General features: G+C 68.1%; 49 protein-coding genes and 2 pseudogenes (2 of these 51 only partly in view). 16 read left to right on the top strand and 35 right to left on the bottom strand.

Annotation, left to right across the window (positions count from 1 at the left end):
- Together CSW62_RS20980 and CSW62_RS20985 are read left to right on the top strand one after the other, a co-directional pair.
- Window positions 1–398, top strand: partial view of a carboxyl transferase domain-containing protein gene (locus CSW62_RS20980; protein ID WP_099581211.1) — the 3' end only. Its footprint begins 2,788 nt before the window's first position; 398 of the gene's 3,186 nt are visible here — the last part of the coding sequence; the start codon falls outside the window, past its left edge; its stop codon occupies window positions 396–398.
- 52 nt (window positions 399–450) lie between these two features.
- Complete coding sequence (locus CSW62_RS20985; RefSeq protein ID WP_099581213.1) at window positions 451–1,191, top strand: hypothetical protein; 741 nt, start codon at window positions 451–453, stop codon at window positions 1,189–1,191.
- Here CSW62_RS20985 and CSW62_RS20990 read toward each other — a convergent pair.
- The 5 genes from CSW62_RS20990 to CSW62_RS21010 all read right to left on the bottom strand — a co-directional run bounded on the left by CSW62_RS20990 (window position 1,182) and on the right by CSW62_RS21010 (window position 5,588).
- Window positions 1,182–1,565: a hypothetical protein gene (locus CSW62_RS20990; RefSeq protein WP_099581215.1), complete on the bottom strand. Its 384-nt coding sequence runs from the start codon at window positions 1,563–1,565 to the stop codon at window positions 1,182–1,184. The two genes, CSW62_RS20985 and CSW62_RS20990, sit on opposite strands and share 10 nt — an antisense overlap.
- A gap of 145 nt (window positions 1,566–1,710) precedes the next feature.
- Window positions 1,711–3,291 (bottom strand): phosphoglycerate dehydrogenase, encoded by a 1,581-nt coding sequence (gene serA / locus CSW62_RS20995; RefSeq protein ID WP_099581217.1) that lies wholly within the window; start codon window positions 3,289–3,291, stop codon window positions 1,711–1,713.
- Window positions 3,292–3,436: 145 nt separating this feature from the next.
- Window positions 3,437–4,609, bottom strand: coding sequence for a phosphoserine transaminase (locus CSW62_RS21000; RefSeq protein ID WP_099581219.1), 1,173 nt, complete (start codon window positions 4,607–4,609; stop codon window positions 3,437–3,439).
- A 136-nt stretch (window positions 4,610–4,745) separates the two neighbouring features.
- Window positions 4,746–5,186 carry a hypothetical protein gene (locus CSW62_RS21005; protein WP_099581221.1) on the bottom strand — a complete coding sequence of 147 codons (441 nt, stop codon included), beginning with the start codon at window positions 5,184–5,186 and terminating at the stop codon, window positions 4,746–4,748.
- 69 nt (window positions 5,187–5,255) lie between these two features.
- Window positions 5,256–5,588, bottom strand: a complete 333-nt coding sequence (locus CSW62_RS21010) for a hypothetical protein (RefSeq protein ID WP_099581223.1) — start codon at window positions 5,586–5,588, stop codon at window positions 5,256–5,258.
- A gap of 166 nt (window positions 5,589–5,754) precedes the next feature.
- Between CSW62_RS21010 and CSW62_RS21015 the strand changes: the two are divergent.
- Together CSW62_RS21015 and CSW62_RS21020 are read left to right on the top strand one after the other, a co-directional pair.
- Window positions 5,755–7,660: pseudogene (locus CSW62_RS21015) on the top strand (ATP-binding protein).
- Window positions 7,661–7,792: 132 nt separating this feature from the next.
- Window positions 7,793–8,149, top strand: a complete 357-nt coding sequence (locus CSW62_RS21020) for a hypothetical protein (RefSeq protein WP_099581227.1) — start codon at window positions 7,793–7,795, stop codon at window positions 8,147–8,149.
- Between the two features lie 9 nt (window positions 8,150–8,158).
- Here the strand turns inward: CSW62_RS21020 and CSW62_RS21025 are convergent, their stop codons facing one another.
- The 18 genes and pseudogenes from CSW62_RS21025 to ruvC form a co-directional block, all read right to left on the bottom strand.
- Window positions 8,159–8,980: a PhzF family phenazine biosynthesis protein gene (locus tag CSW62_RS21025; protein WP_099581229.1), complete on the bottom strand. Its 822-nt coding sequence runs from the start codon at window positions 8,978–8,980 to the stop codon at window positions 8,159–8,161.
- A 76-nt stretch (window positions 8,981–9,056) separates the two neighbouring features.
- Entirely contained in the window at window positions 9,057–9,641 is a 585-nt protein-coding gene (locus CSW62_RS21030; RefSeq protein ID WP_099581231.1) for a nucleotidyltransferase family protein, read from the bottom strand.
- A complete protein-coding gene (gene thiD, locus CSW62_RS21035; protein ID WP_099581233.1) occupies window positions 9,641–10,468 on the bottom strand; it encodes a bifunctional hydroxymethylpyrimidine kinase/phosphomethylpyrimidine kinase in 828 nt (275 codons plus the stop codon). The genes CSW62_RS21030 and thiD overlap by 1 nt, the downstream gene beginning before the upstream one ends.
- A 171-nt stretch (window positions 10,469–10,639) precedes the next feature.
- The gene (gene folP / locus CSW62_RS21040) at window positions 10,640–11,455 is read right to left on the bottom strand and encodes a dihydropteroate synthase (RefSeq protein ID WP_099582395.1); all 816 of its coding nucleotides are present in this window, start codon (window positions 11,453–11,455) and stop codon (window positions 10,640–10,642) included.
- 16 nt (window positions 11,456–11,471) lie between these two features.
- A complete protein-coding gene (locus CSW62_RS27120; protein WP_369827557.1) occupies window positions 11,472–13,499 on the bottom strand; it encodes a PAS domain-containing protein in 2,028 nt (675 codons plus the stop codon).
- Between the two features lie 27 nt (window positions 13,500–13,526).
- Window positions 13,527–13,958 (bottom strand): annotated as a pseudogene (locus tag CSW62_RS27540) (hybrid sensor histidine kinase/response regulator); the annotation flags it as partial.
- A 150-nt stretch (window positions 13,959–14,108) separates the two neighbouring features.
- Entirely contained in the window at window positions 14,109–15,992 is a 1,884-nt protein-coding gene (ftsH, locus tag CSW62_RS21050) for an ATP-dependent zinc metalloprotease FtsH (protein ID WP_099581235.1), read from the bottom strand.
- A gap of 78 nt (window positions 15,993–16,070) precedes the next feature.
- Entirely contained in the window at window positions 16,071–17,288 is a 1,218-nt protein-coding gene (gene tilS, locus CSW62_RS21055; protein ID WP_099581237.1) for a tRNA lysidine(34) synthetase TilS, read from the bottom strand.
- Entirely contained in the window at window positions 17,279–18,151 is an 873-nt protein-coding gene (gene ybgF / locus CSW62_RS21060; protein WP_099581239.1) for a tol-pal system protein YbgF, read from the bottom strand. The genes tilS and ybgF overlap by 10 nt, the downstream gene beginning before the upstream one ends.
- A gap of 76 nt (window positions 18,152–18,227) precedes the next feature.
- Complete coding sequence (gene pal, locus CSW62_RS21065) at window positions 18,228–18,794, bottom strand: peptidoglycan-associated lipoprotein Pal (protein WP_099582397.1); 567 nt, start codon at window positions 18,792–18,794, stop codon at window positions 18,228–18,230.
- A 193-nt stretch (window positions 18,795–18,987) separates the two neighbouring features.
- On the bottom strand, window positions 18,988–20,325 hold the full coding sequence (gene tolB / locus CSW62_RS21070) for a Tol-Pal system beta propeller repeat protein TolB (RefSeq protein ID WP_369827511.1): 1,338 nt from the start codon (window positions 20,323–20,325) through the stop codon (window positions 18,988–18,990).
- An 8-nt stretch (window positions 20,326–20,333) separates the two neighbouring features.
- A complete protein-coding gene (locus CSW62_RS21075; protein ID WP_099581241.1) occupies window positions 20,334–21,197 on the bottom strand; it encodes an energy transducer TonB in 864 nt (287 codons plus the stop codon).
- 19 nt (window positions 21,198–21,216) lie between these two features.
- Entirely contained in the window at window positions 21,217–21,738 is a 522-nt protein-coding gene (locus CSW62_RS21080; protein ID WP_099581243.1) for a biopolymer transporter ExbD, read from the bottom strand.
- A gap of 4 nt (window positions 21,739–21,742) precedes the next feature.
- Entirely contained in the window at window positions 21,743–22,441 is a 699-nt protein-coding gene (tolQ, locus tag CSW62_RS21085; protein WP_099581245.1) for a protein TolQ, read from the bottom strand.
- 175 nt (window positions 22,442–22,616) lie between these two features.
- The gene (gene ybgC, locus CSW62_RS21090) at window positions 22,617–23,084 is read right to left on the bottom strand and encodes a tol-pal system-associated acyl-CoA thioesterase (protein WP_099581247.1); all 468 of its coding nucleotides are present in this window, start codon (window positions 23,082–23,084) and stop codon (window positions 22,617–22,619) included.
- A gap of 10 nt (window positions 23,085–23,094) precedes the next feature.
- Window positions 23,095–24,144 carry a Holliday junction branch migration DNA helicase RuvB gene (gene ruvB / locus CSW62_RS21095; RefSeq protein WP_099581249.1) on the bottom strand — a complete coding sequence of 350 codons (1,050 nt, stop codon included), beginning with the start codon at window positions 24,142–24,144 and terminating at the stop codon, window positions 23,095–23,097.
- Window positions 24,145–24,288: 144 nt separating this feature from the next.
- Complete coding sequence (ruvA, locus tag CSW62_RS21100; RefSeq protein ID WP_099581251.1) at window positions 24,289–24,906, bottom strand: Holliday junction branch migration protein RuvA; 618 nt, start codon at window positions 24,904–24,906, stop codon at window positions 24,289–24,291.
- A 13-nt stretch (window positions 24,907–24,919) separates the two neighbouring features.
- Window positions 24,920–25,441: a crossover junction endodeoxyribonuclease RuvC gene (gene ruvC, locus CSW62_RS21105; protein ID WP_199170735.1), complete on the bottom strand. Its 522-nt coding sequence runs from the start codon at window positions 25,439–25,441 to the stop codon at window positions 24,920–24,922.
- A 121-nt stretch (window positions 25,442–25,562) separates the two neighbouring features.
- Here ruvC and CSW62_RS21110 point away from each other — a divergent pair, with 121 nt between their 5' ends.
- From CSW62_RS21110 to CSW62_RS21130, 5 genes are all read left to right on the top strand, one after another.
- Window positions 25,563–26,984 carry a M20/M25/M40 family metallo-hydrolase gene (locus tag CSW62_RS21110; protein WP_099581255.1) on the top strand — a complete coding sequence of 474 codons (1,422 nt, stop codon included), beginning with the start codon at window positions 25,563–25,565 and terminating at the stop codon, window positions 26,982–26,984.
- 98 nt (window positions 26,985–27,082) lie between these two features.
- Window positions 27,083–28,153 carry a glycerophosphodiester phosphodiesterase gene (locus CSW62_RS21115; protein WP_099581257.1) on the top strand — a complete coding sequence of 357 codons (1,071 nt, stop codon included), beginning with the start codon at window positions 27,083–27,085 and terminating at the stop codon, window positions 28,151–28,153.
- Between the two features lie 68 nt (window positions 28,154–28,221).
- Window positions 28,222–29,535, top strand: coding sequence for a hypothetical protein (locus tag CSW62_RS21120; RefSeq protein WP_099581259.1), 1,314 nt, complete (start codon window positions 28,222–28,224; stop codon window positions 29,533–29,535).
- A 156-nt stretch (window positions 29,536–29,691) separates the two neighbouring features.
- The gene (locus tag CSW62_RS21125; protein WP_099581261.1) at window positions 29,692–30,624 is read left to right on the top strand and encodes an iron-containing redox enzyme family protein; all 933 of its coding nucleotides are present in this window, start codon (window positions 29,692–29,694) and stop codon (window positions 30,622–30,624) included.
- A 4-nt stretch (window positions 30,625–30,628) separates the two neighbouring features.
- Window positions 30,629–30,868 (top strand): DUF2188 domain-containing protein, encoded by a 240-nt coding sequence (locus tag CSW62_RS21130; protein WP_099581263.1) that lies wholly within the window; start codon window positions 30,629–30,631, stop codon window positions 30,866–30,868.
- Here the strand turns inward: CSW62_RS21130 and CSW62_RS21135 are convergent.
- A complete protein-coding gene (locus tag CSW62_RS21135) occupies window positions 30,865–32,718 on the bottom strand; it encodes an ABC transporter transmembrane domain-containing protein (RefSeq protein WP_199170664.1) in 1,854 nt (617 codons plus the stop codon). The two genes, CSW62_RS21130 and CSW62_RS21135, sit on opposite strands and share 4 nt — an antisense overlap.
- Window positions 32,719–32,842: 124 nt before the next feature.
- Here CSW62_RS21135 and rpmE point away from each other — a divergent pair, with 124 nt between their 5' ends.
- Window positions 32,843–33,070 carry a 50S ribosomal protein L31 gene (gene rpmE / locus CSW62_RS21140; RefSeq protein ID WP_099581267.1) on the top strand — a complete coding sequence of 76 codons (228 nt, stop codon included), beginning with the start codon at window positions 32,843–32,845 and terminating at the stop codon, window positions 33,068–33,070.
- Window positions 33,071–33,274: 204 nt separating this feature from the next.
- On the opposite strand, the gene CSW62_RS21145 is transcribed toward rpmE, so the two are convergent.
- Window positions 33,275–33,763: a YcgN family cysteine cluster protein gene (locus CSW62_RS21145; RefSeq protein WP_099581269.1), complete on the bottom strand. Its 489-nt coding sequence runs from the start codon at window positions 33,761–33,763 to the stop codon at window positions 33,275–33,277.
- A gap of 54 nt (window positions 33,764–33,817) precedes the next feature.
- On the opposite strand from CSW62_RS21145, the gene CSW62_RS21150 reads away from it, so the two are divergent.
- Window positions 33,818–36,061, top strand: a complete 2,244-nt coding sequence (locus CSW62_RS21150) for a PBP1A family penicillin-binding protein (protein ID WP_099581271.1) — start codon at window positions 33,818–33,820, stop codon at window positions 36,059–36,061.
- Window positions 36,062–36,395: 334 nt separating this feature from the next.
- On the opposite strand, the gene CSW62_RS26235 is transcribed toward CSW62_RS21150, so the two are convergent.
- From CSW62_RS26235 to CSW62_RS21170, 5 genes are all read right to left on the bottom strand, one after another.
- Entirely contained in the window at window positions 36,396–36,581 is a 186-nt protein-coding gene (locus CSW62_RS26235; protein WP_143324439.1) for a hypothetical protein, read from the bottom strand.
- A gap of 64 nt (window positions 36,582–36,645) precedes the next feature.
- Window positions 36,646–38,991: a GH92 family glycosyl hydrolase gene (locus CSW62_RS21155; RefSeq protein WP_099581273.1), complete on the bottom strand. Its 2,346-nt coding sequence runs from the start codon at window positions 38,989–38,991 to the stop codon at window positions 36,646–36,648.
- A 38-nt stretch (window positions 38,992–39,029) separates the two neighbouring features.
- Entirely contained in the window at window positions 39,030–39,740 is a 711-nt protein-coding gene (locus CSW62_RS21160; RefSeq protein ID WP_099581275.1) for an aspartate/glutamate racemase family protein, read from the bottom strand.
- Between the two features lie 47 nt (window positions 39,741–39,787).
- Window positions 39,788–40,513, bottom strand: coding sequence for an ABC transporter permease (locus tag CSW62_RS21165; protein ID WP_099581277.1), 726 nt, complete (start codon window positions 40,511–40,513; stop codon window positions 39,788–39,790).
- Window positions 40,513–41,445 (bottom strand): ABC transporter ATP-binding protein, encoded by a 933-nt coding sequence (locus CSW62_RS21170; RefSeq protein ID WP_099581279.1) that lies wholly within the window; start codon window positions 41,443–41,445, stop codon window positions 40,513–40,515. Before CSW62_RS21170 ends, CSW62_RS21165 begins: the two co-directional genes overlap by 1 nt.
- Before the next feature lie 95 nt (window positions 41,446–41,540).
- On the opposite strand from CSW62_RS21170, the gene CSW62_RS21175 reads away from it, so the two are divergent.
- The 4 genes from CSW62_RS21175 (at window position 41,541) to CSW62_RS21190 (ending at window position 45,275) form a co-directional block, all read left to right on the top strand.
- Entirely contained in the window at window positions 41,541–42,041 is a 501-nt protein-coding gene (locus CSW62_RS21175; protein ID WP_099581281.1) for a DUF2975 domain-containing protein, read from the top strand.
- Window positions 42,041–42,280, top strand: a complete 240-nt coding sequence (locus CSW62_RS21180; RefSeq protein ID WP_099581283.1) for a helix-turn-helix transcriptional regulator — start codon at window positions 42,041–42,043, stop codon at window positions 42,278–42,280. The genes CSW62_RS21175 and CSW62_RS21180 overlap by 1 nt, the downstream gene beginning before the upstream one ends.
- Window positions 42,281–42,375: 95 nt before the next feature.
- Complete coding sequence (locus tag CSW62_RS21185; protein WP_099581285.1) at window positions 42,376–44,295, top strand: S9 family peptidase; 1,920 nt, start codon at window positions 42,376–42,378, stop codon at window positions 44,293–44,295.
- 239 nt (window positions 44,296–44,534) lie between these two features.
- Window positions 44,535–45,275: a FadR/GntR family transcriptional regulator gene (locus CSW62_RS21190; RefSeq protein WP_099581287.1), complete on the top strand. Its 741-nt coding sequence runs from the start codon at window positions 44,535–44,537 to the stop codon at window positions 45,273–45,275.
- Between the two features lie 49 nt (window positions 45,276–45,324).
- Here the strand turns inward: CSW62_RS21190 and CSW62_RS21195 are convergent, their stop codons facing one another.
- The 5 genes from CSW62_RS21195 to CSW62_RS21215 form a co-directional block, all read right to left on the bottom strand.
- Complete coding sequence (locus CSW62_RS21195; RefSeq protein WP_099581289.1) at window positions 45,325–46,251, bottom strand: Gfo/Idh/MocA family protein; 927 nt, start codon at window positions 46,249–46,251, stop codon at window positions 45,325–45,327.
- Window positions 46,252–46,345: 94 nt separating this feature from the next.
- Window positions 46,346–47,266: a family 43 glycosylhydrolase gene (locus CSW62_RS21200; protein ID WP_099581291.1), complete on the bottom strand. Its 921-nt coding sequence runs from the start codon at window positions 47,264–47,266 to the stop codon at window positions 46,346–46,348.
- A gap of 66 nt (window positions 47,267–47,332) precedes the next feature.
- Window positions 47,333–50,542 (bottom strand): glycoside hydrolase family 2 TIM barrel-domain containing protein, encoded by a 3,210-nt coding sequence (locus CSW62_RS21205; protein WP_099581293.1) that lies wholly within the window; start codon window positions 50,540–50,542, stop codon window positions 47,333–47,335.
- A 63-nt stretch (window positions 50,543–50,605) separates the two neighbouring features.
- Entirely contained in the window at window positions 50,606–52,147 is a 1,542-nt protein-coding gene (locus CSW62_RS21210; protein WP_099581295.1) for a tryptophan halogenase family protein, read from the bottom strand.
- Between the two features lie 178 nt (window positions 52,148–52,325).
- On the bottom strand, window positions 52,326–55,112 hold the full coding sequence (locus CSW62_RS21215; protein WP_233206745.1) for a TonB-dependent receptor: 2,787 nt from the start codon (window positions 55,110–55,112) through the stop codon (window positions 52,326–52,328).
- Window positions 55,113–55,481: 369 nt separating this feature from the next.
- Between CSW62_RS21215 and CSW62_RS21220 the strand changes: the two genes are divergently transcribed.
- Window positions 55,482–56,034: the 5' end (the start) of a glycoside hydrolase gene (locus tag CSW62_RS21220; RefSeq protein ID WP_199170665.1), read on the top strand. It continues 923 nt past the right edge of the window; only the first 553 of its 1,476 coding nucleotides appear in the window; the start codon lies at window positions 55,482–55,484; its stop codon lies off the right edge, out of view.

Genomic DNA, 56,034 nt, shown 5'->3' on the forward strand with positions numbered 1-56,034 from the left:
TCATCGCCGGCGCCAAGCTGCGCAGCCCGCTCTTCACCGTCGTGACCCGCAAGGGCTACGGCCTGGGCGCCCAGGCCATGGCGGGCGGCAGCTTCCACGCGCCGGCCTTCATCGCCGCCTGGCCGACGGGCGAGTTCGGCGGCATGGGCCTGGAGGGCGCGGTCAAGCTGGGCTACCGAAAGGAACTGGAGGCCGAGACCGATCCCGCCAAGCAGAAGGCGCTCTACGACCAGCTCGTCGCCCGGCTCTACGCGGCCGGCAAGGCGACCAGCATGGCCGCCGCCCTGGAGATCGACGCGGTCATCGACCCGGCCGACACCCGGCGCTGGATCGTCGGCGGGCTGGACGCGGCGGCGGGGATGTCCAAGCCGTGGAGCGTGCGGGTGGACAGCTTCTGAGCATATCGGCACAGGTGTGCGAGACTAAGGCCTTCACGATTCGGCGGGGCGCATGAAGCCGGTCATCATTTTCCAGCCCGGCATGGTCGGCGACCTGTTCTTCATCCAGAAGATCGTCAAGACCTACGCCCAGGACGGCCGCCGCGTGATCCTGCCCGTGCTGCAAAAGCACCGATGGGTCTACGACACCCTGGTCATGCCGGCCAACGTCGAGACACCGATCCTCGACACGGAAAACTTCGATTTCCGCGACGAGATGATGTTCCTGCACGACAAGATCGCCCGCAGTCCGATCGAGGGGCCCAACTACACCTATCTGTCGCTGTTCTTCTCGTGGCGGTACGCGCCCGAACAGACCATGGACCTGAAGTACGAGGTCGCCGGCGTGGCGATGGACGACTGGGCCGACCACGTCGAACTTCGGCGCGACCGGGAGAAGGAAGAGCGCCTGTTCCGCGAACTGGGCCTGGATGACGGCGTTCCGTACTGTCTGATCAACGAGACTTGCAGCAGCCGCACCATCCCCTTCCCGCATCGCGCGCCCGAGAAGGAGGTGCGCCTGCGGTTCGTCGAGGGCTACAGCCTGGTCGACTGGAGCACGGTGATCGAGCGGGCGGCGCGGATCGCCTCGGTCGACACCTCACTGGTGCTGCTGGTCGAGATCCTGAAGATCCGCGGCGTGCCGCTGCACGTGGTGTCGCGCTACGAGCCGCCCAGCTTCCGGGAGCTGATCAACGTGCTGAAGCTGGAGTGGCTGTTCTACTTCCAGGCCGAGCATCTGGCCTACGCCTGATCGGGCGCCTGACGGGCGTCCAGCGCCTGGCGCACAAGGATCGGCCCGAAAAAGAAGCCGATCCCGCAGGTGTCGGCGACCACATCAAAAAAGTCCGCGTCGCGGCCGATGATCGGCAGGCCTTGCAGGATCTCGATGCCGATCCCGAAGCCCAGCAACACGAGCCCTATCTTCCAGAACCGGCTTTTAGGCAGGGCCGCCGTGGCCAGGAAGGTCAGGCCGTAGAAGACGATGAAGTGTTTGGCCTTGTCCCACGGGATCAGGCCCTGGGTGTCATCGCCCGGCGCCAGGGCGGCGTAGAGCGTGAAGACCACGGCGGCGACGAAGACCGCGAAGCCCAGCCGGTTGATCTTGCGAGCGGTGATCAGGGACATGGGGGCTTTCATGCTTCCCTCTCCCCTTGCGGGAGAGGGTGGCCCGAAGGGTCGGGTGAGGGGTGGCACGGACAGCTCGGCGCAACCCCTCATCCGTCATCCTGCGGATGACACCTTCTCCCGCAAGGGGAGAAGGGTTCCAATCCTAGAACGTCAGCGCGCGCGCTTCCTTCACGTGCGGCAGGGCCTGGATCTTGGCCAGCAGGTCGGCGGCCGGCGCCTGGTCGACGCCGACCAGGGCGATGGCGTCCTCGTCGGCCGAGACGCGGCCCAGGTTGAAGGTGGCGATGTTGACGCCCGCCTCGCCCAGCAGCATGCCCAGCGCGCCGATGAAGCCCGGCTTGTCCAGGTTGTTGATATAGAGCATGGCCGGCGAGAAGGCCGCGTCCAGCTCCATGCCCTTGACCTCGACGACGCGCGGGGCGCCGGCGATCACCGTGCCGGCGAAGCTGCGCTTGCCCTTCTCGGTGGTGATGGTCACGCGCATCAGGCTGTCATAGGTGGGGCTGACTTCCTGGCGGCTCTCCGAGACGGTGATGCCGCGATCCTTGGCGATGGCCGGGGCGGAGACCATGTTGATCTCGGCCAGCATCGGCTTCAGCACGCCGGCCAGGGCGGCCGAGGTCATCGGCTTGACGTTGAGGTTGGCAACCTCGCCCTCGAAGGCGATGTCGATCGCGGTGATGCCGAAGTCGACCATCTGGCCGGCCAGGGCGCCGATCTTCTCGGCCAGGGCCACGTACGGCTTCAGCTTGGGGGCTTCTTCCGCGGTGATCGAGGGGCTGTTGAGGGCGTTGGTGACGGCGCCGGTCAGCAGGTAGTCGCTGACCTGCTCGGCCACCTGCAGGGCCACGTTCTCTTGCGCTTCCGAGGTGCTGGCGCCCAGGTGCGGGGTGGCCACGACGCGGTCCGAGCCGAACAGCGGGTTTTCCTTGGCCGGCTCGGTGACGAAGACGTCGAAGCCGGCGCCGCCGACATGACCGCTGTCGAGCAGGGCGCGCAGGGCGACCTCATCGACCAGGCCGCCGCGCGCGCAATTGACGATCAGCACGCCCTTCTTGGTCTTGGCCAGGGCCTCGGCCGACAGGATGTTGCGGGTCTTGTCGGTCAGCGGGGTGTGCAGGGTGATGACGTCGGCGCGGGCCAGCAGATCGTCCAGCTCGACCTTCTCGACGCCCATCTCAACAGCGCGCTCGGGGCTGAGGAACGGGTCGTAGGCCACGACCTTCATCTTCAGGCCGAGCGCCCGGTCGGCGACGATGCCGCCGATGTTGCCGGCGCCGATCAGGCCCAGGGTCTTGGCGTACAGCTCCACGCCCATAAAGCGGTTCTTCTCCCACTTGCCGGCCTGGGTCGAGGCGTCGGCGGCGGGCAGCTGGCGGGCCAGGGCGAACATCATGGCGATGGCGTGCTCGGCCGTGGTGATCGAGTTGCCGAAGGGCGTGTTCATCACGACGATGCCCTTGGCCGTGGCGGCCGGGATGTCGACATTGTCGACGCCGATGCCGGCGCGGGCGATGACCTGCAGCTTGTGGGCGGCGGCGATCACGTCCTTGTCGAGCTTGGCGCCCGAGCGGATGGCGATGCCGTCATAGTCGCCGATCACGGCGATCAGCTCGTCCTTGGACAGGCCGACCTTGATGTCGAAGTCGACGCCACGGTTCTTGAAGATGTCGACGGCGGCGGGGCTGAGCTTGTCAGCGATGAGAACGCGGGGAGCGGTCATGGAGGATTTCCTTGCGGAGAATGGGGTGCGGAGAAGCCCCCTCCGTCGGCTTCGCCGACACCTCCCCCATGAAGGGGGAGGAAGCCGGTTACTCCTCCCCCTTCATGGGGGAGGTGGCCCGAAGGGCCGGAGGGGGTCTGATGACTTAAGCGGCGGCCAGTTCGGCCGAGACGGTAGCGAAGGCCCAGTCGAGCCAGGGCGTCAGGGCTTCCAGGTCGGAAGCCTCCACCGTGGCGCCGCACCAGATGCGCAGGCCGGCCGGGGCGTCGCGATAGCCGCCGATGTCGAGGGCCGCGCCCTCTTTCTCGAGCAAGCTGGCCAGCTTCTTGGCGAAGTCGGCCTGGGCGTCTTCCGGCAGGGCGGCGATCTTGGGATCGACCACCTTCAGGCACACCGAGGTATTGGAGCGGATGTCCGGCGTAGCCGCCAGGAAGTCCACCCACGGGGTCTTGGCGACCCAGTCGGCCAGCACGGCCAGGTTCTGGTCGGCGCGGCCCTGCATGGCTTGCAGACCGCCGATGGACGAGGCCCACTTCAGGGCGTCCAGGGCGTCTTCCACGCAAAGCATGGAAGGGGTGTTGATGGTCGCGCCTTCGAAGATGTCGAGGGAAACCTTGCCGCCCTTGGTCATGCGGAACAGCTTCGGCATCGGCCAGGCCGGCGTGTAGCTTTCCAGGCGGGCCACGGCGCGCGGCGACAGGATCAGGATCCCATGCGCGCCTTCGCCGCCCAGGGCCTTCTGCCAGGAGAAGGTCACGACATCCAGCTTGGCCCAGTCCAGGTCCTGGGCGAATGCGGCGCTGGTGGCGTCGCAGATGGTGATGCCTTCACGCTCGGCGGAGATGAAGTCGGCGTTGGGGACGCGCACGCCCGAGGTCGTGCCGTTCCAGGTGAAGACCAGGTCCTTGGCCGGATCGACCTTGGTCGTGTCGGGCAGCTGGCCGTACGGGGCGATGAGCACCTCCACGTCGGGCAGCTTGAGTTGCTTGGTGACGTCCGTGACCCAGTCCTTACCGAAGGACTCGAAGGCCATCAGTTGCACGGGGCGAGCGCCGAGCATCGACCACATGGCCATCTCGACCGCGCCGGTGTCCGAACCGGCGACGATGCCGATCAGGAAGTCGGCGGGGACTTCCAGCACTTGCCGCGTCTGGTCGATGGCGGCCTTCAGGCGCGCCTTGCCCAGCTTGGAGCGGTGCGAACGGCCCAAGACAGCATTTCTGAGATTTTCGGGGGTCCAGCCAGGGCGCTTGGCGCAGGGGCCGGAAGAGAACTCGGGGCGAGCCGGGCGGATCGCCGGCTTGGCGAGGGTCGTCATATCGATGTCTCCCATCCTTACAGATGGACTGCATCCCGTTGGGGGGATGTGGCCCGCCGGCGAAGAACCGCGTTTCGCCTCGGATTGCAAGGGGAGATTTTTGCGGAACGCAGGACGTTTCGTCCGGCTGCGGCAATTATTTTGCCTCAGCGGTCGCCTTCCGACGCCGGGTCCAGACCAGGACCGTCCCAGCAGCCAGGCTGAGCAGGACGCCCAGGCTGACGAGGTTGTTCACCATGGCGTAGAAGTTGTCGTAGCGCTTGCCGGCGACCAGATAGTAGGCGTGCAGGCTGAACTGAACCGCTTGCAGCAGGACCGCCACCCCGACCCAGGCGCGGGCGAATCTGAGGGCCAGAACCAGCAAGCCCAGCGCCAGCGCACCGTCCAATAGCAGGTAGGCGCCGCGGGTCAGCTCACGGCTGGGAAGCTGGTCAGCCAGCGCGAAGCTGACGGAAACGCCGAAAACGAGCATGCCGCCCAGGCGCTCGGCCTGCTCGCCCCAGCGCCATGCTGCGAAGCAGACGCTGGTGATGAGCAGCCAGCCAATCAGAACGACTAGTTGGAAGTGCGCATGCATGACTTGGGCCTCTAACCGAAATTAGAGGCCCAAGGTATTAAACTATTGCAATGTGCTCTTACGGGGCCTTCAGACCGCAGTGCGCATGCCCGCAGTCCTGGGAGTTTCATCCTCCTTGCCGATCACGCCGCCGAGGCGGGTGCGGATACCGACGCGCAGACGCGTCTCATCCAGCTGGGTGTGAGCCTCGACGATCGCGGTCCGCGCCGTCGCCAGAGCCTGGACGGCTTCCGCGAACTTGGCGCTGACGCCGTTCCCCACCGTCGCCGACAGGTTCAGGTCCTTACGGGCCTGAATCAGCTCGGCCATCATTTCCGTGACTTCGACCATCGCCGCGTCCACCGCAGCTTCGGTTGCGAACAGCTTGTTGGCCACTCGCTGAGCGACAAAAACCTTTTCCAAACCCGCCTCCTTAACGAAACACTAAGAAGAAAGGTAAATAGATTGTTAATGCAAAAGCAATCAGGAAAATGCGCCTTAGCGTTGTTTTGTCGCGCTACTAACCCTCCCCCTCACTCGCCTTGGAAGCGAACCGTTAGGAACCTTGCGGCACACTGTCGCAACAGTAATGAATACCTGGACGTGGGATGACCAACATCCACAACTATAGCGGGTCCACACACGCACCGCTGCAGGCGCGCATCGCCGGCGTCGCCTTGGCCACGACCGTGCTGGCGCTGGTCGCCGCCTGCCTGTGCTTCATGCTGCAGCAATGGAGCGTCGCGCGGCAGGAAGCCCGCGCCAATCACGAGATCCTGGCCCAGATGGCCGCCGCCGGCGCCGCTGCGCCGCTGGCGGATCACAACATGGTCGGCGTCTATCGCGCCCTGGAAGCGGTGGCCAAGGCCCCCAGCGTCGCGGGCGTGCGCATCGTCGACACCCAGGGCCGCGTCGTCGCCCAGTTGGGCGAGTCCAACCCGGCCGACACCGACACCCTGTCCCATCCCATTCGTCTCGGCTCTCAGAATGTCGGCGCCCTTGTGCTGCTGGCCGAGCATCCGGGCCTGGGCCAGACCCTGGCCCGCGACCTGGCCCTGACCGGCGCCCTGTTCTTCGGTGCGGCGGGCCTGGCGATTCTTCTGGCCAACAGCCTGGCGCGCCGCCTGGCCCGACCGATGGAGCGCCTGTCGGAAGCCATGCACGAGACCGCCGTCGGCGGCCGGTTCAAGGCCGTCGAGCAGACGTCCGACGACGACGTCTTCCAGAGCCTGACCGACAGCTTCAACCACCTGGTGTGCCGGCTGGAAGCCAATGACCACGACCTGCGCGGCGCCATGGCCGAGCTGGTCAAGGCGCGCGACGACGCCAACGCCGCCAACGTCCTGAAGTCCCACTTCCTGGCCAATATGAGCCACGAGATCCGCACGCCGCTGAACGGCGTGCTGGCCATGGCCGAGCTGATGGCCATGGACAAGATGAGCGACACCCAGCGCGAGCGCCTGAAGGTGATCCGCGAATCGGGCGCGGTGCTGCTGGGCGTGCTGAACGATGTGCTGGACCTGTCCAAGATCGAGGCCGGCCGCCTGGAGATCACCGACCGACCGTTCGATATCGCCCAACTGGCCCAGTCGATTCGCGAGACCTACGCGCCCCAGGCCCGCGACCGGGGCCTGGCCTTCGAGGTCGCCGTCGCGCCCGAGGCGCAGGGCCTGTGGCGCGGCGACTCCGACCGCCTGCGCCAGATCCTGGGCAACCTGATCGCCAACGCCCTGAAGTTCACCCTGGAAGGCGCGGTCGCCGTACGCTTCGCCTCGGCCGAGGACGGCTCGGGCCTGCGCATCGATGTGGCCGACACCGGCATCGGCATTTCGCCCGAGATCCTGCCGCGCCTGTTCGACAAGTTCGTCCAGGCCGACAGCTCGACCACGCGCCGCTTCGGCGGCTCGGGCCTGGGCCTGGCCATCTGCCGCGAGCTGGCGGCGCTGATGGACGGCTCGATCAAGGTCCAAAGCCGCGAAGGCCGTGGCTCGACCTTCACCGTCCTGCTCTCGCTTCCCCGCGAGGAAGCGATCGTCGACGTCCACTATATCGACGACGACCACGCCGCCGCGCCGGAGGCCGCCCCGGCCGAGACGGCCCGCCTGCGCGTGCTGGCCGCCGACGACAATCCGACCAACCAGAAGGTCGTCGCCGCTGTCCTGGCCCCGCTCAACGCCGAGGTGACCACGGTCGCCGACGGCCGGGCCTGCGTCGAGGCCTGGCGGGCCGGCACGTTCGACATCGTGCTGATGGACATCCACATGCCCGTCCTGGACGGGGTCGAGGCCGCCAGGGCCATCCGCGCCCTGGAAAGCGAACAGGGCCGCGTCCGCACGCCGATCATCGCCGTCACGGCCAACGCCCTGGCCCACCAGGTCGAGGACTATCTGGCGGCCGGCATGGACGGCCACGTGGCCAAGCCGATCGAGGTCACCAAGCTCTATGACGCGATCCAAGCGGCCATGACCGCCGCGCGCCTGGCCCAGGCGGCCTAAGTCGGTCCCTCGACACAAGATGAACAGAACATAACGAGCGGCTCAGAACCGCTTCAGGCTGCGCGTGTTTCTCTTAGCTCAACGTCGCTTCCCCCGGAGTGACGGGACAAGTTTCAGAGAGGAACCGAACCAATGAAAAAGATCCTGATCTCGATCGCCGCGGTCTCGGCCCTGTCGGCCGCCGCCGTTCCCGCCATCGCCTCGGCCCAGTCGGTCAACGACCGCCAGGCCATGCTCGACCGCCGCATCGACATCGGCGTGCGCAACGGCTCGCTGAGCCGTGGTGAAGCCTACCGCCTGCGCGCCGAACTGCGCGACACCGAGCGCCTGGAGCGCCAGTATCGTCGCGGCGGCCTCAGCGGCTGGGAGCGCGCCGACCTGGATCGCCGCTTCGACCGCATCAGCGCCCAGATCCGCTACGAGCGCCACGACCGCGACTACGGTTACGGCTATGGGGATCGTGACCATCGCGGCCCGAACCGCTGGTAGTGGCTTAAGCTAGGCCGGCTCCACCCGGAGCCGGCTCTCCACCACCGTGAAGCCGCGGCCGCGCAACAGAACGCGCGCGCCGCGGCTTTCGCATTCCAGGTCCCCGCCCCGACCGGGATAGGCCTGATGGAATTTCAGCGGGCTGTTCTCCAGCTTGTACTCGTAGAGCGGCGTCAGGATGCAGTGCGCCGAGCCCGTGGTCGGGTCCTCAGGGATGCCGAAGCCCGGCGCGAAGAAGCGGCTGACCACGGCGTAGGGCTGGCCGAGATCGGCAGTCGCGACGACCACCGTCTGGCCAGGACCGCCGGTCGCCTCACCCTCGATCCGCTTGATCGCGGCGAGATCGGGCTTCAGGCCGCGCACCGTCGCCTCGCTGTCCATCACCGCGATAAGATAGGCCCCGGCCCAGACCTCGACAGGTTCAGCGCCCAGCGCTTCGGCCAGACCCGCCGGGACCTCGGTCCGGCGCGGCGGATCGGCCGGGAAGTCCATCTCCAGCCCCTCGCCCGTCCGCTTGACCGTCAAGGCCCCCGAAAGCGTGTCGAAGGTCAGCAACGGGACGTCGACGCCCAGCTCTTCGAACAGGGTGTGCGCCGCCGCCAGGGTGGCGTGGCCGCACAGCGGGGCCTCAAGGGCCGGCGTGAACCAGCGCAGGCCGTAGCGCGCCGGGTCGTTCGTCTTCAGCAGATAGGCCGTCTCGGCCTGGTTGTTCTCGGCCGCCAGGGCTTGCATCCACGCGGCGGAAGGCCAGGCGTCAAAGGGTTCGACCACACAGGCTGGATTGCCCTTGAACGGGCCGCTGGCGAAGGCGTCGATGGTCCACTGGCGCATAGCGATCTCCCAAGCTGGACATCGCTGTTATGCGCGGCGGAAGCGGCGAGCAAAGGCTTTATTGTCCCGGTGACAATCAGCCCTCGATGCTGATCTCCGGCCAGCGCGCCTTGGCCGAGCCCGTGGTCCGGTCCCAGCCGCCCGCGCCCTTGACGCGGAGCGGATTGGGCCGCAGGCGCATGGCGAACAGGTCCTCAAGCCCGAACGGCGCCCAGACGCTCAGGGAGTCATCGTCCTCGAGCCGCACGCCGACGCAGAAGGCGGTGGCGACGAAGCGCTTCAGGGCCGCGGCGCTGTCCTCCAGCGGCGGATAGGGCTCGTCGGCGCCGAACTTCTTCTCGAACCACAGATGCACGCGAGCCTGGTTGCGAACCTCGACCAGCTCGCGCAGCGGCGGCGCAAAGGCGGCCGCGACACGCTGGATGACCACGTCCTCGGCCTCGTAGCTGGTGTCGCTGTCGTCGTGATAGGCGACGTCGTAGTCCTTGATGCCATAGGCGGGATCCCGGCCGGTCAGGGCGTTCCAGACGGGCTGATAGACCGCGCCGGAGAAGATCATCCAGTCGGGCAGATCCAGGTCGCGGACGGTGCGCAGCACCTGCCAGGTCGTGGGGGTGGCGCGGACGATCTCGCGCAGGCGGTCTTCCAGCGTGTTCGTCATCAGCGCAGCGTCCAGCCGTGGTCGAGGGGGCCATGACCGGCGCCGAACCCCGGCGCGCGCAGCATGGCCTCGTGGACATAGTTCCAGGCGCGGGCGACGGCCTCGTTCAGCGACAGCCCCTGCGCCAGCCCGGTCGCGCAGGCCGAAGCGAGCGTGCAGCCCGTGCCGTGGGTGTGGCGGGTCTCGATCCGCTCGCCCTCGAAGGTGGTCTCGCCCTCAGGAGTCATCAGCACGTCGACGACGCGGTCGCCCCCTCCTTCTCCAAGAAGCACGTGACCACCCTTCATGAGCACCGCCTTGGCGCCCATCGTCAGCAAGGCCTCGCCGGCTCGGCGCAGGTCGTCGGTGGTCTCGACCGTCAGCCCGGTCAGGGCGGCGGCTTCGGGCGCGTTGGGCGTCAGCAGGGCCGCGCGCGGGATCATCAGGCTTTTAACCGCGCCGATCGCGGCGTCGGCCAGCAAGGAGGCTCCGCCCTTGGCGATCATCACCGGGTCGACGATGACGGGAATCTTGCCCGCGTGATCGATCGCGGCGGCCACGGTCTCGACCACGCCGACGTCGCCCAGCATGCCGGTCTTGATCGCGTCGGCGCCGATGTCGTCCAGCACCGCCCGGGCCTGGGCGGCGATCACGTCCAGCGGGATCGGGTGGACGCCGGTGACGCCCAGGGTGTTCTGCACCGTCACGGCGGTGACCGCCGTGGCCGCGTAGCCGCCCAGGGCGGTGATGGTCTTGATATCGGCCTGGATCCCCGCGCCGCCGCCGGAATCCGATCCGGCGATGACGAGGACGCGGCCCAGGAAAGCGTTGGCAGGTGCGTCTGACATGCAACGTTCTTAGGGGGGAATCGGATGACCGGAAACTCCCTTCCCCCTTGATGGGGGAAGGGTTGGGGATGAGGGTGACTTACGGAGCCGGCGACCGCGCCCAGCATCAACCGCCCTATTCACCCCCACCCCTGCCCCTCCCCCATCAAGGGGGAGGGAAAGCGCTCTGTTCTAGGCGCCGGCGATCGCCGCCTGCACGTCCAGGGCCTGGACTGTCTCGCGCACGTCGTGGACCCGCACCGCCGCCACGCCGGATGCCGCGCCGGCCAGGTGCGCGGCGAGCGAGCCGCCAAGACGATCCGTGGCCTCGCCCGCCGACGGGTCGAGCCCGGCGATAAAGCGCTTGCGGCTGGCCCCCAGCAGGATCGGATAGCCCAGGGCCACGAAGCGCGGCAGGGCCTTCAGCAAAGCCAGGTTGTGGGCCACCGTCTTGCCGAAGCCGATGCCCGGATCCAGCCAGATCTTCTCCTTGGCCACGCCTGCGGCCATGGCCGTGAAAGCCCGCGCCAGCAGGAAGGCCTCGACCTCGGCGACCACGTCATCGTAGCGCGGGTCGTCCTGCATGGTCCCCGGCTGGCCCAGCATGTGCATCAGCACGACCTCGCAGCCTAGCTCGGCGGCGACCTCGGGCGCCTCGGGCGAGAAGCGCAGGGCGGCCACGTCGTTCCACAGGCTCGCCCCGGCCCTGACGGCCGCGCGCGCGACGCCGGGCTTCATGGTGTCGATCGAGATCGGGATGTCGCTGGCCGCACGGATCGCCTCGATGATCGGGACCACGCGCAGGATCTCGTCGAACTCCGAGACCGGGGCCGCGCCCGGCCGGGTGCTCTCGCCGCCGATGTCGAGGATGTCGGCGCCCTGGGCGATCAGCCGGCGCGCATGTTCGATGCCGTCGGCGGCGCCGAGATACTTGCCGCCGTCGGAGAAGCTGTCGGGCGTGACGTTGACGATCCCCATGACGCGGGGCCGGGACGCGGGAGAGGCCATATTCATGGCCCTCCTCCTACGCCTCGCGCAGCATCCGGTCGACCCGGGCGGCCAGGTCGTTGACCGCGAAGGGCTTGGTCAGCACCTCCATGCCATGCTCGATGTGGCCGTGGTTCAGGACGGCGTTCTCGGCATAGCCGGTGATGAACAGCACCCGCAGGTCCGGCCGCAGCGCCCGGGCCCCGTCGGCGACCTGGCGACCGTTCAGCCCACCGGGCAGGCCGACATCGGTGATCAGCAGGTCGATCTTGGCGTTGGACTGCAGGATCCGCAGGCCGGAAGCCCCGTCCTGAGCCTCCAGGCAGGCGAAGCCCAGCTCGGCCAGGGCGTCGACGACCAGCATCCGCACGGTCGGCTCGTCGTCGACCACCAGCACCGTCTTGCCGGCCGGAACCACCGGTGGGCCGATGACGGGCTCGGGCGTCACGTCACCCTGCTCCGCGCCCAGGTGGCGCGGCAGGTACAGGCAGACCATCGTCCCCTGCCCGACCTCGGAATAGATCCGCACGTGACCGTTCGACTGGCGGGCGAAGCCATAGACCATCGACAGCCCCAGGCCCGTGCCCTGGCCGATCGGCTTGGTGGTGAAGAACGGGTCGAACACCCGCTCCAGCGTCGCCTTGTCGATGCCCGTGCCGGTGTCGCTGACACAGACCGAGACGTACTGGCCCGGCTCCAGCCCATGGTCACGGGCGGTGCGCGTATCGAGCCAGCGGTTGCCGGTTTCCAGCGTGATCTTGCCCCCGGTCGGCATGGCGTCGCGGGCGTTGATGCACAGGTTCAGCAGGGCGTTCTCGAGCTGGTTGGCGTCGACCAGGGTCGACCAAAGGCCCGTGGCGGCGATCATCTCGACCTCGACGCCGGGTCCCACCGTACGGCGCACCAGTTCGACGAAGTCGGCCAGCAGCCTGTTGATGACCACCGGCTTGGGGGCCAGGGTCTGGCGGCGCGAGAAGGCCAGCAGGCGATGGGTCAGGGACGCCGCCCGACGCGCCGCGCCTTGGCCGGCCGCCAGATAGCGCTCCACGTCCGACGTCCGCCCCTGGGCCAGCCGCGCCCCGATCATTTCGAACGAGCCCGAAATGCCGGCCAGCAGGTTGTTGAAGTCGTGGGCCAGCCCCCCGGTCAGCTGGCCGACCGCCTCCATCTTCTGGGCCTGGCGCAACGCTTCCTCGGTCTGGCGCAGGCGCTCCTGCTCGGCCAGACGCTCGGTGACGTCGTAGACGAACTGATAGGCCCCGACCTGCCGGCCGTCGGCGTCCAGCAGCGGGTGGAAGCGCATTTCGTAGTAACGACGCTCGCGTGACGGGTCGCCAAACTCGCCGATCTCGACGAAGGTCTCGCCGCGCAGCGCGCGCTCCCAGGCCGTTCGGATACCGGCTTGATGCGCGGGCTGATCGGCCAGCAGGGTCAGCATGTTGTCGCCGACCTGGGGGCGGACGCCGAACAGCCGCTGGAATTCGCCGGCCGAGGCGCCGTTGATGGCCAGCCAGTTCAGGTCCATGTCGGCGACCTGGACGAAGATGTTGGTCCCCTCGACGATGTCCGCCAGCAGCCGGCGCTCGGCCAGGGCCTCGGTCACGCGGGCTTCCAGCGTCTCGTTCAGCCGGCGCAGTTCGGCCTCGGCGCACTTGCGTGCGGTGACGTCCTGGAACAGCACCGCGACCTGCTTCAGCTCGGGCGGCTCGATGCGGAACGACGAGAGCGACAGGTGCCGGCCGGTGGCGACCAGCTCCTGTTCGAAGCGGATCGGCACGCCGGTGCGCAACACCGCGCCATACCGCTCGGCCCAGGCGTCGGCCTCTTCGCCGACGATCTCGCGCAGCGTCTGGCCCACGACATTGGGGATGCCCGCGTGACGCTCATAGGCCGAATTGGCCATGATGTGGATATAGTCGCTGAGCGGTCCATGCGGGCCGTCGAAGAACTCGATGACGCAGAACCCCTCGTCCATCGACTCGAACAACAGGCGATAGCGCTGCTGGTCGGCGTCCTGGGCCTGTTCGCGAAGCACACGGGCGGTGATGTCGTTGCAGACGCACATGACGCCCTCGACCGCACCGGTCTCGCCGCGCACGGGCGTGAACAACAGATTGCACCACGCCGGCTCGCCGTTCGGACGGATGAAGCCGACGCTCTCGCGCACCAGGCCTTCGCCGGCCTTGGCGCTGGCCAGCAGCGCCGCGCCCTCGGCGACCGGGAACACCTCGGCGAATCTCTGCCCCAGGGCCGCCGGGCCCGCCGCGCCCAGGAAGTCGCCGCCGGGCGCGTTGTAGAGGATAACTTCCTGATCGCCCCAGACCAGCACCGAAGGGATCGGCGCGTTCAGCACCATGGAAGCCGCCGCGCGCAGGGCGGGCGGCCAGGCGGCCAGCGGACCGAAAGCCGTCGTCGACCATTCGCGGGCCGCCACCGCGACCGCCATCTCGCCGCCTCCGGTCAGGAAGGCGGGGATCGACGACAGTTGGGTGGGCGAGCCTCGCGGCTCGTCAATCGCGCTCATGGTCTTCCGTCAAGCAGGTGGCCCCAGGCCACGCACGCGCGGCCAAGCTCCAACGATCGAACCGGCGTCGGGTTGCCGACAGACGGCGAAAAATCGGCAAGAAAAAAGCCGGCCCTTTCGAGCCGGCTTTGATCGTCTGAATAGGCCCGCTTAAGCGGTGACGCTGGCGGCCGCGCCCGGGGACAGCGGCACCAGGGACGGCGCGGTGACAGTTTCCTTGTTGCTCTCGTCCTCGTCGCGCTTGGGGACCTCGCCCTTCATGACGCCGATGATCTCTTCGCCGCTCAGGGTCTCGAACTCCAGCAGGGCCTTGGCGACCACATGCAGGTTGTCGAGCTCTTCGGTCAGGATCTTGCGGGCGTCGTCCTCGCCGCTCTTGACCAGGCGGCGGACTTCCTTGTCGATCTTGATCATCGTCTCTGGCGAGACGTTCTGGGTGCGGGCGACAGAGTGGCCGAGGAACACTTCGTCCTGGTTGTCGCCATAGGCCACGGTGCCCAGCTCGTCCGAGAAGCCCCAGCGGGTGACCATGTTGCGGGCCAGGCTGGTGGCGGCGCTGATGTCGCTGGACGCGCCCGAAGTGATCTTCTCCTTGCCGAAGATCAGCTCCTCGGCGACCCGGCCAGCCATCATGATGGCCAGGCGCGAGGTCATCATGTCGTAGCTCATCGAGTAGCGGTCGCCCTCGGGTAGCTGCATGACCATACCCAGGGCGCGGCCGCGCGGCACGATCGTGGCCTTGTGGACCGGATCGGCGACGGGAACGCGCAGGGCCACCAGGGCGTGGCCGCCCTCGTGATAGGCGGTCAGCTTCTTCTCGGCGTCGCTCATGGCCATCGAGCGGCGCTCGGCGCCCATCATGACCTTGTCCTTGGCCGCTTCGAAGTCGTGCATGGTGACCATGCGGCGGTTCTTGCGGGCCGCCAGCAGGGCGCCTTCGTTGACCAGGTTGGCCAGATCGGCGCCCGAGAAGCCCGGGGTGCCGCGCGCCAGCGTCTTGACGTCGACATCGGCGGCCAGGGGCACGTTTTTCATGTGGACGCGGATGATCTTCTCGCGGCCGGCGACGTCCGGATTGGGCACCACGACCTGACGGTCGAAGCGGCCCGGACGCAGCAGCGCGGGGTCCAGCACGTCCGGACGGTTGGTGGCGGCGATCAGGATGATGCCTTCATTGGCCTCGAAGCCGTCCATCTCGACCAGCAGCTGGTTGAGGGTCTGCTCGCGCTCGTCGTTGCCGCCGCCCAGGCCGGCGCCGCGGTGGCGACCGACGGCGTCGATTTCGTCGATGAAGATGATGCAGGGGGCGTTCTTCTTGGCCTGCTCGAACATGTCGCGCACGCGGCTGGCGCCGACGCCGACGAACATCTCGACGAAGTCCGACCCCGAGATGGTGAAGAACGGCACGCCGGCTTCACCCGCAACCGCGCGGGCGATCAGGGTCTTACCCGTACCGGGAGGGCCGACCAGCAGGGCGCCCTTGGGGATCTTGCCGCCCAGGCGCTGGAACTTGGCCGGATCCTTCAGGAAGTCGACGACCTCCTGCAGTTCTTCCTTGGCCTCGTCGACGCCGGCGACGTCCTCGAAGGTGATGCGGTTCTTGTTCTCGGTCAGCAGCCGGGCCTTGGACTTGCCGAAGCCCATGGCGCCTTTGGCGCCGCCCTGCATCTGGCGCATGAAGAACAGCCAGACGCCCACGACCAGCAGGATCGGCAGCAGCTGGACCACGATGGCCAGGAAGCTGATCGAGCCGCTCTTGAACTTCACGTCGGCGTTCTTGGCCACCATGCGGTTGACCAGCTCGTCGGAGTTCATGGGCGCGTTGACCGTCAGCACCTTGCCGTCTGCGCCCTTGGCCATGACGGTCTGCCCCGCGATCTCGGCGGACTTGATCTTGCCCGCATCGACGTCCTTGAGGAGTTGCGAGTAGCTGATCTCGCCGCCGCCCTTGGTGCGAGAGTTCTGACTGACGACGAAAACGCCTGCCAGCACCGCGACGATCACCAGCCAGATGGCCAGGTTCCGGAAATTCATACGCCTCGTCTTCCCAACGAATAGGTTCTTGACCTCCCAAGATAGGGAGTCATGCGCGCTTGCGCCATGGACGTGACATCAGGTCACGGATTCTTGGTCGATCCGACCGATCGCGGCCTTGAAACGATCCAGAACGAGCGGACGCGCGCACGCACCTCCTTCGGCTGCAAGGTCCGGGCCGTCAAGCGCGGGCGAATACGGGACCGCGGCGGGACCCACGATCAGCGGCAGGCTGGGACGGGCGGCGGCGGGGACGGCGGAGAGTTGGCCGCGCTGGCCGGGCGAAAGGCTGGCCGCCCTGCCCTTCAGGGCGAAGACGGTCAGCGGCGCGGTCCCGGCGGTGATCTCCCAGCGGCCGTCCCAGACGCCGGTCTGGCCGGGCGACAGGTCCAGCGGCGAGAGACCGCCCCGCGCGGTCTCGCCGGCGTCGCGGCAGATCAGGACATTATCGGCCGCCTCGACCCGCGCGCCCGACAGGGTGGCGGCGAAGGTCTCGTTGGCGCGCAGACGCTCGGCCAACCGCGCCAACCGCTCGCCGCGCGGCGGCCGTTCGGTCCCGGCGGCGCACAGCAGGGCGGCGGCCAGGTGAGCGGCGGCGACATCACGCGGCAACCGGATCGCGCCGGCGGGGTCGATCTGGAAGGCCGGCGGCGATGGCGGTGTGACCTGGGTCGGCGAGACCGCGTCGGGGTCTGAGGCCCTGGCCCGCGCTCGCGCATAGCGGAGGTCGTCGTTGGCCGGATCGTCCAGCCAGGTCTCGCCCTCGGCGGCCAGGGCCTGGCGGATCGCCTCGCGGGTCAGGCCTAGCAGCGGTCGCAGCAGGAAGACGCTTCGGCCTTCCGGCCAGACCGGCGACGGCGCCCATTGGCGGGGGTCGGAAACGGTGGAGCCCTCGGCCCGCATGGCCGCGCCCTCGGCTAGGTCGCTGGCGGTGTGGCCCAGCAGCAGGACCTTGGCGCCGGCCTCGCGCGCGGCTTCGGCGAGCAAGGCATGACGCGCGCGACGGGCGGCGGCGGGCAGACCGGTGGAAGGCTTGTCGCCGGTCCAGGCCAGCGCCTTGCCCTCCGCGCCCAGCGCCCGCGCCTTGGCGACGGCGTCGGCGGTCCAGCGCGCGCTGTCCGCCTGAAGCTGGTGATCGACGACGAAGGCGAGCACGCGCCGCTCGCCCGCCCAGTCCAGGACCGCCTTCAGCAGGAAGAGAGAATCGCCGCCGCCGGAAAAGCCGACGGCCAGCGGGGCGTTAGAAGTCCGATCGAGCCGCCGGTCGAGGGCGGCTCGAACCGCTTCTACGCGCACTTGGCCGCGACGCGGGTCGAGGCCGCGCGGGAGATGACCTGGCCCGGAGCCTTCGGATAGCGCTTGGACAGCTCGTCCAGGGTGCGGCAGGCCTCTGTGGTCTTCTTCAGAGCTACCATCGAGCGGGCCAGCTTCAGCGTGGCGTCCGGCGCCCAGCTGGTCTGCGGCCAGCCGCGGATCGCGCCGATATAGGCCCCGGCCGCGTCGGTATAGGCCTCGCGCACAAACAGGGTCTCGCCCTGCCAGTAGCGGGCCTCCGGCGCCTTGGCGCTGTCCGGATAGTTGTTCACATAGGCCGCGAAGGCCTGCTCGGCATTGGCGTAGTCGCCGGCCAACAACAGATCCTTGGCCTGCTTGAAGGCCACCGCCGGATCGGCCGGCGGCGCGGGCGGCGGCGGGGTCCCTCCGGCCAGGGCCATGCCTCCGGTTCCTTGGGCGCTGACTTGGGCGGCAGCGGCCGCCTGCATGTCGGCGATCGACTTCTCCAGGGCGGCCAGGCGCTGTTCAAGCAGATCGGCGCGCGCCTTCTGGTCGGCGGCGGCGCGGTTGGCCTTGGTCAGCTCGAAATTGGCGGCCTCGTTCTGGCCGTTCAGCCGGGTCAGGGTCTGTTCCAGGTCGCCGACGCGCTCGTTCAGGGCGGCGATCTGGGCGTCGGTCTCGGCCGGCTGCACGACCACGGGCTTACCGGTGTCGCGGCCCTGGAAGACGATCGACCGCAGTTCGCGGACCACCTTTTCCATGCGCTCGACGCGCTTGGCCGAGCGATCGTCCAGCGGATCCTCGGCGGGCAGCGGGGTCTGGGCGACAGCCACGGCGGCAGTCGAGGCGAACAGGACGGCGAGCAGAGCGGATTTCAGCTTCATGACCGTGATCTACCGATAGGACGCGGACAAAACTAGGGCGGCTACTCGTTTGAGCAGCCGCCCCAGGACTTACAGCTTAGCGGGCGCCGTCCGTGATGGCCGTGTGGCCGTTACGGTTCTTGGCCCACGACTCTTCGCTCGTGCCGCCATCGATCGGGCGTTCCTTGCCGAACGAGATTGTCTCGATACGAGCGGCGGCAACGCCTTGGCCGATCAGGAAGTCACGCACGGCGTTGGCGCGGCGGGCGCCGAGCGCCAGGTTGTACTCGCGGGTGCCGCGTTCGTCGGCATTGCCTTCGATGCGGATGCGGACCTGCGGATAGCGGTTCAGCCACTGAGCCTGGCCGGCCAGGACAGGCTGGGCGTCGGCGCGGACCGAATATTCGTCGGTGTCGAAATAGACGCGGTCGCCGACATTGACGACGAAGTCCTGAACCGAACCCGGCAGCACGCCGCTCGACACCGGCGGGGCCGGCGGCGGGGTGTAGGGCTGGCTCGGGGCGGTCGGCGTCGGTTCCTGCGCCGGCGCGACAGGCTGGGGCTTCGGACGCGAAGCGCAGGCGGCGAGCGAGGCTGCTGCCACGCCGACGAGCGCCAGTCTAATGGCGCGCTGGGTGTCGAAGCTCATCCAGTTTCTCCTCAGTCTACGAACTCTGGACCTGATCCATACCTGCGCAACGCTTGGAATGGACCCATGAAACGCCTGACGAAGCCTCACAATGATGTCAGAAGCTCGTCGGACGGTGATGATTCACTTCCGGCGCGAATAGACCACGGGCCGGAACCTGTGCCTTGAACGCCTGTGCTCCGCGCAAGTTGCCCGAAGGATGTGTCAATCAGTCCAGCAGCGGGGACCAGGCCGGGTCGGAGCCCGAGCCGCCATAGGCCGCCGGCCGCAGGATCCGGCCGGTGATGTCCACCGTCCAGAGCTTGGGATTGCCGGCCGAGCTCTCGCGGAAGAACATCAGCACCCGGCCGTTCGGCGCCCAGGTCGGGCCCTCGTCGAGATAGCTAGTGGTCAGCAGGCGCTCGTCGCTGCCATCGGGGCGCATGACGCCGATGTGGAACTCGCCGCCCGTCTGCTTGGTGAAGGCGATGAAGTCGCCGCGCGGGCTCCAGACCGGGGTCGTGTAGCGGCCGCCGCCATACGAGATGCGGCGCACGCCCGAGCCGTCGGTGTTCATCACATAGAGCTGGGCCTGGCCGCCGCGGTCGGAGTTGAAGGCGATCTTGGTCCCGTCCGGCGAGAACGACGGCGAGGTGTCGATGGCCGGGTCGGTGGTGATGCGGGTCGAAGACCGGCTGCGCAGGTCCATCAAATAGATGTCGCTGTTGCCGGCCTTCTCGACCGAGAACGCCACCTTGCTGCCGTCCGGGGAGAAGCGCGGCGCGAACACCATGCCCGGGAACTTGCCGACCGTTTCCTGGCGGCTGGTTTCCAGGTTCAGCAGGTAGATCGACGACCCCGTCGGCCGCAGGGCCATGTAGGTCAGCTCCTGGCTGGTCGAGCTGAAGCGCGGCGTCATGACGATGTACGAGCCGTCGGTCAGGTACTGCGGGTTGGCGCCGTCCTGGTCCATGATCGCCAGGCGCTTGACGCGGGCCAGCTTGGGGCCGCTCTCCGCGACGAAGGCCACGCGGGTGTCGAAATAGCCCTTCTCACCGGTCAGCCGCTCATAGACGGCGTCGCTGATCTTGTGGGCCACCCGGCGCCAGTTGTCCGGCGTGGACGAGAACTGCAGACCCAGCAGTTGCTGCTGGCTGAACACGTCCCACAGGCGGAAGTCGACGCGCAGGCCGCCATCGGGGCCGACCGTGACCTGGCCGTTGATCAGCGCCTGGGCGCCCGTGGCCTGCCAGTCGGGGAAACGCGGCTGGACGTTGACGTCCTGCAGCTTGTCCGGAACGCCCGCGACGTTCAGCGGCTGGAACAGGCCCGAGCGCTCGAGATTGCCGGTGATGACCTGGGCGATCTCGGCCCCGCGCGTCGTGCCCGAGAAGGCCGGCACGGCGATCGGAAGCGGCTTGACCGCGCCCGAGTTGATGTTGACCTCGATCTGCGCGGCGGCCGGGGTGACGAAGGCCGCGCCACTCAGCAGAGCGGCGACCATCAGCATCAGGGCCCGCATCCCTACAAAGGCTTTCTGGCGCATCGGAGCTTCCTTCTTCGTCATGCCAATCCTCAACGCGAACAGGCCTCTTTTGCGTTGAAGTTGAGGGCGATTTTCTGACCGTACAGGTCGGACGGCAGATAGGCGAACGGCGAAGCGGCGAACAGCGCCCGGATGGCGCGGTCCGAGGCCGCCTTCACGACGGGATTGGGCGAGGAGATGCCCGGCGATTCCGGCTGGCCGACGACGCGGCCGCCCGGGCCGATCACGAAGATCACGCGGACATTGACGTCGGAGCCGCCCTCGACCTCGCAGTTGGGGTTCCAGCGGTCCTGGACCTCGCCTTGCAAGCGGCCCAGGGCGGCGGCCGACAGGCCCGTCGCCGCGCCCATGGCCGGACGGGCCGAGACCGAGGTCTCCGCGCGGGCCGGGCCCTTCGGGGCGTTAGCGGTCGGCTTGCCCGTCGCCTTCTTGGACTTGGCGATCGAGGCTTCCAGCGAGGCGAAGAAGTCGGCCTCGGGCTTCTTGGCCGGAGTCGGCTTGGCCTGCGCGGGCGCCGGCGTCGCCTTCGCGGTCGGCGCGGGCTTGGGCGGCGGGGTCGGGGTCGGCGGCGCGGGCTTCGGCGTCGGTGTGGGCTTCGGCGGCGGCGCGGGCGCGGGCGTCGGCTTGGGCGCCGGTTCCGGAGCCGGCGGCTCCGGCGTGGCCTCGGGCGCGGGATCAGGCGTCTGGGCGGTCTGTTCCTCGGGCGCTTCCTCGGCGGGACGCACATTGGTCGGGCCGTTGGTGACGATGGTCACCGGCACCGATTCGCCGATGGTGATCGGCTTGGACTGCTTCCACGGCAGGCCGAACGCGATCAGCGCCGCCACCGCTCCGTGCAGCGCGATCGAGGCCAGCAGGCCTGGAGAGATCGGGGATTCACGGCGAGCGCTCATCAAGCTTTCCTGGCGGCCCCTATTGCGCCGGCCGCAGGTCGCTCGAGCCCTCCGGCTGAGCATCCTTCGGCGCCGCGCCCGTGGAGGGGCCGCCCGTCTCGGTGATCAGGTTGATCTTGTTGAAGCCGGCGTTCGACAGGCCCGCCATCACCTGGGCGACGACGGCATAGGTCGCCCCGCCGTCGGCGCGGACGAAGATCGGCTTGTCGTAGCCGCTGCCGGCGATCGCGGTCAGGCGCGGGGCCAGGTTCTGGAACGGGATCTCGGTCTCGCCGACGAAGATCTTGCCCTCGCGGTTGATCGAGACAGTGATGGGCTCTTCCTGGTTCTGCAGGGCGGCGGCCTCGGTCTTGGGCAGTTCCAGCGGCACGCCGGCGGTCAGCAGCGGCGCGCTGATCATGAAGATGATCAGCAGCACCAGCATCACGTCGACCAGAGGCGTGACGTTGATCTCGGACAGGGCCCCGCGCGAGCGGCGGCCGCGACGACGACGGCCCCGGCCGCCGCCCGTCGCGAAGGCGTCGTTGGACGACATCGCCATCGGTCTAGACCCGGTCCGACAGGCGACGCTGGATCGCGGTCGACAGGTCGTCGGCGAAGCCTTCCAGGCGGCCGGCGTACTTGCCCGCGTCGGTAGAGAACTTGTTGTAGGCGATATAGGCCGGGATGGCGGCGATCAGGCCGACGGCCGTGGCGAACAGCGCCTCGGCGATCGACGGAGCCACGACGGCCAGCGAGGTGTTCTTCGAGATCGCGATGTTCTGGAAGGCGTGCATGATGCCCCAGACCGTGCCGAACAGGCCGATGAACGGGCTGGCGGTGGCGACGATGGCCAGGCTGCCCAGGCCTTCCTCGACCTTGGCGTTCTCGCGGGCGATCTGGGCGTCCAGGATGCGGTCGATGCGGGCGATCAGGAAACCGGCCTGGTTCTCGCTCATCGCGCCCTTGGTCTTGGCGTCACGCCATTCCTTCAGCGCCGCCTGCAGCATGCGCGGCAGGGCGTGGCGCGGATTGGCCCCGGCCTCGCCCGCGACGTCCTCCAGCGAACGCCCGCCCGAGACCTGCTCCTCGAAGCGATCGGCGGCGCGGTTCAGGCCCGTGAAGCGAACCAGCTTGTCCAGGATCACGGCCCACGAGCCCAGAGACGCCAGGATCAGACCGATCATCACGGCCTTCACGACCCAGTCGGCCTGCATGAACAGGGCGAAGAACGAGAAATTCGGGGCGGCTGCCGAGGCGTCCATGCGGGTTATGGCTCCGTTGGGGCGTCTTAAGTACAATTCTACATTTGGAGCGTGACGGTCGCCAAAACCGGTATCCACTTTTGGCTGTCACGCTCTAGCACGCGCCGTATGGCATGAAGCGACGCTTGGGTGAAACTATGACAATCGTCGAGCGATCCCGAAAAACGATGTTTGTTTATTCGCCGTCGACCAAGAGCCAGGGCGCCAGCTGGGCCAGCATCTCCGCCGTCGGACGACGCGGACGGCCGTCCAGGGTGATGCAGACCGCCTCGCCCCGGGCCTCGACCAGCACCTCGTCGCCGCGCGTCACCTTCTGGCTGACATAGAGCCGCGCGCCCTTCACCCGGTCATAGGTCGTTCGCACCACCAGCGCGTCGTCGATCCGCGCCGAGCGCTTGAAGTCCAGCGTCATGTGGATGATCGCGAACGCCGTGTCGGCCTTGGCCAGTTCGGTGTGCGATATCCCGACCATCCGGAAGAAGTCGCTCCGTCCGCGCTCCATGTAGCGCAGGTAGTTGGCGTGATAGACGATCCCCGAAAAGTCGGTGTCCTCGTAATAGATCCGCACGGGCAGTTGATGCTCGCGGCCGGAAAACACGCCGGCCGTCGGTTCAGGGGCGGTGGGTTCGGGCGGGGTCGTCATGGGCTTTATCTTAGCCGCCCGCCTCGTCCCCGAACAACCCGCCCGGCCCCGTCGGGGCCGGCGGAGCCTTGAGCCCCAGGTGCAGATAGGCCTTGCCGCAGGCGACGCGGCCGCGCGGGGTGCGCTGGATGAAACCCTGTTGCATCAGATAGGGCTCGATGACGTCCTCGACGGCGTCCCGGGCCTCGGCGATGGCGTAGGCGATGGTCTCCACGCCGGCCGGCCCGCCGCCATAGTGCTCGATCAGGGCGCGCAGGTAGCGGCGGTCCAGGCTGTCGAGGCCGACCTCGTCGACCTCCAGGCGGGCCAGCGCCAGGCCGGCGGCCTTGCGGTCGATGACGCTGGCGCCGTCAGCCTCGGCGAAGTCGCGGACCCGGCGCAGCAGGCGGCCGGCGACGCGCGGGGTGCCGCGCGCCCGCTTGGCGATCTCGTCGGCCCCGTCCTCGGACAGCGGCGCGCCCATCTTGCGGGCCGCGCCCAGCAGCACGTGGCGCAGCTCGGCCGGGGTGTAGAACTCCAGCCGGATCGGGATGCCGAACCGGTCGCGCAGGGGCGTGGCCAGCATCCCCGCCCGGGTGGTCGCCGCCACCAGGGTGAAGGGCGCGAGATCAATGCGGATCGAGCGCGCGGAAGGACCTTCGCCGATCACGAGATCCAGCACGTGGTCCTCCATGGCCGGGTAGAGGATTTCCTCGACGTTCGAGGACAGGCGATGGATCTCGTCGATGAACAGGACGTCGTTCGGCTCGAGATTGGTCAGGATCGCGGCCAGGTCGCCGGGCTTGTTCAGCACGGGGCCGGAGGTAGCGCGGAAATTGACGCCCAGTTCGCGGGCGATGATCTGGGCCAGGGTGGTCTTGCCCAGGCCCGGCGGACCGAACAGCAGCACATGGTCGAGGGACTCGCCCCGGCCCTTGGCGGCCTCGATGAAGATGCGCAGATTGCCCTTGGCCTGCTCCTGACCGACGAACTCGGCCAGGGTTTGCGGGCGCAAGGCGCGGTCGGTCGCGGTGGGTGCAGCCTCGTGCGGTTGGGCTTCGCCGGAGATGATGCGGGTCATGGCGAAACACTCCCCCTTCCCCTTGATGGGGGAAGGGTCGGGGATGGGGGTGACTACGGCGGTCAGGTTCGTGCCGGCGGCCAGCGCCGAGACACCCCCATCCCAACCCTTCCCCCATCGAGGGGGAAGGGCTTATCACCGCGCTCATCGCCCCAACTCCTGCAGGCCGGCCTTGATCAGCGCCTGCACGCTCGCCTCTTCACCCAACTGAATAGCCGCGGCCTCGACCACGCGGCGGGCGTTCACCTCGGCGACCCCAAGACCCATCAGCGCCGCGACGGCGTCGCCGGTCGGCGCGGGCTTGGCGGGCGCGGCGGTCGAACCCGAGGTCGGGGCGGCCATGAGCACCGGCCCGTCGGTGATCGGCTTGTCCTTCAGCTCGGTGACGATGCGCAAAGCCAGCTTCGGCCCGACGCCATTAGCGCGGCCGACGGCGGCCTTGTCCTCGCGGGCGACCGCCGAGGCCAGCTCGGCCGGCGACAGCACGTCCAGCACCGCCATGGCCGCCTTGGGGCCGACGCCCTGGATGGCCTGCAAAAGCACGAAGGCCTTGCGGTCCTCGCGCGTGGCGAAGCCGTAGAGCCGCAGGCCGGCGCTCTCGCTCCACTGGCTTTCGATGTGCAGCAGCGTCTCCTCGCCCAGGGCCGGCAGACGCTGGAGGGTGCGGTAGCCACAGCGGACGACATAGCCGACGCCCATGACGTCGATCAGAGCCTCTTCCTCGCCGACCTCGGCGACGGCGCCTCTCAGCCTTCCGATCATGGCTTTCTGGCGATCATGCGACCCTCCGGTTGGCGACGCGCAGATTGGCGTGGGTGATGGCGACGGCCAGGGCGTCGGCGCAGTCGGCCGTCGTCTTGCCCGCCGTGGGCAGCAGGCGCGCGATCATGAAGCCGATCTGGGCCTTGTCGGCCGCGCCGGTGCCGACCACCGCCTTCTTGACCAGGCGCGTGGAATACTCAGCGACCAGCAGCCCAGCGCGGGCCGGCGCGATCAGGGCGGCGGCGCGGGCGTGGCCCAGCTTCAGCGTCGACTGGGCGTTGGTGTTGAGGAACACCTCCTCGACCGCCGCCTCGTCGGGCTTGTGCTGCTCGATCACCGCGCAGATGCCTTCGAACAGGTGCAGCAGGCGCTGGGCGAAGTCGGCCTTCTCGTCAGGGACGATCACCCCGTGGGCGACGTGGCTCATGCGCGAGCCCTCGACCGTCAGCACGCCCCAGCCGGTGCGGCGCAGACCAGGATCGAGCCCCAGGATTCGGATTGGCGTGCGATTCGCGTTCATCATGTGTTCTCGCACCATCGCCTTTTCCTGGCCCCACGAAAAGCCAGTCCTTTGCTAACGAGGCGTTAACGGCGGCCCTTGCGCGGCGGGCGCTGGCGGGCTCTCCTCCCGCCCAAGTTCAATGGGGAGAGTACGGATGAAACGGTCGATGTGGATGATGGCGGGCTCCCTTGTGGCCCTGGCGACGACGGCGAGCGCTCAGGTCGCCGAGCCTCCCAAGACCGTCCGCCCCGACCAACTGGTCTTCCGCGACCTCTACAAGGAGCTGGTCGAGATCAACACCACCCTGTCGGTCGGCTCCTGCACCCAGGCGGCCGAGGCCATGGGCGCGCGGCTGAAGGCGGCGGGCTTCCCCGCCGAAGACGTCAAGGTCGTGGTCGCCGACGGCCATCCCAAGGAGGGCAGCCTGGTGGCGATCCTCAAGGGGACCGACCCGAAGTCCAAGCCCATGCTGCTGCTGGCCCACATCGACGTGGTCGAGGCCAACCGCGCCGACTGGACCCGCGACCCGTTCAAGCTGGTCGAGGAGAACGGCTATTTCTTCGGACGCGGCACGTCGGACGACAAGGCCCAGGCGGCCATCTGGGTCGACAGCCTGGTCCGCCTGAAGCAGGCCGGCTTCAAGCCCCGGCGCGACATCAAGATGGCCCTGACCTGCGGCGAGGAGAGCGAGGCCTATAACGGCATCGAGGACCTGGTGAAGAACCACCGCCCGCTGGTCGACGCCGAATTCGCCCTGAACGAAGGCGCCGACGGCCTGCTGGACGAACACGACAAGCCGGTCGTGCTGGAGGTCCAGGGCGGCGAGAAGGTCTATCAGGACTTCACCCTGACCGTGACCAATCCCGGCGGCCACTCCAGCCGCCCGGTCCCGGCCAACGCCATCTACCAGCTGTCGGCGGGCCTGGACCGGATCGGCGCCTATGGCTTCCCGCCCCGCTTCAACGACGCCACGCGCGGCTATTTCACCCAGATGCAAGCCCGCGTGCCGGCCGAGCAGGCGGCGGCGATGAAGGCGCTGGTCGCCAACATCAACGATCCGGCCGCGCTGAAGACGGTGACCGCCGACCCGATGTGGAACTCGATGCTGCGCACCACCTGCGTGGCCACGATGGTCAATGCCGGCCACGCGCCCAACGCCCTGCCCCAACGCGCCACGGCCAACGTCAACTGCCGCATCCTGCCGGGCACGCCGGTCGAGGAGGTCCGCGCCAAGCTGGCCGAACTGGCCGGCGCGCCGACGACCGTGGTCCTGGCCCACGAGGCCAATCCCGTCTCGCCGCCTCCGCCGCTGACGCCCGCCATCATGGGCCCGATCGAGAAGGAAGCCGCCAAGCTGTGGCCCGGCGTGCCGATCGTGCCGATCCTGCTGACCGGCGCCACGGACGGCGTTCATACCAACGCCGCCGGCATCCCGACCTATGGCGTCTCGGGCCTGTTCGGCGGCTCGGACGGTGACGGCATCCACGGGCTGAACGAGCGCATCCGGGTCAAGTCGCTCTATGACGGCCGCGACTTCCTCTACGCCCTGATCAAGGACTATGCGGGCGGCAAGTGAGCGACCTCGCCTGAAAGATCTGGTCACCTCGGGATGCGCCGAGGTGACCGTTTAAAGGCCTAGCCAAACCGTCACATCCCGGCGCTAAATCGCGCCCCATGACCCTGCTTACCCGTCGCGCCATGACCACCGCCGCGCTCGCCGGCACGCTGCTGCCCGGCTTCGCCCGCGCCCAGAGCAAAAAGCCCATCGTCATCGGCCATCGCGGCTGCAGCGGCGAGCGGCCCGAGCATACGGCCCTGTCCTATGAGCGCGCCATCGAGCAGGGCGCCGACTTCATCGAGCCGGACCTGGTCCCGACCAAGGACGGCCACCTGGTGGCCCGCCACGAAAACGAGATCGGCGGCACGACCGACGTCGCCAGCCGTCCAGAGTTCGCGGCCCGCAAGGCGACCAAGACCATCGACGGCCAGTCGGTCACCGGCTGGTTCACCGAAGACTTCACCCTGGCCGAGATAAAGACCCTGCGCGCCCGCGAGCGGCTGCCGCAGCTACGTCCGGCCAGCGCCGCCTTCGACGGCCAAGCCCAGATCCTGACCTTTGAAGAGGTCGTGGCCATCGCCAAGGCCGGCAGCCAGCGCACCGGCCGCGTGATCGGCGCCTATCCCGAGCTGAAGCACCCGACCTATTTCGCCTCGATCGGCCTGCCGACCGAGGACCGCCTGGTCGCCAAGCTCAAGGCCCTGGACCTCAACTCGGCGACCGCGCCGGTGTTCGTGCAGTGCTTCGAGGTCGGGACACTGAAGAAGCTCCGCGCCAAGACCCCCGCGCGTCTGGTGTTCCTTGTCGACGGCGAAGGCGGCCCAGCCGACCTGCCGAAAGTCAAATATGCCGACCTGATCACCGCCCGGGGCCTGAAGGACGTCGCCGTCTATGCCGACGGCCTGGGTCCGAACTGGAGCCTGGTGGTCCCCAACGACAAGCAGGTCCTGCTGCCGGCCACCGACCTGGTGAAGAACGCCCACGCCGCCGGCCTGGCCGTCCACCCGTGGACGGTGCGCGCCGAGAACTACTTCCTGCCCGCGTCCTTGCGGAAGGGCGACGCCCAGAACCCGGCCTATCTGGCCATGCACGGCGACGTCGCGCCGCTGTTCAAGGCGCTGTACGCCGCCGGCGTCGACGGGATCTTCAGCGACTTCCCGGGCTTGGCCGCCGCCGCGCGGGGGTAGCCTGGCGCCTCTTGCGGAGACGGCCCGGACCGGTGCAGCGTGCCGGCCGAACTCCCAGGGGAAGCCTCATGAAGATCCGCCACGTCGTCTCCACGGCCGCCCTCGCCGCCACCCTGGCCCTGGGTACGGTCGCGTTCGCCGCGCCAACGCCGACCGCCTCCAGCCAGGTGCTGGATCGCGTCGCCGAGGATTTCGTGCGCATGACCCTGGAGGCCGGCGAGCGCGAGCCCGGCTATGTCGACGCCTATTACGGCCCGGTCCACCTGATGGACACCGCCAAGGCGGCCCCTCGCCCGGTCTCGGTGCTGCGCAAGGAGGCCGACCGCCTGATGATCCTGGTGGTCGCCACCAAGGACAAGCAGCTGTCGCCCGACGAACGCCGCCGCAAGCTGTTCCTGAAGGGCCAGATCAAGGCCGCCCAGACGCGCCTGGCCATGATCGCCGGCGACAAGTTCAGCTTCGAGGACGAGGCCGAGGGCCTGTTCGGCGTCCGCCCGGTGATCAAGCCCCTGAAGAGCTATGACCCGATCCTGGCCCGCATCGACAAGCTGGTCCCGGGTAAGGGCGACCTGGCCGCCCGCGTCGACGCCTTCCAGAACCGCTATGTGATCCCGACCGACAAGGTCGAGGCGGTGATGCAGGCGGGCATCGCGGCCTGCAAGGCCAAGACCGAAGAGCACATCAAGCTGCCGGCCGGCGAGCGCTTCGATCTGGAGTTCGTCACCAAGAAGCCGTGGAGCGGCTACAACTGGTACAAGGGCGGCGCCCACAGCCTGATCCAGATCAACACCGACCTGCCGATCTATATCAGCCGCGCCTTGGACCTGGGCTGCCACGAGGGCTATCCCGGCCACCACGTGCTGAACGCCCTGCTGGAAGAGAAGCTGACCAAGGACAAGGGCTGGTTCGAGTTCTCGGTCTATCCGCTGTTCTCGCCGCAGTCGTTCATCGCCGAGGGCAGCGCCAATTTCGGCATCGAGCTGGCCTTCCCGGGCAAGGCCAAGACCGAGTTCGAACGCGACAAGCTCTACCCTCTGGCCGGCCTCGATCCGAAGACGGCCAAGGCCTATGGCGAACTGCAGGACGCCAAGGCGGCGCTGTCCAGCAGCGGCAACACCATCGCGGCCCTCTACCTCTCCGGCAAGATGACCAGGGAGCAGGCCGTCCAGGCGCTGATGAAATACACCCTCTACTCGCGCGGCGGCGCCGAGAAGCGGGTGTCGTTCATCGAGACCTACCGCTCGTACGTGATCAACTACAACATCGGCCAGGACATGGTTCGCGACCACGTCTACCGCGCCGGCAAGACCCAGGACGCGCGCTGGGCGGCCATGGAGCGGGTGATCAGCGAACCGACCACGCCGGCGGATCTGCGGAACTAGGTCGTCGCCAGCAAGCCCTCGCCGCGCGCCGAGGTCGCGTTGCCGACACAGGAACGCAATCGGCGTAGTCGCCGTTTGCCCCCTCGCCGCTGCCTGTTGGCGGCGTAGGGGTCGCCTTGCCGGGCGGTCTCTCCTTCAAGATCAAGGAGTGTGTCCGTGTACGGTGGCGAACGTCTTTCCCGCCTGGGCGCGTTCAGCGCGCAGTTCCCAGACGCCGAGGCCCTGCACAAGGGCCTGGCGCACTGGAACCACATTCGCCTGTCTCCGGCCGCGCCTTCCGAGGGCTGGCGCGAGGAGCTGGACCAGGAGGTCAGGATGCGCCGGATCGAGGGCGCGTTCATCGAAGCGTTCCGTCTGCATGTCGCCCCGCTGGTCGAGGACGTCCCACAAGATCCCGACGGCTTCATCGCCTGGTTCGAGGCGCTGAAGGACCACGGCCCCGGCCAGTGGGATCCTTTGTTCGACTGGCTGGAAGGCGCGGCCTCGCTCGAGGACCTCAAGTGGTTCCTGACCCAGGAAGCCGCTGGTGAAGCCGGCTTCGACGACCTGGTGGCCCTGACCCAGGTCAAGGTTCCCGACCGCGCCAAGCTGGAGCTGGCTCGCAACTACTGGGACGAGATGGGTCGCGGCGGCGCCAAGGGCATGCACGGTCCGATGCTGACGCGGACGACCGAGACCCTGGGTCTGGCGCCGACCATCGACTCCACCCTGTGGCAGTCGCTGTGCCTGGCCAATGTCATGACCGCCTTCGCCACGACGCGCCGCTATGTGTGGCAGTCGATCGGCGCCCTGGGCGTGGTCGAGCTGACCGCCCCGACCCGCGTGGCCTGCGTCGACGCCGGCCTCAAGCGCGTCGGCGTCCCCGCCGAGGCCCGCAAGTACTTCGCCCTGCACGCGCAGCTGGACATTGAGCACTCCAAGGCCTGGAACGCCGAGGCCCTGGTCCCGCTGGTGTCGGAGGATCCCTCCCGCGCCAAGTACATCGCCGAGGGCGCGATCATGCGCCTGATCTGCGGCGAGCAGTGCTTCGATACCTATCGCGCCCACCTGTGGGCCCACACCCATCCGCTGGTCTACGCGGCGGAGTAGGACCATGGCCTGCCTGTTCGAGGTCTCGCCCTATGACGGCGGCTGGTGCGTGAAGATCGGCGACACCGGCGAGGTGCTGTTCTTCACCGGCCGCCGCCGGGCCGTGGCCGAAGCCCACGACCTGGCCCGCGCCTGGCCGGCCACGGCCGAGGTGCGCATCCATGGCCGCTCGGCCGAGCCGCGCTCGTTCGAGGCTTGGTTCGAGGATCCGCAGGAGCCTCTGGGCGCTTTAGCCGGCGCCTAGGCCGCCTCCACCCCAAACTGCAGCCTCGCCAGGCGCGCATAGAGCCCGCCTTTGGCGAAGAGCTCGGTGTGGGTGCCCTGCTCGACCACGCGGCCTTCTTCCATCACCACGATCCGGTCGGCCTTCAGCACGGTGGCCAGGCGGTGGGCGATCACGAGGGTGGTGCGGCCCTCCATGGCGGCGGCCAGCGCCTGCTGGACCAGGCGTTCGCTCTCGGCGTCGAGGGCGCTGGTGGCTTCATCGAGCAGCAGGATCGGGGCCTGGCGGACCAGGGCCCGGGCGATGGCCAGGCGCTGGCGCTGGCCGCCCGACAGGGTCTTGGCGCGCTCGCCGACCGGGGTGTCGAAGCCCTGGGGCAGGGCCGAGAGGAAGCCGGCGGCCTGGGCGGCTTCGGCGGCGGCTCTGACCTCGGCCTCGGTGGCGTCGGCGCGGCCGAAGCGGATATTGTCCATGGCCGAGCCCGAGAACAGCGGCGAGTCCTGGCCCACCAGGGCCATGCGGGCGCGGACCTCCGACGGCTCGGCGTCGCGCAGGTCGACGCCGTCCAGGCGGATGGCGCCGCTCGTGGGGTCATAGAAGCGCAGCAGAAGCCGCAGGACCGTGCTCTTGCCCGCGCCCGAGGGGCCGACCAGGGCGACGGTCTCACCGGGCTTCACGGCGAGATCAAAGCCGTTCAGGGCCGGCAGGTCCGGACGCCCAGGATAGGCGAAGATCACGTTCTCGAAGGCGATCGCCCCCTGGGCCGGGACCGGCAGGGCCTTGGGCGCGGCCGGGGCGGCGATGTCGGGCTTGGCGTTCAGCAGTTCGGAGATGCGGTCCATGGCCCCGGAGGCCTTCTGGACGTCGCCCCAGACCTCGCCCAGGGCCCCGATCGCGCCGGCGGCCATCACCGCCAGCATGGCGAACTGGGCCAGGGTGCCGCCGGTCATCTCGCCGGCTAGGACCAGGCGCGCGCCGGTCCACAGCAGCAGTGTGACGCCGCCGAAGGCCAGGGTGATGACCATGGCGGTCATGCTGGCCCGCGTGGTGATCCGGCGCACCGAGGCCTTGTAGGCTTCTTCCACCGCACCGCCGAAGCGCAGCGCGGACGCCTGCTCGCGACCGAAGGCCTGCACCGTCTCCAGAGCGTCCAGGCTCTCGCCGGCATAGCCGACGGCGTCGGCGAAGCGGTCCTGGGCGGTGACGGTCAGCTTGCGCACGCGGCGGCCGACCAGGAACATCGGGGCCAGGATCACCGGCACCATCAGCACGATGAAGCCCGCCAGCTTGGGCGAGACCACCGCCATGTAGCCGAGGCCGCCCACCAGGCTGAGGATGTTGCGCAGGGCGATCGAGGCCGAGGCGCCGACCAGCTGCTCGATCAGCGAGACGTCGGTGGTCAGGCGCGACAGTACCTCGCCCGTGCGGGTCTTGAGGAAATATTCCTGGTCCAGGCCCAGGGTGTGGCCGTACAGCGCCCGGCGCACATCGGCCACGACCCGCTCGCCCAGGCGGGTGATGAAGAAGAATCGCAGGGCGGTGGCGATCGCCAGCACCATGGCCACGGCGCCCAGGCCCAGGAAGGCGCTGTTGATCTCGCTGCCTTGGCCCTTGGCGAATCCGTGGTCGATCACCTCCTTGAAGGCGGCGGTCAGACCCAGGGTCGCGGCTGTCGAGAACAGCAGGAAGAAGCCCGCCGCGATGCCGTCGCCCTTGTGCGCCTTGACGAACGGCAGCAGGTGCGCGAGCGGGCGAATGTCCTTGCGACGAGCCCGCCGGGCCTTGGCTTCGGCCATGCCCTGGACCAGTTCAGCCCCCGCGCCGGGGCGGCCTTCGGCCATTTGGTCGCCGCCGTTCGCGTCAGTCATCAACAGTCCCTTGCCAAAATCGCGCGGGTTCTTTATAGCCGCCCGTCTTCGAGGGCCACCCCGCGCGTGCGCGGAGGGCGCTTAACCCAATTCACACTCGCCGGCTTAGTCGGACTGGATCGCCGCCATGAAACAAGACATTCACCCCGACTACCACTTCATCACCGTCACCCTGACGGATGGCTCGAACTATCAAACCCGTTCGACCTACGGCAAGGAAGGCGCGACGCTGGCGCTCGACATCGACCCGCGCACCCACCCGGCGTGGACCGGCGGCAACGCCCAGCTGATGGACCGCGGCGGCCGCGTCTCGCGCTTCAACGCCAAGTTCGCTGGCTTCACCGCCAAGAAGTAAGAAGCTTACAGCTTCTCGCCGTAAGGGCGACGAAAAGCCGGTTCCGCGTTGGCGGGCCGGCTTTTTCTGTATCTGGGGTCTAGCACCTCCCCCGCGATGCGGGGGAGGTGGCCCAGAGGGCCGGAGGGGGCTAGCTCGGCCTAGTCAGCACTCGCCCCCTCTGTCGCTCCGCGACAGCTCCCCCGTACAACGGGGGAGCATCTTTCATTCTTCCTCCGGCTCGTACGGATCATCCCCGCGATCGCGCATCAGGTCCGTCGCCACGAAGTCCATGGCGTCTTCCGCGTCCCTGAAGCTCAGCTCCGACACCGTCTGGTCGCGCACCGAGACGCCCGCCTTGTGGGGGCTGTCCGGATCGCCGGTGATCAGCGGGTGCCAGCGCGGCAGGTCCTTGCCCTCGTGGATCCGGCGATAGCCGCAGGAGAGGGGCATCCACTCCAGGTCCTCGATATTGTAGGGCGTCAGCTTGATGCAGTCCGGCACCGTCTTCTTGCGGTTCGGATAGTCCTTGCAGCGGCAGAGATGCGCATCGAGGAGCTGGCAGTGCACCCGCGTGGGGATGATTTCGCCGGTATCTTCGTCTTCGAAGCGAACGAGGCAGCAAAGGCCGCACCCATCGCATAGGCTCTCCCACTCGGGGACGGTCATCTCGGAGAGCGTCTTCGTCTCCCAGAAAGGTTTGCGTGGCGTCATGGCGCCGTCCTAAACCCGATTTACCTGGCGAACAAACAGAGCCTGACTCAGACCGTGAACGACTGGACCCTTCCGCCGTACAAGTTCGACGACAAGGATCCGTCGCGGAAGCCGACCGGGCGCAGCCCGGAGCCGGCCGCCGGCGCGCCGCCCGAGCCGCCCCACGACCCATGGGCCAAGCCGGAGCCGCTGCGGGATCCGTTCCAGCTGTCCCCGGCCGCGCCGCCGTCCTATCAGCCTCCGCCGCCGCCCCCTCCGCCACCGGAGGAGCCCTTCCGCGCCGACCTCAAGCATCGCGCCGCCAAGAAGAAGGCCCGCAAGTGGGGCTGGATCTGGGGCGTGCTGCTGGTCTCGTTCCTGATCGGCGTGCTCGCGGCCGGCGGCGGCGCGGCCTATGTCTGGTACAAGTACCTGAAGGACACCCCGCCCCTGCCCTCGCGCGCGGCGCTGTTCGCGGTCAACCGCGCGCCCGGCATCCGCTTCGAGGACCGAAACGGCCAGGTGATCGCCACGCGCGGCCCGCGCTATGGCCAGCGCATCACCATCGGCGCCGTGCCCAACTACGTGCCCCAGGCCTTCCTGGCGGCGGAGGACCGGCGCTTCTACCAGCACGGGGCCATCGACCTGCAAGGCATCGGCCGGGCCGCCTGGATCAACTGGCGGGCCGGCAAGACCCGCCAGGGCGCCTCGACCCTGACCCAGCAACTGGCCAAGGGCCTGTTCCTCACGCCCGACCGGGTGGTCAAGCGCAAGCTGCAGGAAATGCTGCTGGCCTGGAGGCTGGAGCAGGTCCTGACCAAGGACGAGATCCTCGAGCTCTATCTCAACCGAATCTATTTCGGGGCTGGCACCTATGGCGTCGACGGCGCGTCCCAGACCTATTTCGGCAAGCCCGCCAGCCAGCTGACCCTGTCGGAAGCGGCCCTGCTGGCCAGCCTGCCCAAGGCCCCGTCGCGCCTGGCCTTGACCAACGACATGGAGCGCGCCCTGGCCCGCTCGCGCCTGATCCTGGCCAACATGCGTAAGGAAGGCTGGATCACCGCAGAGCAGGAAAGCCGCGCCCTGGACGACACCCCGCGCCTGTCGCCGATGGCCCTGCAGGACGAGGGCGACTACGGCTGGGTGCTGGACTACGCCACCACCGAGGCCGTGAAGATCGCCGGCCAGAACGCGCCGGACCTGGTCGTGCGCCTGACCATCGACCCGCTGCTGCAGCGCGAGGGCGCCGAGATCGTGCGCCAGACCATGGCCACGGAGACCACCCGCTCCGGCGCGCGCCAGGCGGCCCTGCTGTCGCTGTCGACCGAGGGCGCGATCCGGGCCATGGTCGGCGGCACGGACTATGGCGAGAGCCCGTTCAACCGCGCCGTCCAGGCCCGCCGCCAGCCGGGCTCGACCTTCAAGCCGTTCGTCTACGCCGCCGCCGTCGAGAAGGGCGTGCTGCCGACCGACATCCGCGTCGATGAGCCGGTCAAGTTCGGCGACTGGAGCCCTGAGAACTACAGCGGCGGCTATCGTGGTCCGATGACCGTCGAACGAGCCCTGATCAACTCGATCAACACCGTGGCCGTGAAGCTGGGCCAGGAGGCCGGCGGCGCGTCGATCGGCGATCTGGTCCGCCGCTTCGGCATCACCACCCTGCCGCCCGTCCCCGACCTGTCGGTGGCCCTGGGCTCTTACGAGGTAAGCCTGCTGCAGCTGACCTCGGGCTTCCAGGTCTTCCAGCAGGGCGGTGTGCGGGTCGAACCCTATGTCATCGAGACGGTCACCACCCAGGACGGCCAAGCGCTGTTCCAGCACCAGCCTCCGCAGGCCGAGCGCCGCGTCTACGACGTCGGCCACGCCAGCATCATGGTCAAGATGATGAAGAAGGTAGTCACCGAGGGCACAGCCAAGCGCGCCGCCTTCGGCCGTCCGGCGGCGGGCAAGACCGGCACCAGTCAGAACTGGCGCGACGCCTGGTTCGTCGGCTTCACGCCCGACTACGTGACCGGCGTCTGGGTCGGCAATGACGACGAGAAGCCGATGAACAAGGTGGTCGGCGGCGACATCCCGGCCAGCATCTGGCGCCGCTTCATGATGACCGCCCACCAGACCCTGGCGGTCCGCGACTTCGCCTGGCTGCTGCCCGACCCCGCGCCGCAGACCGAGCCCGATCCGCGCAACGGCTACTACGAAACCCTGTCGGCGGAGTTCGCCCGGGCGGCCTCGGAGCTGGACGCGGCGGCGAAGGCGGCCGAGACCCTGGCGCCGTCGACCGGTCCCGCCCCGCCCTCGCCGGAGCGGCTGCCATACTGATAGGGGCTATCGATCCTCGAAGGTCGTGTAGTCCTGGTATGGGCTCTTGACGAACGACACGATCACGATCCCCGACCTTAAAGACCGAGGCGGGCTCGGAAATACATCGTAATGAATCTCGTAGCCCCCCGAAACGCTGCATTTCCGACCGCCAGTCTCTGTGAAGACCGGATGGCGCAAGGCGTTAGCGCGCAGCCCTCTAATGCTTGCCCAGATATCGTTAAGCTTCTTGCGCGCCTCCCGTCCCGAGCCGGGCTGGCTTAGCCATCTCGCGACGTCCTGTAGATCGGCCTGCGCGTCCGGCGATAGCCTCACCTTCCAGCCCAAGGCCCGATCAGGCCTCGTCTGGAGGGATCAGACCATCCAGGAAAGCGTCCAGCTCATCATCGTCCAGATAGTCGCCCGCCGCCACCTGCGCTCGACCACGCTCAGCCCGTTCGGCGTCCGACAGCATCGCGCGAGCACGCGCCGAGAGTCTCGGCGGCGTCACGACATTGGCGGTGTTCGTGGGGCGGGTCATGAGAACTCCTACCCAGAACATAACGCCAACTTCTACGAGTTGTCACGCCGCCAATCGACGCGCCCTACCTGTACCCCGTCAGCGACGTCGGCCGATCCGCCACCTTCGTCGCCCAGGTCTTGTTCGGGGTGGCGCTCATCGTGAAGACCAGTTCGCCGCCGGCCACGATATCGTCGTGCTTGAGATAGGCCCGTGTCAGCGGCTTGCCGTTCAGCGTCACCTTCGACACGTACGGCTTGTCGTCGGCCATCCCTTCTGCCCGAACCGTGAAACGCTTGCCGTTCGGCAGGTTCAGCGCCGCCTTGTCCACGAACGGCCGGCCGATGGCGTATTCGTTCGAGGCCGGGGTCACCGGATAGAAGCCCAGGCTGGTGAACATCAGCCAGGCCGACATCTGGCCGAGGTCGTCATTGCCCGAAAGACCGTCGGGCGTCGGCTTGTACTGGGTCTTGATGATCTGGGTCAGGCGGGCCTGGGTGCGCCACGGGGCGCCGGCGTAGTCGTACATATAGGCCACGTGGTGGCTGGGCTCGTTGCCGTGGATGTACTGGCCGATCAGGCCGGCGATGTCCTCGGCGTGCGAGTAGTCGACCTTGGAGTTGTCGAAGTCGAACATGGCGTCCAGCTTCTTGACCGTCGCCGCGTCGCCGCCCAGCGTCTTGACGATCCCGCCCAGGTCCTGCGGCGCGAACCAGGAATATTGCCAGGCGTTGCCCTCGGTATAGTCCGAGCCGTAGTTGATGGCGGTCGGATTGAACGGCTCGCGGAAGGTCCCGTCGCTCTTGCGGGCCCGCAGGAAGCCGGTCTTCACATCGAAGCTATTGCGCCAGTAGGACGCCCGCTTCTCGAAGGCCTTGGCGACATCGTCCTGGCCCATGTCCTTGGCCATGCGGGCGATGGTCCAGTCGTCATAGGCGTATTCGACCGTCTTGGAGGCGGCTTCCGGCTCCTTTTCGATCGGCGCGTAGCCCAGCTTCATGTAGTCGCCGAGGCCGCCATAGGGGGCGTAGGTCGCGCTCTTGACCATGGCGTCCAGGGCCGCCTTGCCATCATAGCCGCGGATGCCCTTCATCCAGGCGTCGGCGATCACCGGCACGGCGTGGTAGCCGATCATCGTCCAGGTTTCCTGGCCGTGGAACTGCCACACCGGCAGGATGCCGTACGGGCTCTGCTTCTGCGAGGCGATCAGCGAGTTGACCACGTCATTGGTGTAGTCGGCCGGCTGGATCAGGGTCAGCAGCGGATGCTCGGCCCGGAAGGTGTCCCACAGCGAGAAGGTCGAGTGGAAGGTGAACGGGCGGCCGTCCAGCTTGCCCTCGTGCACCTGGTCGTCCGGACCCCGGTAGCGGCCGTCGGCGTCGGCATAGACGCTGGGGGCCAGCAGGGTGTGGTAGAGCGCCGTGTAGAGCGTTTTCTTCATCGGGACAGGAGCCTCGATGTCGACCGCGCCTAGGGCCTTCTCCCAGGCGGTCTTGGCGCGGGCGCGCTGGGCGTCGAAGTCGAAGCCCGGCTCGTCGCTGGAAAGGTTGGCGATCGCCCCGTCCTCGCTGACCGACGACAGCGCCACCTTCACGGTCAGCGGGCCGTCGATCTGGCCGAAGTCGAACACCCCGACCAGGGCGCGGCCCTGGACCTGGGCGCGGTCGTTCGGCGTCCGCCCCGGCTGGGCGAAGCCGTTATAGGGCACGTCCTTCTCGGCGTTGCGGAACGCCTGGCCGACCAGCGGGCGGTCGAACCTGATGGCGAAGAACAGCTTGCGCCCGGGGGCCCAGCCGCGCGTCTCGCGGTAGCCGGTGACCACGCCGTCCGGCGACACCCGCAGGCGCGACCACAGCACCTTGCCCGGATAGTTGTAGATCGAGCTGCGCAGGTCGATCAGCACCTGGGCGCGGTCGCCCTTCTGGAAGGTGTAGCGGTGCAGGCCGGTGCGCAGGCCCGCCGTCAGTTCCGCCCGCACGCGGCTGTCGCTGAGGGTGACGGCGTAATAGCCCGGCTGGGCGACCTCGGTGTCGTGGCTGTAGCGCGAGCGGTAGCCCGAGCCCGGCTTGTCGACCTCGCCCGGCTCCAGCTTGGCCTCGCCCGCCACCGGGGTCAGCAGGATGTCGCCGAGGTCCGAGTGGCCCGCGCCCGAGAAGTGGGTGTGCGAAAAGCCCAGGATCGTCGGGTCGCCGAAGCGGTAGCCGGCCGCACGGGCATAGCTCTGCTTGAACGGCAGGATGTCGGTGTCGGGGCTCAGCTGCACCATGCCGAACGGAACCACCGCCCCGGGGAAGGTGTGGCCATCGCCGCCCGTGCCGATGAAGGGATCGACGGAGTCGTAGGCCGTTGCGGTCTGGGCCAGGACGGGCGTCGCCGCCAGGATCGAAAGGCTGGCGAGCAGGGCGAGGCCCGACACTGAACAGAGGCGCATTCATAAACTCCGCAACTTGAGCGGGGGCACCCTATCGGCTAGGCGGCGCTGTTCAAGGCCCTCTCCACCGCCGCCATCGCATGCAGGGTCGTGGTGTCGAACACCGGGACGGGACTATCCGCCTGGCCGATCAGCAGCATGATCTCGGTGCAGCCCAGGATGATCGCCTGGGCGCCCTGCTCCACCAATCGCGCGATCACCGCCTTGTAGGTCTCGCGCGAGGCGTCCATCACCTGGCCGGTCACCAGTTCCTCGTAGATGATCCGGTGCACGGCGGCGCGGTCTTCGGCGTCCGGGGTCAGCACGGTCAGGCCGTGTTTCCGCTCAAGGCGGCCGCGATAGAAGTCGTGCTCCATGGTGAAGGTCGTGCCCAGCAGGCCCACGGTCGAGAGGCCGACGGCCGTGATCGCCTCGCCTGTCGGGTCGGCGATGTGCAGCAGCGGGATCCGCACCGCCGCCTCGATGGCGTCGGCCTCGCGGTGCATGGTGTTGGTGCAGAGGACCAGGAAGTCGGCCCCGCCCGCCTCCAGCGCCCGGGCGGCGTCGGCCAGGCGGCGCGACAGCTCTGGCCAGCGGCCGGCGTGCTGCAGATGCTCGATCTCGGCGAAGTCGAACGACCACATCAGGGTCCGGGCCGAAGCCACGCCGCCGACGCGCTCACGCACCGCCTCGTTGATCAGCCGGTAGTACTGGGCCGAGCTCTCCCAGCTCATGCCGCCGATCAATCCGATGAGCGCCTGTTCGGCCATGTCGTCCCGCCTCTTGCCTGCCAGCGTCCTAGCAGGCCGGAGCCGCGTTACAACACCTCCCGCCGCGCCAGGTGGGCGATGGCCGCGATCAGGGCGATCAGACCCAGCCCGCCGCCCAGCGCCAGCGCGGTGTCGACGCGCCAAGCCTCCTTGGCCAGCATGTTGACCGGCATCTGCCAGGGGAAGAACACCCCCTGCTTGGCCGCCGTGGCGACCACCGAGAAGAAGGTCCCGCCGATGCCCAGCGCCAGGGCGGGTACGAAGCTGGAAAAGCGCACGGCGGTCCAGAACTGGATGGCGATCAGCAGTGTCGCGGCCGCCACCACCTTCACGTTCAGCAGGACGAAGCGGGAAAGATCCGGGTCGCCGATCGGCGCCACCGCCGGCTTGATGATCGCGGCCAGGGAGATCGCGCCGAAGGTCAGCAGCAGGTTCAGGGCGGTCATGATGACGACAATCCCGATCACGCAGACCGCCTTGGCCGCGTAAAGGCGCCAGCGCGGGACCGGCAAGGCGCGCAGATGATCCCAGCTGCGCGGTCCGTGCTCCATATGGGCGACCAGGGCGGTCAGGGCCGTCACGCTCATCGGCAGCATGAAATAGGCCCAGATGCCGGCCGAGGCCTGCAGGAACATCGCCCATGGCGGGGCCTTGTCGGCGCGCAGCAGGTTGAAGAAGGCGAAGATCGCGATCAGCGACGGCGCGGCCACGGCCAGCACGGCGGCCAACGAGCGGTTCAGCTTGCGCAATTCGACGGACAGGGCGGCGAGCATCAGGCGGCCTCGGCTTGACGGGGAGTGGGAACGGCGACGCGGCGATAGATGTCCTCCAGCGACTGGGCGCGGGGACCAATGGCGAAGACCGGGACGGCGGCCTCGACCAGCAGGGCGGTGAGCCCGGCTACGGCCGGGTCGACGGCGTCGCCGGCGTCCAGGGCCACGGTCAGGCTGTCGGCGACGCGGACGTTCAGGCCGTGGCCGCGCAGCAGCGCCGCGGCCCGCGCGTCGTCTCCGGTGCGCAGGACGATCTCCGGCGCGAGGTCGGCCTTCAGGCGCGAAAGCTCGCCCTCCAGCACGAGCCGGCCGTCATTGACCACGCCGACATGGGTGGCGGTCTGCTCGATCTCGCCCAGCAGGTGGCTGGACAGCAGCACGGTCGCGCCGGTGCGCTCGGGCAGGGCGCGCAGGAAGCGGCGCATGTCGGCGATGCCGTCGGGGTCCAGGCCATTGGTCGGCTCGTCCAGCACCAGCACCGGCGGCGCGCCCAGCATGGCGCGGGCCAGGCCCAGGCGCTGGCGCATCCCCAGGGAGTATCCGGCGACCTTTCGCCCAGCGTCGGGGCGCATCTCGACCACCTCCAGCACCCGGTCGATCTCGCTGGCGGGGCAGCCCAGCAGGGTCGTGGTCAAGGCCAGGTTCTCCCGGCCGGTCAGGTTGCCATAGAAGCCGTGCGCCTCCAGCAGGGCCCCGACCTTGCGCGCCGCGCCGATGCGGTCGCGGGCGACGTCCAGGCCGCAGACCCGCGCGGTTCCGGCGCTCGGACGGATCAGGCCCAGCACCATCTTCAGTGTCGTGGTCTTGCCCGCGCCGTTGCGGCCCAGGAAGCCGTACACGGCCTGCTCGGGCACGGTCATCGACACGCCGTCGACGGCCAGGTGGGGGCCGAAACGACGGGACAAGCCTTCGGTCTCGATGGCTGCGGACATGTCGCGGCACTCACTTTCGTTTAAGTTAGATATAAAGTTGCGAAGTGATCGTCTTTAAGTCAAGATTAAAGATGAGACAGGTTGGGGAGACCGCCATGAGCGCCAAGGACGTCGAAAAATTCCGCCGCATGTGCCGCCAGTTCCGCTGGCTGGCGGTGTTCATGGTCGTCAGCGTCGGCCTGCTGCTGGCCCTGATGGCCTGGGGATTTCCGCTGCTCTACGCCCTGGTGAAGCACAGACCGCTGCGGCCGGACATCATGCTGGCGGTGACGATCCAGAACGCCCCGGTCGCCTGCTATCTGTTCGGCGTGTGGTCGATCGGCCGGGCCATGGGCCAGATCGCCAAGGGACGACTGATCCAGGCCGCCCTACCCTCGGCCCTGCGCCGGGTGGGCCTGGCCCTCGGCGTCGGCGGCGTGGCTAGCGTCTTCATCGTCAGCAACCTGATGCGGCTGGTCGGCTTGACCAAGGGCAGCTATCTGAACTTCGACGTGGCCGGCATGACGCTGGGCATGATCGGCGGCGCCCTCTTCCTGCTGGGCCGGGTCATGGACCAGGCCCTGGCGGCGCAGGCCGAACTCGACGAGATGATCTGATGCCCGTTCGCGTCACCCTGGACGCCCTGATCGTCGCCAAGGGCCTCAAAGCCCGCGACCTGGCCCAGGAGGTCGGTCTCAGCGAGACCCAGCTGTCCCTGTTCCGCTCGGGCAAGGTCAAGGGCATCCGCTTCCGCACCCTGGCGCGGCTGTGCGCGGCCCTGGGCTGCAAGCCGGGCGACCTGCTGGACTACGCGTTCGACCCGTCCGACCTGACCGCGCCCGACGACGGCGACTGAGTCTCCGAGAGATTGCGACAGAAATTTTTCAGACACATTGGCGCGCGAATTCGAAGCACACGCCCTTTTCGGCAAGCTCACTCAAGGCTCACGTGATGTCGTTCGTGCTCTCCCTGGTCGCTGCAGCGGCCCTGCAGGCGGCCGCGCCCGCTACTCCCTCGGTCCATGGCTATGGCGCCCTGACGCTGGCTCCCGGCGGCAAGCGCCTGGCGGCCATCGAGAGCGCCGAGACCGTCGGCACGGCGTCCGACAGCCGCGCCGCCATCGTCATCCGCTCGGCCAAGGGCGAGATCACCGGCCGCTTCGATCCCTGCCAGACCTGCCGCTATGGCGGTCCGGCCTGGTCGGCCGATGGCCAGAAGCTGGCCTTTATCGGCTCGGACATGCGGGCCGGCGCGGCGACCCTGTTCGTGATTGAGGGCGACAAGGTCCGCGCCGCCGCGACCGTGAAGGGCGTGGCGAGCACGCCGCGCTGGGCGCCGAACGGCCAGTCGATCGCCATGCTCGCCACGGTTGGCGCGCGCAAGCAGACCGGCGCCACCCAGGCCGGCGTGCGCCAGGTCGGCGAAATCGGCGTCGCCGGCGCGATCGACGAGCAGCGCATCGCCTTCGTTCCGACCGCGGGCGGCGACGTGACATTCGCCTCGCCCGACGACACCTTCGTCTACGAGTACGATTGGACGCCGGATTCCAAGGGCTTCGTCGGCACGGCCGCCAAGGGCGACGGCGACAACAACTGGTGGGTCGCCAGCCTGCAGGCCTTCGGGACCGACGGCGCCAGCCGCGTGATCGCCGCGCCGAAGATGCAGCTGAACGCCCCGCGCGTGTCGCCGGACGGCAAGTCGGTGGCCTTCATCGGCGGCCTGATGAGCGACTTCGGCGCGGTCGGCGGCGACGTCTGGACCGTGCCGCTCGCGGGCGGCCAGCCGACCAACCTGACCGAGGGCTACAAGGGCACCTTCACCAGCCTGTACTGGACCGCCAAGGGCCCGATGGCCTCGGCCATCCTGGGCGGCGACAGCGCCATCGCCCGCATCGACCCGGCCGGCGGGGCCAAGGTCACGCTGATGGCGCGCGGCGAGGTCAGCTATTCGGCTGGCGACGGCCGCGTCTCGTTCGACCCCAGCGGCAAGCTGGCGGCAACGGTCGTCGACTCGTTCGCCAAGGCGCCCCAGATCCTGCTGGGCGCGCCGGAGGCGCTGAAGCCCATCACCCACGACAACGACGCCCTGACCGCCAACTACATCGGCAAGAGCGTCACCTGGAAGAACGAGGGCTTCGACGTCCAGGGCTGGCTGCAAGCCCCGGCTAAGGTCGAGCCGGGCAAGACCTATCCGATGGTCGTCATCGTCCACGGCGGCCCGTCCTCGGCCGTGACCTCGCGCTTCGGCTCCAGCGGCACGGTCTATGACCTGCTGAAGGCCGGCTACTACGTGTTCCAGCCCAATCCGCGCGGCAGCTTCGGCCAGGGCGAGGCCTTCAAGACCAGCAACCGCCGCGACTTCGGCGGCGGCGACCTGCGCGACATCCTGGCCGGCGTGGACGCGGTCGAGAAGATCGCCCCGGTCGACGACAAGCGCCTGGGCGTGTTCGGCCACAGCTACGGCGGCTACATGACCATGTGGACGGTGACCCACAGCCAGCGCTTCAAGGCCGCCGTGGCCGGCGCCGGCATCGCCAACTGGATCAGCTATTATGGCCAGAACGGCATCGACCAGTGGATGGTCCCGTTCTTCGGCGACACCGCCTACAACGACCCGGCGATCTACGACAAGCTGTCGCCGATCCGCACGATCAAGGACGCCAAGACCCCGACCTTCATCTATGTCGGCGAACGCGACGTCGAGACCCCGGCGGCCCAGTCGATGGAGTTCTGGCACGGCCTGAAAGCCATGAACGTCGAGACCTCTCTGGTCATCTACCAGGACGAAGGCCACGGCATCCGCCGGCCGGAGAACCGCACCGACCTGACCAACCGCATCGTGGGCTGGTTCAATTCGCACCTGGGGTCGTAGGCGGCCCGTCGCGCCCCCATATCAGCAGTCGCTCCCGCCCTTGCGGCGGGAGCGACCCGCAAGCTGATTGCCCAGCGCTCGCCAACCTGAGTTGCAGTCGGCCCGCCGGGTCGTTCGTCGCCGAGCAGGCAGGCCGCGGACTTGACCTGAGGATGTAGCTGCCTGTTTCAGGGGCGCCCGAAGCGCGCTACAGAAGGATGACAACCTTAGCGAAGCCGTCGCGGAAAGAATACGAGCCGATGCGCACACAGCCCGGCACCAGCTTGACCTACTCGCTTGTCGAAGCGCTCGGTCAGGCCATCGTCACGGGCGAGTTCGTTGCCGCAGGATTTCCGACGGAAGCCGAAGTCTCCAAGCGCTTCGGCGCCAGCCGAACGGTGACGCGTGAGGCGGTGAAGATGCTGACGGCCAAGGGCCTGCTCAGCGCCCGCCCCCGGCATGGCACCGTGGTCGAGCCGGAAGCCGAGTGGAACATGCTCGATCCCGACGTGCTGCGTTGGCTGCTGGAGCGCAAGTTCTCGCTGCGCCTGCTGACCGAGTTCACAGAGATGCGCCTGGGACTGGAGCCCGCCGCCGCGGCGCTGGCCGCTCGCAACGCCGATGAGGCGGGACTCGAGGAAATCCGCCGGGGCCTGCGCCGGATGAAGGCCGCGGCCAGGGGCGAGGATGACGCGCTGGCCGCCGACATCGCCTTCCACATCGCCATCCTCAGCGCGACGCAGAACCCGTTCTACCGCGAGCTCCACGAGCTGGTGAACACGGCGCTGCGGATCTCCATCCGCTTCACCAACCGCATCAAGGGCCGGACGGCGTCGATCCCCTCGCACGAGGATGTGGCCGAGGCGATCATCGCCCGCGACGCCGACAAGGCTTCGGCCGCCATGCGCGAGATCATCCTCGACGTTCTCGAACTCGTACGCTCGGCTTCGGACCTGGCCGCGTCGGACCTAGCCGCGTCGCCGGACGCCGTCACGGGGTAGTCCCCGGACGCTCGCCGCTCGCCGAGCGCCTTGGTGGATCCCGGAGCGCCTATTCGACGAACGGCTCGACCAGGGTTCGGCGGCCAAGCAGAAAGGCGTCTGCGACCAGGGCCAGGGGCCTCACGTCGATATCTGACTGGCCGCTTCGGATCAGCGCGCTGAAACGACGATACAGGCCGGGATATTCGGTGTCCGCCGCCTCCACGATCCGCCGGCCGCCGATATCGAGCACCGCTCCGCCCAGCGACAGGCACAGTTTTTCCGTGTCCGTCTCGATCTCGATGCTCCAGGTCTGAGGACCGGTCTGCAGGAAGTCGAAATCCGCGCTGATCGTCGTGGCGTCGAGGTCCGTCATCTCGATATGGGCCGCGACCGGGCTTTGGACGTTCGCCGGTATGTCCAGGGCCGCGCCGGTGACGAACACCTCACGCGGCATGATTTCGGTCAGGATCGACAGGGCGTTGATGCCCGGATCGAAAACGCCGAGTCCGCCGGCTTCCCAGATCCAGGTCTGCCCGGGATGCCAGCGCCGCACGTCTTCTCGCCACTGGATGTCGACCCGGCGGATGCGGCGATCCGCGAGCCAGGCCTTGGCGGTCGGAACGCCCGCGGCGAACCGCGAATGCCAGCTTGTGAAGAGCGTCACCTTGTTGTCGGCGGCGAGCGCGGCGAGGTCGCGCACTTCGCCAACGCTCACGCCGGGCGGCTTCTCCAGGAAGACATGCTTGCCGGCGTTCAAGGCCGCCACGGCGGTCCGCCAGCGAACCTGCGGCGGCGTACACAGCGCGACCGCGTCGATGGTCGGGCCCTGCTCGAGCATGGCTTCGAGCGATGGAAAGGCCGGTACGCCGACATCGACGTGGGCGCGGCTGGCCACGGCCGCCAGCGCCCAGTCGGGGTCCGCCGCCAGGGACGGAATATGCTGGTCACGCGCGATCTTGCCGACGCCGACAATGCCAATTTTTATCCCGGTCATACCGCCCCCGAATGTTGCGCCGGTATTATACTACAAATGAGCAGTGTCCAAGCCTTGGTCCGGCTGGCGCGAGGCCAGCCGATCCGGTCGGGCGCTAGGGTTTGGGCTTGGGCCGCACCTCCTCGATCGCGCCATCCGCGCCATAGCGCAGGGGCTCGATGGCGATAGAACGGCGATGGTCGCCGCCGCCGGGCAGCAGATTGTCGTGGTAGAACAGCCACGTCCGCCCCTCGGCCTCGATGATCGCCTGGTGGTTGGTGGAGATGGTCCGATAGTCCAGGATCACGCCGCGATAGGCGTAGGGTCCCATCGGGGACTTGGACGTGGCGTAGACGATCTGGCCCGGCCAGCCGGTCGAGAAGCTGAAATAGTACAGCCCCTGGCGCTTATGGATGAACGGCGCCTCGCCAAATTTCTTCTTGGGGTCGTCGGAGGGAAGGCCCGTCACGACCAGGTCCTCGATCGGTCCGGCCAGGCTGACCATGTCCTTGCCCAGCTTGACGATCTTGGGCTCGCGGCAGCCGAAGACCATGTAGGCTTGGCCGTCGTCGTCGATCAGCACCTGCGGGTCGATCGGCTCGGCGCCGGTGTTGGCGTCGCGCGCCTTATCGACCAGGGGCGCGCCGATAGCGTCCTTGAAGGGCCCCTCGGGGCGGTCAGCGACGGCCACCCCGATTTTGTCGCCGCCCACCGGCGCGTAGAAATAGTATTTTCCATTGCGATAGGCCGCGTCCGGCGCCCACGCCTTGGCGTCGGGCCTGGCCCACGAAAATACCGAAACGCCCAGGAACGCGCCGCCGTCCTTCCAGGTCTTGAAGTCCTTGGAGGTGTAGAGCCGCCAGGTGGTCGAGTCCCAGTACGTTCCCGAGTTGGACGCGTCGTCGGTGGCGTAGAGATAGTAGCCGGACCTGAAGACGTGGGGCGACGGGTCGGCGTTGAAACGCGGGCTGATCGGCTCGCCGGCCAGCGCCGGACCGGCCAGAAACGCCGCCAGGGCGAACGTGAGAAGCTTCATTCGAATTCTCTGAGTTTGGCCCCTCCGGCGATCGCCAGAGGGCCATGACGAGATGGAAAACGGCGGCTATTGCGGCGTCGTTGCTTGCGCCGGCGAAGCCTTGTCGGGCGTTGCGCCCTCCCCATCGAAGGGCTCCAGCCGGAACGCGACGCGGATCGGCTCCAGCCTGGTACGGTACTGCATGTGCGGTTGGCCGACATGGTTCCAGGCCGTGTCCCCGCCAACGCCCCACTGCGCGCCATCGACCAGCAGCGAGACCTCGTCGTGCGGAACGATGTCGCTGCTTTTCCACGTCCCTTCCGGCCGCCGGTAGAGGTCGGCATAGGGGAAGGCCAGCACGTTCATCATCAGCGGCGTCGCGCCTCGGACCCGCAGACCCTGGCCCTCGCCCGAGACTTCCATCCAGCGCACGTCGACCTTGTTGCCGGTGTCCTGGGGCCGCATGTAGTCGTGATTCTGATCGGCGATCAGACCGCGCCACAGACCGATCGGCGCGCTGGTCTTGCGGTCGACATAGCTCTCGTGCGGACCCCGTCCATACCATTCCACCGTCTTGACGCTGGTCGGCAGAGTGAACCAAAGCCCCACGCGAACCGGCGGCGGCAGATCGTCCTTCAGCGGGGTCAGCTGGCCAGCCACGTCGACCGCGCCGTCGCCATTCATGGTGTAGGTCGTGACGAAGCGCGCCGCGCCGGCGCCGAGCTCGTGATCGACGCTGATCCGCCCGGCCTTGGCGTCGACCGTGATCGTCCGCGTCTGGCGCGTCGTGGTCATCGCCTTCCACGGCGTCTGCTGATTGACCGTGCCCGTCAGGGTGTCGTTGTCGGTCTCGGCTCGGAAGAAGTTCGGCTGACCGCCCTTGAGTGTCGCGCCGCCAGGCTTGCCATAGCTCATGACCAAGCCCGTCTTGCGATCCAGCATGAGGGTGGTTCCAGCCGCCGATAAGGAGATCAGGTCAGCGGTCTCTTTCACCGCGACCGAGCCCGAGGCGGCCTGAGTCAGGGCGGAAACCGGCTGAGTCAGCGCGAACTGCTCCCAGCCGACGACATAGCCTTCGGGCGTCAGCGGAACGGAACCCGCCTTGGCCTTGGCGCGGATCGTGACCAAATACTCCGCGCCCGACTTCCGCGCGACGCCGGCCAGCGGCAGCGTGATCGTCTGGGTCGCTCGCGCCTGGGTCGCCAGGGCGGGCAGGTCGCCCGAGGCGATGGTGACGCCGTTCTCCTGCAGCGCCCATTCGAAGGCAAAGCCCGACAGGTCGCGGAAGTCGTGGCGATTGCGCACCGTCACCGTCCCGCGCGCGGGATCGAAGGCCTCAAACTGGATGGGCGAGAGCACCTTCTGAACTTCATAGAGGTGCGGATTGGGCGTGCGGTCGGGCTGGTTGAGGCCGTCGCCGAACTCGACGTCGCCGCCGGGATTGGGCCCATACTCGCCGCCGTCGCCCCAGTAGCGGCGGCCATCCTTGGCGTAGCGGTACATCGACTGGTCGACCCAGTCCCAGATGAAGCCGCCCTGCAGCTTGTCGTACTTGTAGATGGTGTCCCAATAGTCCTTGAAGTTCCCACCGGAGTTACCCTGCATGTGGGAATATTCGCACTGGATCATCGGCTGGGTGCGGGTCGGGTCCTGGGCCCAGTCAACCATCTTCTCGATGTCGTCGTACATCGGCGCGTAGACGTCGACATAGGCGTTGGGCGCATGGTTCCAGTCCAGCGTGCCCCAGCCCAGATACGAGATCAGGCGCGAGGGATCGCGCTTGCGGGCCTCGGCGGCGGCCTTCTGGAAATTGGGTCCGATGCCGGCCTCGTTGCCCAGCGACCAGAAGATCACCGAGGGGTGGTTCTTGTCGCGCTCGACCATGTTCAGCACGCGGCTGACGTGCGCGCCTTCCCAGGCCGGGTCGAAGCCGATCTGCAGCTTGGGCCGCAGTTCGGGATGCTTGTTGGCGTAGTCCATATAGGCGTGGCTCTCGATATCGGCCTCATCCATGACATAGAGGCCGTATTCGTCGGCCAGGGCGTACCAGAGCTCGGCGTTGGGATAGTGCGAGGTGCGCACGGCGTTGATGTTGTTGCGCTTCATCAGCTCGATGTCGCGCCGCATGCTGGCTTCGGAGATGACGTGGAACGTCTCCGGATCGTGCTCGTGGCGATTGACGCCGCGGATGACGATCGGCTTGCCGTTCACGGCCACGCGGCCGTTCTTGATCTCGACGGTGCGGAAGCCGATGCGCTGGGGCGTGGCCTGGATCACGCCGCCCTTGGCGTCCAGCACCTCGACCAGCAGGGTGTAGAGGTTGGGGGTCTCGGCGGTCCATTGGCGAACGTTGGGGACGCTGGCCGAGAGGGTCTGGGTCTTGGCCACGCCGGCGGCGACCTTGGCCTCCTGGGTCAGGACCGTCTTGTCGCCGTCCAGCAGGGTCATGCGCACGGTCACGGCCTGGTCGCGCTTCGTCAGCGCCACGTCGGTCGACAGCACGCCGTCGCGATAGGCCTTGTCGAGGCCGGCATGGACGAAGAGGTCGGTCAGGCGGACCTTCGGCGCGGCCTTCAGATAGACCGAGCGCTCGATGCCCGAGACCCGCCAGAAGTCCTGGTCCTCCAGATAGCTGCCGTCCGACCAGCGGTGGATCTGGATCGCGACGATGTTCTTCTGGCCAGGCTTCAGGAGCCTGGTCACGTCAAACTCGCTGGGAAGCTTGGAGTCTTCCGAATAGCCGGCTTCGCTGCCGTTGACCCAGACGCGATAGGCCGAACCGGCCGCGCCGATGTGCAGGATGACGTCCTGGCCCGACCAGCCGGCAGGGATCTCGAAGGTCCTCCGATACGAGCCGACGGGATTGGTGGCGTGCGGGATCAGCGGGCGGTTGGCCGGGAACGGGTAGGTGATGTTGTTGTACCGGGGCTGGTCGTAGCCCTCGGTCTGCCACAGGGCCGGGACCTTGATGGTCTTCCAGCTGGACACGTCATAGTCCGGCTTCTCAAAACCCTCGGGAACGTTGTCGGACGACGGCGAGAAGCTGAACGACCATTGGCCGTCCAGGGTCTGGTAGCGGCTCGACTTGACCGGGTCGCCGGCCAGCGCCGCCGCGCGGGTCTCGAATGGGAAGTGCGTCGCGCTGGCCGCCAGCTTTCCCCGCGCATAGACCGCCGGGTTCTCCCAGTCGGGGCGCGAGGCGTCGACCTGCACCGGCTGGACCCGCGGCGGCTCCTCGGCGGCCGCGATGCTCGCCAGACTCAGCCAGGCGACGCTGGCCAACAGGATCTTCTTCATACGCACCCTCCCATCCGGAGCGAGTCCGGTTGTATTTATCAGACAATTACGATCAGGCCGGCGTCAACACTTCGCGGCGCAATGGGCCCTGATGAAGTCAGCGTGGATCGGCATGGCGGCCGCCGCCTGGGCCGCCGCTTCCGCGCTCCTGGCCAGACGCGCGGCGGCCATGTCCGGGGGAACCCCCAGCGCCAGCGGGTCGTCTTCGCCCGCCCCGAGCTCCTGCCCCTCCATCACCGCCAGCCAGCTGGTCTTGGTGAAGAGCTCGTCGCTCTCGCGGAAAATGCGTCCGGTGGCGCGATGGATGGCCAGCCGCTCGGCCAGGCTGTCAGGCGGGGTCATGGTCCGCAGTTCGCGCCAGTACGGCGTGTCGTCGCGCTGGGTGACGTGGAAGTGCAAGACCAGGAAATCGCGGACATTGTCGAAGTCCGCCGCCATCAGGCGGTTGTAGCGCCGCGCGTCGGCAGGCTCGAACGCCTTGGTCGGCAGCATTTCCAGCAGGCGCGCCACGCCGGACTGGATCAGGTGGATGCTGGTGCTCTCCAGCGGCTCCAGGAAGCCCGACGCCAGTCCAAGGGCCACGACATTCTTGACCCAGCAGGCTTCGCGACGGCCCGCCTGGAAGGTCAGCAGTCGCGGCTCGGCCAGGGGCTCGCCGTCCAGGCCCGACAACAGGGTCGCCGTCGCCTCGTCGACCGAGACGTGCCGGCTGGAGAACACATAGCCGTTGCCCGTGCGGTGCTGCAGGGGGATGCGCCACTGCCAGCCCGCCTCGCGGGCCGTCGAGCGCGTGAAGGGCGTGGGCGGACCGACATTGGCCGACGGCACGGCCAGCGCCCGGTCGTTGGGCAGCCAGCGCGACCAGTCCTCGAACCCCGTTCCCAGGGCCTGGCCCAGCAGCAGCGACCGGAAGCCTGAGCAGTCGATGAAAAGGTCGCCCGCGATGCGCTCGCCGCTGGCCAGGGTCACGGCCTCGACGAAGCCGTCCGCGCCGCGCAGGGCGACATCGACGATCTTGCCTTCGCGGCGGACGACGCCAGCGGCCTCGGCAAGGGTTCGCAACATGCGGGCATAGAGCGCCGCGTCGAAGTGGAAGGCGTAGCCCATCGGCGGCGGACCGTTGGCTGCCTGCGAGATCGGCGCGAACCGCCCCTGGGCGGCGGCCTGGGCGCAGACCGAATAGCTGTCCAGAGGCCCGGCCTGTCCGGCCCGGTTCAGGCGTCGCCAGACCGCCTCGAACGGCGCGACGCCGAAGTCATGGCCATAGACGCCGAACGGATGGAAGTAGCGATGTCCCAGCCGGGTCCAATCGACAAACTCGATGCCCAGCTTGAATGTGCCCTGCGTTTCGCGGACGAAGGTCGCCTCGTCGAGGCCCAACAGGCCGTTGAAGGCGCGGATCGGCGGAATGGTGGCTTCGCCCACGCCGACAATGCCGATCTCCTCGGACTCGATCAGCGTGATCGCGGGGCCGCGCGGCCCCAGCACTTTCGACAGGGCGGCCGCGGCCATCCAGCCGGCGGCGCCGCCACCGACGATGACGATACGCGAAAGCGCGCCTTCCCGGGCGGGGGGCGCGACTGATGTCGAGAAAGCCTCGGTCATGAATAACCTTGCGGGCGGCCAGGAGCCTTCCAGCTTCGTGGGGCGCGGACAAAAGGGCTCGAAATCATAGACTTGGATCGCCGATACGCCAGAGCCGCCAAGACGCCCGGCCCTCGCGCTCCCAGCAAAAAGACGCCGGCGTGGCGACAAGCGCCACGCCGGCTAGCAGGGGAGGAGTTTAGTAGGTGACGCGCACGGCGAAGCCGAAGCGCCGGTCGTTCAGCTGGTACTGCAACGGCGCGGCGGACGTGCCGATGTAGAGGACGTTCATGCGGTTGTTGATGTTGACGGCGTCAAACGACACGGCGACGTGCTCGTTGATGTCGTAGCTGACCGAGGCGTCCAGCGAGGCGTACGGCTTGGCGTATTGCGGGATGCCGTTGGCGCCGCTGCCCGTCGTCTGGTCCAGATAGGCCGAGCGCCAGTTATAGGCGATGCGGCCGCTGACCGGCCCCTTCTGATACAGCCCGACGAGGTTGTAGCTGTTCTTGGACAGCTTCTCGAGCGGCACCTGGGTCGGGATGCTCGAGCCCGCCGTGGCGAACGGGTTGCTCACGCTGGAGTCGACATAGGTGTAGTTGGCCTGCAGGCCCAGGCCGCTGAACACGCCCGGCAGGAAGTCGAAGAACTGCTGGTAGCCCAGCTCGATCCCCTTGACCGTGCCCTTGCCCGAATTGACCACCGTGCCGACGTCGTAGACGACGCCGTTATAGCTGCCCACCACCGTGCCGCCGGCCAGGAAGCCGTCGACCTTCTTGTAGAAGGCGCCCGCGGTCAGCGAGCCGGTGCTGGAGAAGTACCACTCGGCCGTGACGTCGTAGTTGTCGGACTCGATCGGACGCAGGGCCGGGTTGCCCGAGCTGGCGCTGGGGTGGCCGGTGACCGGGTTGACCTGGTTGGGGTTGTTCAGAGTCAGGTTGGTCGACAGCTGGTCGAAGTTCGGGCGAGCCAGACCCTTCGAATAGGCCAGGCGCGCCTGCAGGGTGTCGGTCAGCTTGGCGCGCAGATTGAAGCTGGGCAGAACCCGCGTGTAGCTGTTGTCGACATCGATCGCCTTCGAAGTGCCGTCGGCGTTGAACTGGGTGCCCGTCGATGTGGCCTCGGTCTTGATCACCCGCACGCCGACGCCGCCGTCGATGGCCACGCCGCCGATCTCGGTCGCGTAGTCGGCGACCGCCCAGCCGGTATAGGTCTTCTCGGTCTGGCTGTTCAGGTCGCCCGGGGTGAAGTTGTCCTTCGTGGTCGCGCCCAGCATGGCGTACAGCGCCTTGGTCTGGGCCCAGACCCCGTCGCCCGTCGGGAATGCCGGATAGAGCAGACCGGCCTTGACCGTGTTGCCGTCGAACCAGTCCTTGGACGGGCCCTTCATGGACAGCTGCGGGTGAGCGCTCAGCGGAACCAGCGGCGTGCCGGCCGGGGCCGAACAGTTCGGGTCGGCGCCCAGCGAGGTCACGCAGACCCCGTGCCAGGTGCCGCGCAGGTCGATGGTGTTGTCGGAATAGCGCGCGCCGCCGCGCAGCTTGTCGAAGAAGCCGCCCTCGAAATCGTACTCGAAGTCGCTGGTCAGGGCCAAGGTCTCGGCATCGTTCCGCTGCAGGGAGTCGGCGATGTACGGGGTGGTGTAGTTGGCCGGATTGTTCAGTAGCGACGGGTCGCGGACCTCGAAGCGCGGATACTTGCCGGTCAGGTCGAAGTCGACGACCGTCTTGTGCGGCGTGGTCAGGCCCGTCTGGCCGGCCTGGGTGTACAGCGACAGGACGTGGCCGTTGCGGTCGGCGTTGTAGTACGACTTCAGGTACTGGGCGTCGGCATTGACCTTCAGCTTGTCGCTGACCCGCCAGGCGGCGTTCAGGGTGAAGTTCTGGCTCTGGCTCCAGAGCTGCTGGTCATAGCGGCCGGTCTCGAAGGTCTGGTTCTGCAGCGAACCCTTGGTGGCGTAACCCTCGTCGTTGAAGCTGAAGGCCGCGCCCGGCAGCGGGTCGGTGCCGTAGTTGGTCACCACGCCGGCGGCGTTCCGCACGTTCGAGCGATTGTTGTAGTCGTAGTAGTAGGCGCCGGTCCGATTGAACCAGTACTTGGTGCGCTGGTACTGGGCCGTGATCAGCAGATCGTCGCTGGGCTTCCACTGGAAGGCCGTGGCGATGCCCAGGCGCTTGCGATCGCCGGTGTCGTCATAGATTTCGAAGCCGTAGGGCACCTGGGCGTTGGCCGGCGCGCCAGCGATCGAGCCCGCCGGAACCGTGTCGAACGGGCCGGCCAGCAGGCCGTCCTGGCGATAGTGCGACTTGCTGAGCACGGCGTTGATCAGGAAGCCCATCTCGCCGGCCGAGGTGTCCCAACGGTTGCTGTACAGACCGGAGATCGAGCCGCCATCCTTGCCGACGCGGTCGTAATAGTTGCCGCGCAGCGTGGCGCTGAGCACGCGGCCGGGCGCGTCGAACGGCTTGCGCGTGCGCAGGTTCACCGCGCCGCCGACGCCGCCTTCGATGATGTTGGCCGGGGCGTTCTTGTAGACGTCGATGCCCGAGAGCAGTTCCGGGGGCACGCCTTCCAGGTCGAAGGCTCGGCCGCCCGAGGCGGAGTAGACGGCGCGGCCGTCCAGGAAATTCTGCACCTGGGTCAGGCCGCGCACGGTGACGGCGGGCTGAGTGCGGTGATCGAAGTCGGTGGCCCCTTCGCCATAGCGGCGCTGGATCTGCACGCCCGTGATGCGCTGCAAGGCCTCGGTGGTGTTGGCGTCGGGCAGCTTGCCGATGTCCTGAGCCTGGACCGAATCGACGATCTGGTCGGCGTTGCGCTTCAGCGCCTGGGCCGAACGCAGGCTTTCGCGCACGCCGGTGACCACGACCTCTTCCACGGCGGTGCTGTTGTCTTGGGTCGATTGGGCCTGGGCGGCCCATGGGGCCGAGATGGCCATAGCCAGCAGCGATACACCGACGCTAAAGCGGTATTTGCCCGTCTTCATCCTTGTTCCCTCTCCTAACGGCGTCCGATCGCGCTCGTTGCGGCGCGATTTCTTGTCGGACATAAACCGCATTCATTTGTACTACAAGTAGTAAGATTGTAAGTCGTTTGAGGTCGAACCTTGCGATGAGAGAGGTCAGGGTGATCGTTTTCCTTTGCTTTCCAGGACTTGCGCGTCTTGACGAGGGGGGCGCACCCGCCCGCGGCGCGACCCCTTGGCCTCCGTTGCTGTCGGAAGGGACCCGATGAGCCGGGCGGTGTGGCTTTTTCGCAGTAGCCGAGGCGCGCCTGCGGCCAGCAAGGCGCGGAGCGCGCGCCTACGCGGCGCTCAGGGCGATCCGACCCGTCGTGGCCTCCTGGCGGCGGCCGGATGGCTGGTCGGCGCTTCGTCGGCTGCCGCCGCTTCGCTCGACGCGATCACGATACCGCTGCGCGTGGGCCGCCCCGGCGTGGTCTCGAGGGCTGGGGAACGGCCCTGGCCTGGTTCGCCAACGTCACGGGCGGCTGGCCGGCGGCTGACCGCGAGCGGCTGGCCGATCTGCTCTACGGACCGGGCGGCCTGGGCTTCACCATCGCCCGCTACAATATCGGCGGCGGGGACGCTCCGGAGACCAAGCCCTACCTGCGCACCGGAGCGGCCGTGCCTGGCTTCTGGCGTCGCCCGATGGGCGCGACCGGAAACGACTGGTGGCGACCGGACCGCGAGGAGATGTGGGACTGGTCGGCGGACAGCGCCCAGCGGTGGTGGCTCGACGCGATCAAGGCGCGGGCGCGGGCGCCCATCTTCGAAGCCTTCTCGAACTCACCGCCCTGGTTCATGACGATCAGCGGCAAGGTGTCGGGCGCCGAAAAGGCCACCGACGACAACCTGCGCCCCGGACAGGAAGGGCTCTTCGCCGCCTACATGGCCCGCGTCGTCGACG

Source organism: Caulobacter sp. FWC2 (genome assembly GCF_002742625.1).
Lineage (GTDB): Bacteria > Pseudomonadota > Alphaproteobacteria > Caulobacterales > Caulobacteraceae > Caulobacter.

What these genes read in the sequence shown, in the direction of transcription:
- ybgF (WP_099581239.1), bottom strand. Translation starts at nt 18,151, where the DNA reads ATGAAGCTGAAATCCGCTCTGCTCGCCGTCCTGTTCGCCTCGACTGCC.
- CSW62_RS21185 (WP_099581285.1), top strand. Translation starts at nt 42,376, where the DNA reads ATGTCGTTCGTGCTCTCCCTGGTCGCTGCAGCGGCCCTGCAGGCGGCC.
- ftsH (WP_099581235.1), bottom strand. Translation starts at nt 15,992, where the DNA reads ATGAATTTCCGGAACCTGGCCATCTGGCTGGTGATCGTCGCGGTGCTG.
- tolB (WP_369827511.1), bottom strand. Translation starts at nt 20,325, where the DNA reads ATGACGAAGAAGGAAGCTCCGATGCGCCAGAAAGCCTTTGTAGGGATG.
- CSW62_RS21170 (WP_099581279.1), bottom strand. Translation starts at nt 41,445, where the DNA reads ATGTCCGCAGCCATCGAGACCGAAGGCTTGTCCCGTCGTTTCGGCCCC.
- thiD (WP_099581233.1), bottom strand. Translation starts at nt 10,468, where the DNA reads ATGTCAGACGCACCTGCCAACGCTTTCCTGGGCCGCGTCCTCGTCATC.
- CSW62_RS21195 (WP_099581289.1), bottom strand. Translation starts at nt 46,251, where the DNA reads ATGACCGGGATAAAAATTGGCATTGTCGGCGTCGGCAAGATCGCGCGT.
- CSW62_RS21215 (WP_233206745.1), bottom strand. Translation starts at nt 55,112, where the DNA reads ATGAAGACGGGCAAATACCGCTTTAGCGTCGGTGTATCGCTGCTGGCT.
- CSW62_RS21080 (WP_099581243.1), bottom strand. Translation starts at nt 21,738, where the DNA reads ATGGCGATGTCGTCCAACGACGCCTTCGCGACGGGCGGCGGCCGGGGC.
- CSW62_RS21155 (WP_099581273.1), bottom strand. Translation starts at nt 38,991, where the DNA reads ATGCGCCTCTGTTCAGTGTCGGGCCTCGCCCTGCTCGCCAGCCTTTCG.
- CSW62_RS21200 (WP_099581291.1), bottom strand. Translation starts at nt 47,266, where the DNA reads ATGAAGCTTCTCACGTTCGCCCTGGCGGCGTTTCTGGCCGGTCCGGCG.
- CSW62_RS21000 (WP_099581219.1), bottom strand. Translation starts at nt 4,609, where the DNA reads ATGACGACCCTCGCCAAGCCGGCGATCCGCCCGGCTCGCCCCGAGTTC.
- CSW62_RS21130 (WP_099581263.1), top strand. Translation starts at nt 30,629, where the DNA reads ATGGCCTGCCTGTTCGAGGTCTCGCCCTATGACGGCGGCTGGTGCGTG.
- CSW62_RS21025 (WP_099581229.1), bottom strand. Translation starts at nt 8,980, where the DNA reads ATGCGCCAGTGGACCATCGACGCCTTCGCCAGCGGCCCGTTCAAGGGC.
- rpmE (WP_099581267.1), top strand. Translation starts at nt 32,843, where the DNA reads ATGAAACAAGACATTCACCCCGACTACCACTTCATCACCGTCACCCTG.
- folP (WP_099582395.1), bottom strand. Translation starts at nt 11,455, where the DNA reads ATGGCCTCTCCCGCGTCCCGGCCCCGCGTCATGGGGATCGTCAACGTC.
- CSW62_RS20985 (WP_099581213.1), top strand. Translation starts at nt 451, where the DNA reads ATGAAGCCGGTCATCATTTTCCAGCCCGGCATGGTCGGCGACCTGTTC.
- CSW62_RS21005 (WP_099581221.1), bottom strand. Translation starts at nt 5,186, where the DNA reads ATGCATGCGCACTTCCAACTAGTCGTTCTGATTGGCTGGCTGCTCATC.
- CSW62_RS21210 (WP_099581295.1), bottom strand. Translation starts at nt 52,147, where the DNA reads ATGACCGAGGCTTTCTCGACATCAGTCGCGCCCCCCGCCCGGGAAGGC.
- CSW62_RS20990 (WP_099581215.1), bottom strand. Translation starts at nt 1,565, where the DNA reads ATGTCCCTGATCACCGCTCGCAAGATCAACCGGCTGGGCTTCGCGGTC.
- CSW62_RS27120 (WP_369827557.1), bottom strand. Translation starts at nt 13,499, where the DNA reads ATGTGCGTCTGCAACGACATCACCGCCCGTGTGCTTCGCGAACAGGCC.
- CSW62_RS21190 (WP_099581287.1), top strand. Translation starts at nt 44,535, where the DNA reads ATGCGCACACAGCCCGGCACCAGCTTGACCTACTCGCTTGTCGAAGCG.
- CSW62_RS26235 (WP_143324439.1), bottom strand. Translation starts at nt 36,581, where the DNA reads ATGACCCGCCCCACGAACACCGCCAATGTCGTGACGCCGCCGAGACTC.
- ruvB (WP_099581249.1), bottom strand. Translation starts at nt 24,144, where the DNA reads ATGACCCGCATCATCTCCGGCGAAGCCCAACCGCACGAGGCTGCACCC.
- ybgC (WP_099581247.1), bottom strand. Translation starts at nt 23,084, where the DNA reads ATGACGACCCCGCCCGAACCCACCGCCCCTGAACCGACGGCCGGCGTG.
- CSW62_RS21120 (WP_099581259.1), top strand. Translation starts at nt 28,222, where the DNA reads ATGAAGATCCGCCACGTCGTCTCCACGGCCGCCCTCGCCGCCACCCTG.
- serA (WP_099581217.1), bottom strand. Translation starts at nt 3,291, where the DNA reads ATGACCGCTCCCCGCGTTCTCATCGCTGACAAGCTCAGCCCCGCCGCC.
- CSW62_RS21165 (WP_099581277.1), bottom strand. Translation starts at nt 40,513, where the DNA reads ATGCTCGCCGCCCTGTCCGTCGAATTGCGCAAGCTGAACCGCTCGTTG.
- tolQ (WP_099581245.1), bottom strand. Translation starts at nt 22,441, where the DNA reads ATGGACGCCTCGGCAGCCGCCCCGAATTTCTCGTTCTTCGCCCTGTTC.
- CSW62_RS21020 (WP_099581227.1), top strand. Translation starts at nt 7,793, where the DNA reads ATGAAAAAGATCCTGATCTCGATCGCCGCGGTCTCGGCCCTGTCGGCC.
- CSW62_RS21175 (WP_099581281.1), top strand. Translation starts at nt 41,541, where the DNA reads ATGAGCGCCAAGGACGTCGAAAAATTCCGCCGCATGTGCCGCCAGTTC.
- ruvA (WP_099581251.1), bottom strand. Translation starts at nt 24,906, where the DNA reads ATGATCGGAAGGCTGAGAGGCGCCGTCGCCGAGGTCGGCGAGGAAGAG.
- CSW62_RS21145 (WP_099581269.1), bottom strand. Translation starts at nt 33,763, where the DNA reads ATGACGCCACGCAAACCTTTCTGGGAGACGAAGACGCTCTCCGAGATG.
- CSW62_RS21160 (WP_099581275.1), bottom strand. Translation starts at nt 39,740, where the DNA reads ATGGCCGAACAGGCGCTCATCGGATTGATCGGCGGCATGAGCTGGGAG.
- CSW62_RS21180 (WP_099581283.1), top strand. Translation starts at nt 42,041, where the DNA reads ATGCCCGTTCGCGTCACCCTGGACGCCCTGATCGTCGCCAAGGGCCTC.
- CSW62_RS21110 (WP_099581255.1), top strand. Translation starts at nt 25,563, where the DNA reads ATGAAACGGTCGATGTGGATGATGGCGGGCTCCCTTGTGGCCCTGGCG.
- CSW62_RS21205 (WP_099581293.1), bottom strand. Translation starts at nt 50,542, where the DNA reads ATGAAGAAGATCCTGTTGGCCAGCGTCGCCTGGCTGAGTCTGGCGAGC.
- CSW62_RS21075 (WP_099581241.1), bottom strand. Translation starts at nt 21,197, where the DNA reads ATGAGCGCTCGCCGTGAATCCCCGATCTCTCCAGGCCTGCTGGCCTCG.
- CSW62_RS21030 (WP_099581231.1), bottom strand. Translation starts at nt 9,641, where the DNA reads ATGACGAACACGCTGGAAGACCGCCTGCGCGAGATCGTCCGCGCCACC.
- CSW62_RS21115 (WP_099581257.1), top strand. Translation starts at nt 27,083, where the DNA reads ATGACCCTGCTTACCCGTCGCGCCATGACCACCGCCGCGCTCGCCGGC.